54 protein-coding genes and 1 pseudogene (2 of these 55 running past the window's edge) are annotated in these 56,606 nt (G+C 60.9%); 42 read left to right on the forward strand and 13 right to left on the reverse strand.

Annotated features, from left to right (window positions below):
- Both B9Z51_RS05145 and yihA read right to left on the reverse strand, forming a co-directional pair.
- Positions 1–686 carry the 5' portion of an alpha/beta fold hydrolase gene (locus tag B9Z51_RS05145; protein WP_108372339.1) on the reverse strand. Its footprint begins 259 nt before the window's first position, so only the first 686 of its 945 coding nucleotides appear in the window; it begins with the start codon at positions 684–686; its stop codon lies beyond the left edge, outside the window.
- Between the two features lie 601 nt (positions 687–1,287).
- The gene (gene yihA / locus B9Z51_RS05150; protein ID WP_108372767.1) at positions 1,288–1,956 is read right to left on the reverse strand and encodes a ribosome biogenesis GTP-binding protein YihA/YsxC; all 669 of its coding nucleotides are present in this window, start codon (positions 1,954–1,956) and stop codon (positions 1,288–1,290) included.
- Between the two features lie 168 nt (positions 1,957–2,124).
- Here yihA and B9Z51_RS05155 point away from each other — a divergent pair, with 168 nt between their 5' ends.
- The 3 genes from B9Z51_RS05155 to ccsB all read left to right on the forward strand — a co-directional run bounded on the left by B9Z51_RS05155 (position 2,125) and on the right by ccsB (position 6,385).
- Positions 2,125–2,757, forward strand: coding sequence for a cytochrome c (locus B9Z51_RS05155; protein WP_108372341.1), 633 nt, complete (start codon positions 2,125–2,127; stop codon positions 2,755–2,757).
- A 194-nt stretch (positions 2,758–2,951) separates the two neighbouring features.
- Entirely contained in the window at positions 2,952–5,072 is a 2,121-nt protein-coding gene (locus B9Z51_RS05160; RefSeq protein ID WP_108372343.1) for a cytochrome c biogenesis protein ResB, read from the forward strand.
- Positions 5,069–6,385, forward strand: a complete 1,317-nt coding sequence (gene ccsB / locus B9Z51_RS05165) for a c-type cytochrome biogenesis protein CcsB (RefSeq protein ID WP_108372345.1) — start codon at positions 5,069–5,071, stop codon at positions 6,383–6,385. Before B9Z51_RS05160 ends, ccsB begins: the two co-directional genes overlap by 4 nt.
- Before the next feature lie 206 nt (positions 6,386–6,591).
- On the opposite strand, the gene B9Z51_RS05170 is transcribed toward ccsB, so the two are convergent.
- Positions 6,592–7,194 (reverse strand): response regulator transcription factor, encoded by a 603-nt coding sequence (locus tag B9Z51_RS05170; RefSeq protein ID WP_108372347.1) that lies wholly within the window; start codon positions 7,192–7,194, stop codon positions 6,592–6,594.
- Here B9Z51_RS05170 and msrP point away from each other — a divergent pair.
- The 3 genes from msrP to B9Z51_RS05185 all read left to right on the forward strand — a co-directional run bounded on the left by msrP (position 7,187) and on the right by B9Z51_RS05185 (position 10,209).
- Positions 7,187–8,182 (forward strand): protein-methionine-sulfoxide reductase catalytic subunit MsrP, encoded by a 996-nt coding sequence (msrP, locus tag B9Z51_RS05175; RefSeq protein WP_108372349.1) that lies wholly within the window; start codon positions 7,187–7,189, stop codon positions 8,180–8,182. The two genes, B9Z51_RS05170 and msrP, sit on opposite strands and share 8 nt — an antisense overlap.
- Complete coding sequence (locus B9Z51_RS05180) at positions 8,182–8,790, forward strand: sulfite oxidase heme-binding subunit YedZ (RefSeq protein WP_108372352.1); 609 nt, start codon at positions 8,182–8,184, stop codon at positions 8,788–8,790. Before msrP ends, B9Z51_RS05180 begins: the two co-directional genes overlap by 1 nt.
- A gap of 108 nt (positions 8,791–8,898) precedes the next feature.
- Complete coding sequence (locus tag B9Z51_RS05185) at positions 8,899–10,209, forward strand: HipA domain-containing protein (RefSeq protein ID WP_158272828.1); 1,311 nt, start codon at positions 8,899–8,901, stop codon at positions 10,207–10,209.
- A 10-nt stretch (positions 10,210–10,219) separates the two neighbouring features.
- On the opposite strand, the gene lysA is transcribed toward B9Z51_RS05185, so the two are convergent.
- The 3 genes and pseudogenes from lysA to B9Z51_RS19070 all read right to left on the reverse strand — a co-directional run.
- Complete coding sequence (lysA, locus tag B9Z51_RS05190) at positions 10,220–11,503, reverse strand: diaminopimelate decarboxylase (protein WP_108372356.1); 1,284 nt, start codon at positions 11,501–11,503, stop codon at positions 10,220–10,222.
- A gap of 67 nt (positions 11,504–11,570) precedes the next feature.
- Entirely contained in the window at positions 11,571–11,753 is a 183-nt protein-coding gene (locus tag B9Z51_RS18375) for a hypothetical protein (protein WP_199227452.1), read from the reverse strand.
- Positions 11,754–11,846 (reverse strand): annotated as a pseudogene (locus tag B9Z51_RS19070) (lipoprotein); the annotation flags it as partial. It abuts the gene before it with no gap.
- 12 nt (positions 11,847–11,858) lie between these two features.
- Here B9Z51_RS19070 and cyaY point away from each other — a divergent pair.
- Complete coding sequence (cyaY, locus tag B9Z51_RS05200; RefSeq protein ID WP_108372360.1) at positions 11,859–12,191, forward strand: iron donor protein CyaY; 333 nt, start codon at positions 11,859–11,861, stop codon at positions 12,189–12,191.
- Between the two features lie 732 nt (positions 12,192–12,923).
- On the opposite strand, the gene B9Z51_RS05205 is transcribed toward cyaY, so the two are convergent.
- Complete coding sequence (locus tag B9Z51_RS05205) at positions 12,924–15,314, reverse strand: penicillin-binding protein 1A (protein WP_108372362.1); 2,391 nt, start codon at positions 15,312–15,314, stop codon at positions 12,924–12,926.
- A gap of 192 nt (positions 15,315–15,506) precedes the next feature.
- Here B9Z51_RS05205 and pilM point away from each other — a divergent pair, with 192 nt between their 5' ends.
- The 12 genes from pilM to B9Z51_RS05265 all read left to right on the forward strand — a co-directional run bounded on the left by pilM (position 15,507) and on the right by B9Z51_RS05265 (position 28,370).
- Positions 15,507–16,238: a pilus assembly protein PilM gene (pilM, locus tag B9Z51_RS05210; protein WP_108372364.1), complete on the forward strand. Its 732-nt coding sequence runs from the start codon at positions 15,507–15,509 to the stop codon at positions 16,236–16,238.
- Positions 16,235–16,864: a hypothetical protein gene (locus B9Z51_RS05215; RefSeq protein WP_146187685.1), complete on the forward strand. Its 630-nt coding sequence runs from the start codon at positions 16,235–16,237 to the stop codon at positions 16,862–16,864. Before pilM ends, B9Z51_RS05215 begins: the two co-directional genes overlap by 4 nt.
- Positions 16,861–17,910 (forward strand): hypothetical protein, encoded by a 1,050-nt coding sequence (locus B9Z51_RS05220; protein WP_146187686.1) that lies wholly within the window; start codon positions 16,861–16,863, stop codon positions 17,908–17,910. Before B9Z51_RS05215 ends, B9Z51_RS05220 begins: the two co-directional genes overlap by 4 nt.
- Positions 17,910–19,370, forward strand: coding sequence for a type IV pilus secretin PilQ (locus B9Z51_RS05225; protein ID WP_233254827.1), 1,461 nt, complete (start codon positions 17,910–17,912; stop codon positions 19,368–19,370). The genes B9Z51_RS05220 and B9Z51_RS05225 overlap by 1 nt, the downstream gene beginning before the upstream one ends.
- An 87-nt stretch (positions 19,371–19,457) precedes the next feature.
- Positions 19,458–19,988 carry a shikimate kinase gene (locus B9Z51_RS05230; RefSeq protein ID WP_108372372.1) on the forward strand — a complete coding sequence of 177 codons (531 nt, stop codon included), beginning with the start codon at positions 19,458–19,460 and terminating at the stop codon, positions 19,986–19,988.
- A gap of 719 nt (positions 19,989–20,707) precedes the next feature.
- Positions 20,708–21,820: a 3-dehydroquinate synthase gene (aroB, locus tag B9Z51_RS05235; protein ID WP_108372374.1), complete on the forward strand. Its 1,113-nt coding sequence runs from the start codon at positions 20,708–20,710 to the stop codon at positions 21,818–21,820.
- Positions 21,821–21,825: 5 nt separating this feature from the next.
- On the forward strand, positions 21,826–23,007 hold the full coding sequence (locus B9Z51_RS05240; RefSeq protein WP_108372376.1) for a deoxyguanosinetriphosphate triphosphohydrolase: 1,182 nt from the start codon (positions 21,826–21,828) through the stop codon (positions 23,005–23,007).
- Positions 23,008–23,146: 139 nt separating this feature from the next.
- Positions 23,147–24,334, forward strand: coding sequence for a CynX/NimT family MFS transporter (locus B9Z51_RS05245; RefSeq protein ID WP_108372378.1), 1,188 nt, complete (start codon positions 23,147–23,149; stop codon positions 24,332–24,334).
- Between the two features lie 298 nt (positions 24,335–24,632).
- On the forward strand, positions 24,633–25,685 hold the full coding sequence (locus tag B9Z51_RS19075; protein ID WP_199227453.1) for an ATP-binding protein: 1,053 nt from the start codon (positions 24,633–24,635) through the stop codon (positions 25,683–25,685).
- Positions 25,686–25,688: 3 nt separating this feature from the next.
- Positions 25,689–26,759 (forward strand): virulence RhuM family protein, encoded by a 1,071-nt coding sequence (locus tag B9Z51_RS05255; protein ID WP_108372382.1) that lies wholly within the window; start codon positions 25,689–25,691, stop codon positions 26,757–26,759.
- Between the two features lie 33 nt (positions 26,760–26,792).
- On the forward strand, positions 26,793–27,344 hold the full coding sequence (locus tag B9Z51_RS05260) for a DUF1415 domain-containing protein (RefSeq protein ID WP_108372384.1): 552 nt from the start codon (positions 26,793–26,795) through the stop codon (positions 27,342–27,344).
- A gap of 141 nt (positions 27,345–27,485) precedes the next feature.
- A complete protein-coding gene (locus tag B9Z51_RS05265; protein ID WP_108372386.1) occupies positions 27,486–28,370 on the forward strand; it encodes an SAM-dependent methyltransferase in 885 nt (294 codons plus the stop codon).
- Between the two features lie 157 nt (positions 28,371–28,527).
- On the opposite strand, the gene B9Z51_RS05270 is transcribed toward B9Z51_RS05265, so the two are convergent.
- The 5 genes from B9Z51_RS05270 to B9Z51_RS18515 form a co-directional block, all read right to left on the reverse strand.
- Positions 28,528–29,280, reverse strand: a complete 753-nt coding sequence (locus B9Z51_RS05270; protein WP_108372388.1) for a hypothetical protein — start codon at positions 29,278–29,280, stop codon at positions 28,528–28,530.
- Between the two features lie 654 nt (positions 29,281–29,934).
- Positions 29,935–30,900 (reverse strand): tripartite tricarboxylate transporter substrate binding protein, encoded by a 966-nt coding sequence (locus tag B9Z51_RS05275; RefSeq protein ID WP_108372390.1) that lies wholly within the window; start codon positions 30,898–30,900, stop codon positions 29,935–29,937.
- A 28-nt stretch (positions 30,901–30,928) separates the two neighbouring features.
- A complete protein-coding gene (locus tag B9Z51_RS05280) occupies positions 30,929–31,231 on the reverse strand; it encodes a hypothetical protein (RefSeq protein ID WP_108372391.1) in 303 nt (100 codons plus the stop codon).
- Position 31,232: 1 nt separating this feature from the next.
- Entirely contained in the window at positions 31,233–32,588 is a 1,356-nt protein-coding gene (locus tag B9Z51_RS05285; RefSeq protein WP_108372393.1) for an acyclic terpene utilization AtuA family protein, read from the reverse strand.
- Between the two features lie 50 nt (positions 32,589–32,638).
- Positions 32,639–34,183, reverse strand: coding sequence for a rhodanese-like domain-containing protein (locus B9Z51_RS18515; RefSeq protein ID WP_199227454.1), 1,545 nt, complete (start codon positions 34,181–34,183; stop codon positions 32,639–32,641).
- A gap of 123 nt (positions 34,184–34,306) precedes the next feature.
- On the opposite strand from B9Z51_RS18515, the gene B9Z51_RS05295 reads away from it, so the two are divergent.
- The 23 genes from B9Z51_RS05295 (at position 34,307) to hisF (ending at position 56,246) form a co-directional block, all read left to right on the forward strand.
- A complete protein-coding gene (locus tag B9Z51_RS05295; RefSeq protein ID WP_108372395.1) occupies positions 34,307–35,002 on the forward strand; it encodes a transposase in 696 nt (231 codons plus the stop codon).
- 132 nt (positions 35,003–35,134) lie between these two features.
- Positions 35,135–39,880, forward strand: a complete 4,746-nt coding sequence (locus B9Z51_RS05300) for a glutamate synthase-related protein (protein WP_108372397.1) — start codon at positions 35,135–35,137, stop codon at positions 39,878–39,880.
- A 29-nt stretch (positions 39,881–39,909) separates the two neighbouring features.
- Positions 39,910–41,391 carry a glutamate synthase subunit beta gene (locus B9Z51_RS05305; RefSeq protein ID WP_108372399.1) on the forward strand — a complete coding sequence of 494 codons (1,482 nt, stop codon included), beginning with the start codon at positions 39,910–39,912 and terminating at the stop codon, positions 41,389–41,391.
- Between the two features lie 103 nt (positions 41,392–41,494).
- Entirely contained in the window at positions 41,495–42,310 is an 816-nt protein-coding gene (locus tag B9Z51_RS05310) for an ABC transporter ATP-binding protein (protein WP_108372401.1), read from the forward strand.
- Positions 42,307–43,092 carry a lipid asymmetry maintenance ABC transporter permease subunit MlaE gene (mlaE, locus tag B9Z51_RS05315; RefSeq protein WP_108372403.1) on the forward strand — a complete coding sequence of 262 codons (786 nt, stop codon included), beginning with the start codon at positions 42,307–42,309 and terminating at the stop codon, positions 43,090–43,092. The genes B9Z51_RS05310 and mlaE overlap by 4 nt, the downstream gene beginning before the upstream one ends.
- Positions 43,093–43,102: 10 nt before the next feature.
- Positions 43,103–43,582, forward strand: coding sequence for an outer membrane lipid asymmetry maintenance protein MlaD (gene mlaD / locus B9Z51_RS05320; protein WP_108372405.1), 480 nt, complete (start codon positions 43,103–43,105; stop codon positions 43,580–43,582).
- Positions 43,582–44,310 carry a VacJ family lipoprotein gene (locus tag B9Z51_RS05325; protein WP_233254828.1) on the forward strand — a complete coding sequence of 243 codons (729 nt, stop codon included), beginning with the start codon at positions 43,582–43,584 and terminating at the stop codon, positions 44,308–44,310. Before mlaD ends, B9Z51_RS05325 begins: the two co-directional genes overlap by 1 nt.
- An 88-nt stretch (positions 44,311–44,398) precedes the next feature.
- Entirely contained in the window at positions 44,399–45,049 is a 651-nt protein-coding gene (locus tag B9Z51_RS05330) for a phospholipid-binding protein MlaC (protein WP_108372407.1), read from the forward strand.
- A gap of 17 nt (positions 45,050–45,066) precedes the next feature.
- Positions 45,067–45,348: a lipid asymmetry maintenance protein MlaB gene (locus tag B9Z51_RS05335; protein WP_108372409.1), complete on the forward strand. Its 282-nt coding sequence runs from the start codon at positions 45,067–45,069 to the stop codon at positions 45,346–45,348.
- Between the two features lie 123 nt (positions 45,349–45,471).
- Entirely contained in the window at positions 45,472–46,407 is a 936-nt protein-coding gene (locus tag B9Z51_RS05340; protein WP_108372411.1) for an ABC transporter ATP-binding protein, read from the forward strand.
- Entirely contained in the window at positions 46,404–47,159 is a 756-nt protein-coding gene (locus tag B9Z51_RS05345) for an ABC transporter permease (protein ID WP_108372413.1), read from the forward strand. The genes B9Z51_RS05340 and B9Z51_RS05345 overlap by 4 nt, the downstream gene beginning before the upstream one ends.
- A gap of 5 nt (positions 47,160–47,164) precedes the next feature.
- Positions 47,165–47,407 carry a BolA family protein gene (locus B9Z51_RS05350; RefSeq protein WP_108372415.1) on the forward strand — a complete coding sequence of 81 codons (243 nt, stop codon included), beginning with the start codon at positions 47,165–47,167 and terminating at the stop codon, positions 47,405–47,407.
- 43 nt (positions 47,408–47,450) lie between these two features.
- Positions 47,451–48,716 (forward strand): UDP-N-acetylglucosamine 1-carboxyvinyltransferase, encoded by a 1,266-nt coding sequence (murA, locus tag B9Z51_RS05355; RefSeq protein WP_108372417.1) that lies wholly within the window; start codon positions 47,451–47,453, stop codon positions 48,714–48,716.
- Positions 48,713–49,354 carry an ATP phosphoribosyltransferase gene (gene hisG, locus B9Z51_RS05360; protein ID WP_108372419.1) on the forward strand — a complete coding sequence of 214 codons (642 nt, stop codon included), beginning with the start codon at positions 48,713–48,715 and terminating at the stop codon, positions 49,352–49,354. The genes murA and hisG overlap by 4 nt, the downstream gene beginning before the upstream one ends.
- A 5-nt stretch (positions 49,355–49,359) precedes the next feature.
- Positions 49,360–50,712: a histidinol dehydrogenase gene (hisD, locus tag B9Z51_RS05365; RefSeq protein WP_108372421.1), complete on the forward strand. Its 1,353-nt coding sequence runs from the start codon at positions 49,360–49,362 to the stop codon at positions 50,710–50,712.
- Entirely contained in the window at positions 50,709–51,794 is a 1,086-nt protein-coding gene (hisC, locus tag B9Z51_RS05370; protein WP_108372423.1) for a histidinol-phosphate transaminase, read from the forward strand. Before hisD ends, hisC begins: the two co-directional genes overlap by 4 nt.
- Positions 51,791–52,381, forward strand: coding sequence for an imidazoleglycerol-phosphate dehydratase HisB (hisB, locus tag B9Z51_RS05375; RefSeq protein ID WP_108372425.1), 591 nt, complete (start codon positions 51,791–51,793; stop codon positions 52,379–52,381). The genes hisC and hisB overlap by 4 nt, the downstream gene beginning before the upstream one ends.
- 1 nt (position 52,382) lies before the next feature.
- Complete coding sequence (hisH, locus tag B9Z51_RS05380; protein ID WP_108372427.1) at positions 52,383–53,039, forward strand: imidazole glycerol phosphate synthase subunit HisH; 657 nt, start codon at positions 52,383–52,385, stop codon at positions 53,037–53,039.
- A gap of 43 nt (positions 53,040–53,082) precedes the next feature.
- The gene (gene hisA, locus B9Z51_RS05385) at positions 53,083–53,823 is read left to right on the forward strand and encodes a 1-(5-phosphoribosyl)-5-[(5-phosphoribosylamino)methylideneamino]imidazole-4-carboxamide isomerase (RefSeq protein WP_053172214.1); all 741 of its coding nucleotides are present in this window, start codon (positions 53,083–53,085) and stop codon (positions 53,821–53,823) included.
- 19 nt (positions 53,824–53,842) lie between these two features.
- The gene (locus B9Z51_RS05390; protein ID WP_108372429.1) at positions 53,843–54,697 is read left to right on the forward strand and encodes a D-hexose-6-phosphate mutarotase; all 855 of its coding nucleotides are present in this window, start codon (positions 53,843–53,845) and stop codon (positions 54,695–54,697) included.
- Entirely contained in the window at positions 54,694–55,224 is a 531-nt protein-coding gene (locus tag B9Z51_RS05395; RefSeq protein ID WP_108372431.1) for an AAA family ATPase, read from the forward strand. The genes B9Z51_RS05390 and B9Z51_RS05395 overlap by 4 nt, the downstream gene beginning before the upstream one ends.
- An 8-nt stretch (positions 55,225–55,232) precedes the next feature.
- Positions 55,233–55,442, forward strand: a complete 210-nt coding sequence (locus B9Z51_RS18150) for a hypothetical protein (protein ID WP_146187687.1) — start codon at positions 55,233–55,235, stop codon at positions 55,440–55,442.
- 3 nt (positions 55,443–55,445) lie between these two features.
- Positions 55,446–56,246, forward strand: coding sequence for an imidazole glycerol phosphate synthase subunit HisF (gene hisF, locus B9Z51_RS05400; protein ID WP_062406337.1), 801 nt, complete (start codon positions 55,446–55,448; stop codon positions 56,244–56,246).
- Between the two features lie 7 nt (positions 56,247–56,253).
- Here the strand turns inward: hisF and B9Z51_RS05405 are convergent, their stop codons facing one another.
- Positions 56,254–56,606, reverse strand: the 3' portion of a protein-coding gene (locus B9Z51_RS05405) for a phage integrase N-terminal SAM-like domain-containing protein (protein WP_108372433.1). The gene runs 37 nt beyond the window's last position; the window shows 353 of its 390 coding nt (coding positions 38–390); the start codon falls outside the window, past its right edge — the gene reads right to left on this strand; it ends in the stop codon at positions 56,254–56,256.

Consider the following 56,606-nt stretch of genomic DNA (forward strand, 5'->3'; position numbering starts at 1 on the left):
AGCGGGGATGCCCGGTAGTAGTTCAAGGCGCCGTCCAGGCCATGGGACCAAACTTCGCGGTAACGCGCTTGCAGGGCGGGCGTGAGCCAGGGCGCGGCTTTGGCGGCCAGGCTGGGGATGCCGCCGGTTTGCTCCGCATTGCTCTTCAAAAAACTCAGCAGCTTTTCAAAGTTGTTGGCCGAGAGCTGGGCCGCCGAGTCGGCTTGCACCAGAAAGTTCATGTAGGCGCTGGCCGCCTGCTGCGCCGGGTTGTGCTGCATGGCTTGCACAAAGGGGCCGGGGTGCGGGGCGTTGATGACCACCAGTTGGCGCAAGCGGTTGGCGTGCTGGTTGGCCACGCTCCAGGCCAGGGCGCCTCCCCAGTCGTGCGCCACCAGGGCGGCCAGGGGTCTGTCTTTGCCGCATTCGGCGTCGATCAGGGCGACGATGTCCTGCACCAGGAATTTGGCTCGATACGCCTTCACGTCTGTGGGGGCGCTGGATTGTTCGTAGCCGCGCAAATTGGGCGCCACGCAGCGGTAGCCGCCATTTTCCGGGCGCGAAAAGTGTTGCAGCAGCTCGTCCCAAACAAAGGCCGCTTCCGGAAAACCATGCAGAAACATCAACACCGGGCGGCCAGGCTCACCGCAGGCGCGGCAGCTCAGGGTGATGCCATGGGGCAGAGTTTGTTGCCAGGTGTCAATCATGCAGGTGCTCCTTGAGGTCCGGGGGCAGGGGGGGGGTGTCAGGGTTTGCGAATCATCACCACCCGAATTGCCAGCATGGCTGGCTGCCTTATCGTGGATATTGTCGGACTCTTCGAGTACCGACCTACGGGGGGGTGCTTTTTGTAGGTCGGTGGTCGAAGACTCCGACGATGGTTTGCGCACAGGCACAGCGCTTGATGGGGCGATGGTGGCCATGCGAAGAGATGTCGGACTCTTTGAGTACCGACCTGCGGGTGAGTGCTTTTTTGTAGGTCGGTGGTCGAAGACTCCGACGATGGCTTGTGATGAGGCACAGCGCTTGATGGGGCGATGGCGGCCGTGCGAAGAGATGTCGGACTCTTCGAGTGCCGACCTGCGGGTGAGTGCTTATGTAGGTCGGTGGTCGAAGACTCCGACGATGGTTTGTGATGAGGCACAGCACTTGATTGGGCGATGGCGGCCGTGCGAAGAGGTGTCGGACTCTTCGAGTGCCGACCTGCGGGTGAGTGCTTATGTAGGTCGGTGGTCGAAGACTCCGACGATGGCTTGTGATGAGGCACAGCGCTTGATGGGGGATGGCGCGTATCAGGCGCCGCGTGGATTATTCGTCCAGCGCTTCGGGCTCGTCTTCGGGCGGCTCAGCGGGCGCTGCCGCTTCAAGGCCGTCGGCGGAGTGCGTCCAGTCCCACAGCAGTTTGGCCACCTCGTCCACGCCTTGCTTTTTCAGGGCCGAAAAGAGCTTCACCTCGCCGCCACCGGCTTGCAGTCGCGCAATCGACAGGGCTTTGGCTTGCTCGGCGCGGGTGAGCTTGTCTGCCTTGGTCAGGATGATCAAAAACTTCAGACCTTCTTCGACGCGGGGGCGGATCACTTCGAGCAGGATGTCGTCGAGCTCGGTCAGGCCGTGGCGCGGATCGCACATCATGACGATGCCCTTGAGGTTTTCGCGACTGACCAAATAGTTGGCCATGACCTGCTGCCAGCGCAGCTTGTCCATCTTGGCCACGGCGGCGTAGCCGTAGCCGGGCAGATCCGCCAGCACGGCATCGGTGATGCCTTGCTTGCCCAGAGCAAACAGGTTGATGTGCTGGGTGCGGCCGGGTTTTTTGGAGGCAAAGGCCAGCTGCTTTTTCTGCGTCAGGGTGTTGATGCAGGTGGATTTGCCTGCATTGGAGCGGCCCACAAAAGCGATTTCAGGGGTGTCCATCGCGGGCAAATGGTGCAGTTGCGCGGCGGTGGTCAAAAAGCGGGCGGTGTGCATCCAGCCCATGGGCGTGACCGCCGCAGGGGTGGCGGGCGCGGGTTTGGGCGATGGGGTGGAGACGCGGGGACTGGAGCTCATAAATCAGGGGGCCTTGGGTCGTCAGGAAACTGACGCAGACCTCATTGTAGAATCCTTGGGTTTTGCGCCCATTCTTCCAACCATTGGACGACGCCCATGAAGTCTCTTGCCTCTTTTCTGATCTCAGCCACCCTGTCCGCGCTTGTGGCGGGTTCTGCATTGGCCAACCCCGCCGCTGCCCCTGCAGCCGCCAAGCCCGATTTGGCCAAAGGCGAAGCCGCATTTGCCATGTGTGTGGCTTGCCATGCAGCCGACGGCAACTCGACCACCCCGGTCAACCCCAAACTGTCTCAGCAACACCCCGAATACCTGATCAAGCAATTGCAAGAGTTCAAATCGGGCAAGCGTGCCAACGCCGTGATGAGCGGCATGGTTGCAGGCCTGAGCGATGTCGACATGCGCAACATCGCTTACTGGCTCGCTTCCAAACAAGCCAAGCCAGGTTTTGCCAAAGACAAAGACACTGTGGCCATGGGTGAGCGCATCTATCGCGGTGGCATTCCAGACCGTCAGATCGCCGCTTGCGCCAGCTGCCACTCGCCCAACGGTGCTGGCATGCCCGCCCAATACCCCCGCGTGTCGGGTCAGCACGCTGACTACACCACAGCCCAGCTGGTCGCCTTCCGTGATGGCGTTCGCAAGAACAGCATCCAGATGACTCAGGTCGCAGCCAAGATGAACGACCGCGAAATCAAGGCGGTTTCGGACTACATGGCCGGTCTGCGTTGATCCACAAGAAGATCCTTATCCAGGGGCTGCCCCCAGAGTTTTCAGGGTCTTCGGTCTGCACGCACAGTGCTGCGTCACAATCGGCATGCCGGTGGTGACGCGACAAAACAAGGCCGGTCTTCCGGCCTTGGTCGTTTTTGGCGGGTTTCGCTGGATGGCCCGCCCTCTTGTTGGTTTGTTCACACCTTTGCACCATGACGTTTGCTCCCAGCCCTGAATCCGAGCGCGGCTCCTCCCGATGGCACGCCGTGCAGGAGTTGCTCTCGTCGATGCGGTTTGCCATTTCCCTGCTCACCGTCATTTGCATTGCCTCGGTCATTGGCACGGTGCTCAAGCAAAACGAGCCCTCGGGCAACTACGTCAACCAGTTCGGACCCTTCTGGGCCGAGGTGTTTGAGACGCTCAAACTGCACAGCGTCTACAGCGCCTGGTGGTTTTTGCTGATCCTGACTTTTCTGGTCATCAGCACCAGTTTGTGCATTGCGCGCAACACCCCCAAGATCCTGGCCGATCTCAAGACCTACAAAGAAAACATCCGCGAACAAAGCCTCAAGGCCTTTCACCACAAGGCCAAGGGGCATTTGAATGAAGCGCCTGAGGCCGCAGCAAACCGCTTGGGCCAGCTGCTGGCCACGGGGGGCTGGAAGGTCAAGCTGCAGTCCCGCCAGACGGCGCAGGGCACGGGCTGGATGCTGGCGGCCAAGGCGGGTGCGGCCAACAAGCTGGGCTACATTGCCGCGCATTCGGCCATCGTGCTGGTGTGTGTGGGGGGCTTGCTGGACGGTGACCTGATCGTGCGCGCCCAGATGCTGTGGGGCGGCAAGTCGGTCTACAACGGTGGCGGTCTGATTGCCGATGTGCCCGCGCAGCACCGCTTGTCTGAGCGCAACCTGGCTTTCAGGGGCAACCTGATGGTGGCCGAGGACACCGCCTCTGCCACCGCCATCCTGAATCAATCCAGCGGCATCTTGTTGCAAGAGCTGCCTTTTGCCATTGAACTCAAGAAGTTCATCGTCGAGTACTACTCGACCGGCATGCCCAAGTTGTTTGCCAGCGACATCGTGATCCACGACAAGGCCACGGGCGAGAAAAAAGAGGCCCGGGTCGAGGTGAACCACCCGGCCAGCTACAAAGGCATCGAGATTTACCAGTCGAGCTTTGACGACGGCGGCTCCAGCGTCACGCTGCAAGCGGTGCCCATGGCGGCAGCCACCCAGCCGTTTGAAGTACAGGGCACCATCGGCGGCAGCACCGAGCTGAGCAATGGCGCCGAGAAGATGCGCCTGGAGTTCACCGGCCTGCGCGTCATCAACGTCGAGAACATGACGGGCGGCAGTGCACAAAGCCAAAGTGTGGATGTGCGCAAGGTCGACTTGCGCAGTGCCATCGATGAGCGCATGGGCGCTGGCCACAAAACCAGCCAGACCAAAGAGCTGCGCAATGTGGGCCCAAGCGTGAGCTACAAACTGCGCGACGCCGCAGGCCAAGCCCGTGAGTACAACAACTACATGGTGCCAGTGGACGCGGGCGATGGCGTGCCGGTGTTCTTGCTCGGCATGCGCGAGAGCCCGGCGGAGCCTTACCGCTACCTGCGCCCACCGGCCGACGAAAACGGCAGCCTGCAAGGCTTTATCCGCTTGCGCGCCGCGCTGGCCGATGCGCGTTTGCGTGAACGCGCCGTGCAGCAATACGCCCGCAAGGCGGTGGACCCCAAACGCCCCGAGTTGGCCAAACAGCTGGCCGATTCGGCTGCCCGCGCCTTGGGCCTGTTTGCCGGGCTGGAAGAGATCAAAGGCAAAAAAGTGGCCGGTCTGCAGGCCTTGGCCGACTTTCTGGAAGCCAATGTGCCCGAGGCCGAGCGCCCGCGTGCTGGTGAGATGTTCGTGCGCATTCTCGATGGTGCCCTGTTCGAGCTGGATGTTGCCGCGCGTGCGCAAGCAGGCGCCAAGCCGCTGGCTGCCGACAAGGTGCAGGGCTACATGGCGCAATCGGTGCTGGCGCTGAGCGATGCACCGTTTTACCCCGCGCCCATGACCTTTTTGCTCAAGGACTTCAAGCAGGTGCAGGCCAGTGTGTTCCAGGTGGCCAGAGCCCCGGGCAAGAACGTGGTCTATCTGGGCTGCTTTTTCCTGATCCTCGGCGTTTTTGCGATGCTCTACGTCCGCGAGCGCCGCTTGTGGGTGTGGCTGGCCCCTGAGGGCGAGGGCGCCAAAGCCAGCCTGGCCCTGTCGTCCAATCGACAGACGATGGACGTGGACCGTGAATTTGATCAATTGACAGCCCGTTTGCTGGGCCGTTCCGAGAGCAACCCATGAATTCAACCGTGACTTTGAACCCCGGCTATTTCTCACGCCGCAGCCTGTTGGACTGGGGCTTTGCCGTGCTGGCGCTGCTGGGCATGCTGTTGGCCTTCAGCCGCTACAGCGAGGCGATGGACATTTACGAGCAAGGCATTTTGGTGGCCAGCGTGCCAGCGGCTGTGGCCCTGGCTTGGTTCTGGCGGCCTTTGCGCACCTTGCTGCTGGTGGTGGCTGGCTTGTCGCTGTGGGCGGTTTATTCGTACCAGGGCGATCTGGCGCGTGCCGACCAGGTGTTCTGGCTCAAATATTTCCTGTCCAGCCAATCGGCCATTTTGTGGATGAGCATGGTGTTTTTCATGAGCACCGTCTTTTACTGGGCTGGCATGTTCATTCGTGGGCAGGGCGACGCCCTCGAGGCATTGGGCAGCCGCTTGGCCTGGCTGGGGGTGGTGCTGGCGCTGGTGGGCACCATGGTGCGTTGGTACGAAAGTTACTTGATGGGGCCTGATATTGGCCACATTCCGGTGAGCAACCTCTACGAAGTGTTCGTCATGTTCTGCTGGATGACGACGGGCTTTTACCTGTACTACGAAGCCCGTTACCGCACCCGCGCCCTGGGCGCTTTCGTGATGCTGGTGGTCAGTGCCGCCGTGGGCTTTTTGCTCTGGTACACCCTGGTGCGCGAAGCGCATGCCATTCAACCCTTGGTGCCTGCCCTCAAAAGCTGGTGGATGAAGCTGCATGTGCCCGCCAACTTCATTGGTTACGGCACTTTTGCGCTGGCGGCCATGGTGGCTTTTGCCTACCTGATCAAACAGCAAGCCAACGAGACCCGCTGGTACAAGCTGACCCCCATCTGGCTGCTGGGCGTGGCCTTGTGTTTTGTGCCGATCGCATTTCGTGTGCGTGCTGTGGCTGAGGCCGGAGGCAGTTACTGGGTGGGTTATGCGCTCATCTCTTCGCTGATTGCCGCGGGCATCTTGCTGGGTCGCCGTCGAATGGCCGAGCGTTTGCCAGCGCTGGATGTGCTGGACGATGTGATGTACAAGTCGATCGCGGTGGGCTTTGCCTTCTTCACCATCGCCACTGTGCTGGGCGCCTTGTGGGCGGCCGAAGCCTGGGGCGGTTACTGGAGCTGGGACCCGAAAGAGACCTGGGCCCTGATTGTGTGGCTCAACTACGCTGCATGGCTGCACATGCGCCTGATGAAAGGCCTGCGCGGCACCGTGGCCGCCTGGTGGGCTCTGGCGGGTCTGGTGGTGGTGACCTTCGCATTCCTGGGCGTCAACATGTTCTTGAGCGGCTTGCACAGTTACGGCACCCTTTGAACATCACTCCGTCGGCGCTTTGACTCCGGCGCAGTGGGTTTGGCAAAGGCCCATATCGGGGCTGAAGCCACCAACCCACAGACAGTGCGTCGCACCGGCATTGGGTTTTGATGGTGACGGCTTTTTGCAGGTCGGCACTCGCAGAGTCCAACATCTCCCTGGAGCCGTTTCGAGGCGAGACTTGACTGGACACCACAAGTGGAGCGTCAGACGGACTGGAATGTTCCGAGGCCTTGTGTGATGGCTTGAAGCATCTGCTCGGTGCGAAAGGGTTTCCACATGAAGGCGATGGCGCCTGATTCCTGGGCGGCCATGGTTTCGTGTGGCAGGCTTTCGCCGCTCATGAACACCACAGGGATGTCGTCGCCTGCTTCGCGCATTTTGGCGAGCAATTCGATGCCGCTCATTTTGGGCATGCGAATGTCCAGCAGCATCACCCGTGGGCCACTGGATCGGTCTGCGCGAAGGTATTCAGGGCCACCACAATGTGTACGCACTGCAAACCCGTGTGCATCCAGCACCATGCTCAGCATTTGCCGGATGTCTTCGTTGTCGTCGACCACTTCAATGATCGCCTGGATTCTCATATTTACCTGTATTGGCGCCAAAGGATCAATATTATCAAATTTAAAAGGTGAGTAGGAGCCAGCTCGGAGCCCATGGTTCAGGTGTGGCCATGCCCTGAAAGCAAGCATGCAGTGTTCCTTGAGCAAACAGTGGTCGGGCATGCCTAAGGATGCCGCAGCGTAAGGTATTGAAAACCTCGACAATCCATTTTTTGTCCACTGCTCCGAGGTGCCCATGCTCATTTTTTCTTCTGACAAAGGTTTTGTGCATCCTGTTGCCAGCGAGATCACCTCTTCGCAGGTTTATCAGGCGCGCCGTGACATGTTGCGGGGCCTGGCCGCGGGCTCGGCCGGCTTGGCGCTGACCGGTTGGGCCGGGCGAGCGGCCTGGGCTCAAGGGGCTCGACCGGGGGCTGGGGCCGCATTGCAGGCCTCCCCCTCCAGCGTGCCGGGTGCCATGACGATGGACAAGCCCACGAGCTACAAGGACGCGACCACGTACAACAATTTCTACGAGTTCGGCACCGACAAGGCCGACCCGGCCAAATATGCCCACACCCTCAATGCCCAGCCCTGGTCGGTGGAGATCGAGGGCCTGGTGAAAAAGCCCGGACGCTATGCCTTGGAAGACCTCATGAAGTGGGGCGCCATGCAAGAGCGCATTTACCGTTTGCGCTGTGTGGAGGGCTGGTCCATGGTGATTCCCTGGATCGGGTATTCATTGGCCGATTTGATCAAGCGGGTGGAACCCCAGTCGGGGGCCAAGTTTGTGGAGTTCGTGACCCAGGCCGACCCCAAGACCATGCCCGGTGTGCGCGGCGGCGCGCTGGATTGGCCGTACGTCGAGGGCTTGCGCATGGACGAAGCCATGCACCCGCTGACCTTGCTGGCGTTTGGCATGTACGGCGAGGTCATGCCCAAGCAAAACGGCGCACCCTTGCGCCTGGTGGTGCCCTGGAAATATGGTTTCAAGAGCGGCAAGAGCCTGGTCAAAATCCGCTTCACCGACAAGCAACCCGTGTCGTCGTGGGAAAAAGCCGCGCCGCAAGAGTACGGCTTTTACTCCAACGTGAACCCCTTGGTGGATCACCCCCGCTGGAGCCAGGCCACCGAGCGGCGCATCGGTGAAGACGGCTTGCTGGCCAAAAAGCGCAAAACCCTGATGTTCAATGGTTACGAAGCGCAGGTGGGGCAGCTTTATGCGGGCATGGACTTGAAGAAGTTCTTCTGATGCGCGGCTGGCTCCGTCGGCCCATCGCCTGGTGGGCGCTGTTGGCGCTGGGCTGTGGGCCCCTGCTCTGGCTGGTGTGGCGCACCCTGTCTGACCAGTTGGGCGCCAATCCGGCCGAAACCTTGATTCGAGCCACGGGCGACTGGACGCTGCGCAGCCTGTGCGTGGTGCTGGCCGTGACCCCTTTGCGCACCTGGCTGGGCTGGCCCGAGCTGTTGCGTTTTCGGCGCATGCTGGGCTTGCTGGTGTTTGGTTATGCCAGTCTGCACCTGCTGTGCTACGCCTGGTTTGACATGGGCTTTGACCTGGCTGACACGGTGCAAGACATCACCAAACGCCCCTTCATCTGGTTGGGATTCAGTGCTTTTGTGATCTTGTTGGCGCTGGCCGCCACCTCGTTCAACCGGGCCGTGCGCTGGCTGGGCGCCAGGCGCTGGCAAATGTTGCACCGGGGTGTTTATGCGGTGGCCGTGCTGGCCGTGCTGCACTTTTGGTGGATGAGGGCGGGCAAACAGAATTTTGCCGAGGTGTTGGTGTATGCGGGTGTGTTGGCGGGTTTGCTCGGTTGGCGGGTTTGGCGAGGTTTGAGGCGGTGGTCCATTCGGTGATTTATCTATCAATAAAAAACACAATTTTTTGTAAAAATTGTTTTTTGACAAGTACTTGGGATAAAGTATCTATTAATGAATGATGCTGATTTACCCCTTCAAACAGCTTTGCATCAGTTGCTGGCAAGAACGCCGGAGCTGACCGCCGCCCAGCTGCAGGCGGCCACTGGCAAGAGCCAGCCGAGCATTTCGCTGGCACTCAAGGCCTTGGGGTTGGGTCAGCCGAACGGGGTTGTGCATCGCCTGGGTGCTGCACGCAGCACGCGCTATGCATTGACACAAAGCATTCAAGGCTTGCCCGCCCGTCACGAACTGTTGTGCGATGGGCCTGACGGGGTGCCGCAGCCATTTGGGGCCTTGACTTACCTGAGCAGTGACCGCGTGCATGTGCGCAGTGGCGCACACGAGTGGTTGGCACAAGGCGGTTTGCCCTGGTTTCTGACGCCACTTCAGCCTCAGGGATTTTTAGGCCGTGAATTGGCCCGTTTGCGGCCCGACTTCCCAGCCGATCCCGAGCGCTGGTCATTGGCCCAGTTGCTCTACTTCGTGGTCAACCATGTGCGCGATCCCAGTGGGGCATTTGCTGTAGATGGACCGGCACTGACCGTGCCCGGCGCAGTTCTCAGCGAGACACCTTCTCTGGCAGATGCCTGTGACCAGTTGGCGGCGCTGTCAGGCATCAGCTTGCCTGCAGGATCATCGGCGGCGGGCGAGCAACCTAAGTTTTTGCTGCGTGAATCCGACGACAGACGCTGGGTTGTCAAGTTCAGCCCCCCGCGTGGCACGCCCTTTGGGGAGCGCTGGCACGCCTTGCTGCACCTTGAAAAATTGGCTTTGGACGTGTTGCAAGACCATGGCGTCGCTTGTGCTGACACCCAGATCGTAGAAACCGACACACGCACTTATTTGCTGTCCAGGCGTTTTGACCGCAGTGCGCTGTTTGGCTACCGCCATTTGGTGGCCGCAGCGGCCGTGCATGACCACTTTGTCCGTGCGCCACGCCAGCACTGGGTGGGCACCTGTCGCGCGCTGCAGGGGCAAGCCTTGCTGAATTCAGACGGGGTGGATATTGCGGCACAGGCTTATTTGTTTGGCCAGTTCATCGGCAACACCGACATGCACTTTGGCAACCTGTCATTTTTCGTGAAAGACGTGACCCGCCCGCGTTTTGAAGTGGCGCCGATCTACGACATGCTGCCCATGATGTGGCGCCCCAGCATCCACAGCGGCAGTCTGGATGCTGAGCCCTTGCGGCAGCCCCCGGCTTTGGCCGGTTTCGCCGCCCTTGCCGACGCAGCCCTGGACTGCGCGGTGGATTACTGGCAGCGTGCCGCTGCCATGGGCACCTTGGGGTCTGCATTGCAGGCGGTGTGCGACATCAATGCCCAGCGTTTGAAAACGCGTTTTGCCGGTCTGTGAAGGCGTCGCCTCAGACCAGCTGTTCCAGTGCAAAGGTGTCAAACGCCGATTCGCGCTGGCGAATCAGGTGGGCTTTGGTGCCATCCACCAGAATTTCAGCAGCGCGGCCTCGGGTGTTGTAGTTGCTGGCCATGCTCATGCAGTAAGCGCCTGCTGACAGCACGGCGAGCACGTCACCCGCTGCTACCCGCATTTGGCGGTCGCGACCGATCCAGTCGCCGCTTTCGCACACCGGACCGACCACGTCGTACACCACACCATCGCCTGGGCGGGGTGTCACCGGCACGATCTGGTGGAAGGCCTGGTACATGGCCGGGCGCGGCAGGTCGTTCATGGCGGCGTCGACGATGCAGAAATTCTTTTGCTCGCCGGGCTTGAGGTAGAGCACCTCGGTCAGGCACACGCCGGCATTGCCGACGAGTGAGCGACCTGGTTCGATCATCAGCTGGCGCTGGCCGTAGCCACGGGCATCGAGCTTGGCCAGCAGCTGCGCCCACAACGCATCGGCTTCGGGCGGTTTGTCGCCGTTGTAGTTGATGCCCAGACCGCCACCAAAGTCGATGTGGTGGATGGGGATGCCTGCAGCCTCGACCTCGGCCACCAGGTCGAGCACGCGGTCCATGGCGTCCAGATAGGGCGTGCTGTCGGTGATTTGCGAGCCAATGTGGCAGTCAATGCCCACCACCTTCAGACCCGGCAGGCTGGCGGCGTGGCGGTAGGCGCGCAGCGCGTCTTCGTGGGCGATGCCGAACTTGTTTCCCTTAAGACCGGTCGAAATGTAGGGGTGGGTTTTGGGGTCCACATTGGGGTTCACGCGCAGGCTGACTGGGGCTTGTTTGCCCAGACTGAGCGCCACCTCGCTCAGCACATCGAGTTCGGCTTCGCTTTCCACGTTGAAGCAGCCAATGCCCACTTGCAAGGCTTGTTTCATCTCATGACGGGTTTTGCCCACGCCCGAAAAAATCACCTTTGCTGGATCGCCGCCTGCGGCCAGCACGCGGGCCAGTTCGCCGCCCGAGACGATGTCAAAGCCGCAACCGGCGTCAGCAAACACCTGCAGGATGGCCAGGCTGGAGTTGGCCTTCATGGCATAGCAAATTTGCGCCTGGCGCCCGGCAAAGCCGCGCTGGTAGGCGGCCAGGTCCGACAGCATGGCGGCTTTGGAGTAAACGAACAGTGGGGTGCCGTGTTCGCGGGCCAGCTCAGACAAGCTCACGCCTTCGATAAGCAGCTGATCGCCCGAATAGGCGATGTGGGGTTGGCCGGGCAAGGTGGCGTTGAGGGAGGTGTTCATGTGCGCAATTCAGAGGGACAAATTGGGGGGCAAATATGGGGGCGGGCAGAGGGGGCGGTCGTGCCTGTCAAGGCGCCAGAGGGGGCATGCCGGGCAAATCGGTTACTTCCGCAGGAGTTTGATCTGGCGGCTGCTGCGCAGGCAATGCCGGTCGGGCTGGTAGCTTGGGCGATGTTGTGGATTTTTGATGCCAGGGGTTGAGGGCTTCGACCAAGGTGGCACGTCCGACCGATTCGGGGGTGGTGGGCATGAGCAGCGGCCCTTTTTGACCGCAAGCGCTCAATACAGCCGTACCCCCAACAAGGGCAAGTGTCGTGACTAGAATCCTGGATACCTTCAACATGCACCGATTGTAATGACCGACCTTGAATTTCTGGACCACGCGGAACGCCTGTTGGCGGGCATCGAGACGAGTTGCGATCGCCTGAACGACGACACGGATGCCGATGTCGACAACCAGCGCGTGGGCGGCATGATCACGCTCACCTTTCCCAACCGCAGCCAGATCGTGGTCAACCTGCAAAAGCCCTTGCACGAAGTCTGGTTGGCGGCGCGCTGTGGCGGTTTTCATTACCGTTTTGATGGCGCGCAATGGTTGGACACCAAGGGCCAAGGCGAGTTTTGGGACAGCCTGTCGCATTATGCCTCGGAGCAGGCTGGGCAAAATTTGCAGTTTGGGCAGCAGTAAAAACGTCTCACCCGAAATTGCCGTCCCACGAGAGGCATTGGCAGGTCGGTGGCTTCAGCCCCGACAAGTGCAGGACTTCGCAGTCTTGTAGGTCGGTGGTCGAAGACCCCGACAGCGGCTGGGCAGGCCCTTTTGCCAGTCACAAGCCCGCAGCCCCATTCAACAATGTCGGACTCTGTAGGGGCCGACCTGCGCAAACCAACGCCGTCTTGTAGGTCGGTGGTCGAAGACCCCGACAGCGGCTGGGCAAGCCCTGTTGCCAGTCACAAGCCCGCAGCCCCATTCAACAATGTCGGACTCTGTGAGTGCCGACCTGCGCAAACCAACGCAGTCTTGTAGGTCGGTGGTCGAAGACCCCGACAGTGGCTGGGCAGGCCCTTTTGCCAGTCACAAGCCCGCAGCCCCATTCAACAATGTCGGACTCTGTGAGTGCCGACCTGCGCAAACCAACGCAGTCTTGTAGGTCGGTGGTCGAAGACCCCGACAACGGCCTGCCAAGCCCTGTCGCCAGTCACAAGTCCGCAGCCCCATTCAACAATGTCGGACTCTGTGAGTGCCGACCTGCGCAAACCAATGCCGTCTTGTAGGTCGGTGGTCGAAGACCCCGACAGCGGCTGGGCAGGCCCTGTCGCCAGTCAGAAGCCCGCAGCCCCATTCAACAATGTCGGACTCTGCGAGTGCCGACCTACGGAACCCAACTGCGCCTCGCAGGTCGGTGGTTTCGGCCACGACTCAGTGCCGGAACAGATCGAGGATCTTGCTTTTCTCTTCGTTGGGCGGCGCAGGGGCCGGGGCTTTGGCGGTGCCTTCATTGCCTGTGCCCAAGGTGCTGATGCCGCCGCCTTTGGCGAACTCTTCAAACATCCAGTCGCCGTTCACATTGACCACGCCTTCGGGCACGGGCGGCTCGGATACCGGCGTGCCGCGCAGCGCTGTTTCCATGAAGCTGATCCACACGGGCAGGCTCAAGCCGCCACCGGTTTCGCGGTCACCCAGTTTGCGCGGGGTGTCGTAGCCCATCCAGACCACTGCCGCCAGGTGTGGTTGGTAGCCTGCAAACCAGGCGTCCATCGAATCGTTGGTGGTGCCGGTTTTGCCGTAAATGTCGGGCCTGCGCAGCATGGCTTGCGCGCGCGCTGCGGTGCCTGATCGGGTGACCTCTTGCAGCAGGCTGCTCATCACAAAGGCGTTGCGCTCGGGCAGGGTGTGCTGCTCTTCGGTCATTTGCGTGGGCAGCGGGCTGTCCACCAATACGCGGTCTTTGAAGTCGCTGATGCGGGTGATCAGGTGTGGCTGCATGCGGTAACCGCCGTTGGCAAACACCGAGTAAGCCGTGGCCATTTGCATGGGCGTGACCGAGCCTGCACCCAAGGCCATGGTCAGGTAGGCGGGGTGTTTGTCTTCGTCAAAACCGAAGCGGGTGATCCACTCTTGCGCATTGCGTGCGCCGACCGCTTGCAGCACGCGAATCGAGATCATGTTTTTCGACTTGGCGAGACCCCGGCGCAGCGTCATGGGGCCATCGAAGGTGCCGTCGTAGTTTTTGGGTTCCCAGGGTTGGCCGCCCGTCACGCCTGCATCGAAAAACAAGGGAGCATCGTTGACCACCGTGGCAGGCGTGAAGCCTTTTTCGAGGGCTGCCGAATAAATGAAGGGCTTGAAGCTCGAGCCCGGCTGGCGCCATGCTTGCGTGACGTGGTTGAACTTGTTTTTGGCGTAGTCAAAGCCACCCACCAGAGCGCGGATGGCGCCAGTTTGAGGGGTGATGGCCACAAAGGCGCCTTCCACTTCGGGCAGTTGCGTGATCATCCACAGCCCTTTGGGGGTCTGGGTGATGCGGATCACCGCGCCTTTGCGCAGCTGTTTGGCCGGAGGTGCTTTTTCGGATAAACCCGATTGCGCAGGCTTGAGGCCATCGCCGGTGATGCTGATCTGCTCGCCGTTTTGACGCACCACCACCACTTTGCGGGGCGAGGCTTCGAGCACCACGGCCGACATCACATCACCGTTGTCGGGGTGGTCGTCCAGCGCATCGTCGATGGCTTCTTCCATCTTTTTGGGGTCCGTCGGCAGATCGACAAACTTTTCCGGGCCACGGTAAATTTGGCGACTTTCGAAATCCATGATGCCCTGGCGCAGGGCTTTGTAGGCCGCCATCTGCTCGGTGGATTGCACCGTGGTGTAGACGTTCAGACCCCGGGTGTAGGTGTCCTGGCCGTACTGGGCAAATACCATCTGGCGCACGGTTTCGGCCACGTATTCAGCGTGCAGGGTGCGCTTGTCGCCCGAGGTGCGCAGATTCAGCGGCTCGGCTTTGGCGGCCTTGGCCTGTTCTGCGGTGATGTATTTGCTGTCCTCCATGCGCTCGATGATGTAGAGCTGGCGCGAACGTGCGCGTTTGGGGTTGCTGATCGGGTTGTAGGCCGAGGGGGCCTTGGGCAGACCGGCCAGCATGGCGGCTTCAGCGATGCTGATGTCTTTGAGCGGCTTGCCAAAGTAGGTTTCTGCCGCTGAGGCAAAACCATAGGCCCGATTGCCCAGATAAATCTGGTTCATGTAGACCTCCAGAATCTGGTCCTTGGTCAGCAGGTGTTCGAGCTTGTAGGTCAGCAAAATTTCATAAATTTTGCGTGTGAAGGTTTTCTCGGATGACAGGTAGACATTGCGTGCCACCTGCATGGTGATGGTCGATGCCCCCTGGCTTTTGGCTCGCCCGATGTTGGCCAAACCGGCGCGCAACAGACCAATATAGTCCAGGCCTCCGTGCTGGTAAAAACGGTTGTCTTCGATGGACAGCACCGCGTTTTTCATGACCTGGGGGATGTCCTTGATGGGGGTGAGGTTGCGGCGCTCTTCGCCAAATTCACCCATCAACACGCCATCGGCGGTGTAGATGCGCAGCGGCAGTTTGGGTTTGTAGTCGGCCAAGTCCGAGATGTCGGGCAAGTTGGGATAAGCCACCACCATGGCCACACCCACCACCAACAGGATCGAGGCCAGCCCCGCTGCCATGATGCCCATGGCCCAGAGGGCCAATTTGACCAGCCAGGATGGCACCCGAGATGGACTGGCAACGTCACCGGGGCGCTGCTTTTCAGAAGAGGGGGTGTCTTTGGATGGCATAGATGGGGGAAGGGTGGGGGCACCTGGCAGGATGCAAGGTGCCCGCCATTATAAAAATCCCACCTCACTCCATGGCGGCATTGAAATTTAAAAAGACTTCTTTTGTATTCAAAAAAGTTGTTGCCTCACAGGATTCATGTTACAAAACCTTTCTCACAAGGCCAGACAAGGCCTCCTTCAGGGAGTTTCGGCATGAAAGGCTTGGTTCGGTGGTGGCAGCGCATCAGTGCACGGCCCATGCGCTGGGGTTGGGGTTTGGCGCCGCAGGGGCAGGCATGGTCTTTGGTGGGCTTACAGCGGCAAAGTGAACTCTTGGCCAAAGTTCAGACCACCCAGGCCCTGCAGCCCCCGACTCGCGACCACGGCGAGGACTTGCGTTGGCTCAGCCATGCCCTGCGACAAATTGGCGCAGCCCAAAATGGCGCGGGGCAACGTCTGAGCATGGCATTGCCATTGACGGGGCTGGCTTCGGGTCAGATTGAATTCCCGGCGCAATTGTCAGAAGACGAATGGCAAGCTGAAGTGCAATTGGAGGCCTCTCAGGCCTTGGGGCTCGAGCCCGATGAGGTCAATTTTGATTTTCAACCCGAGCCAGCGTCTGGGGCGCTGGTGCGACGCGTGCAGTGGGTCGGGTGTGCCAAAACACACATTGCCGAATTTAAAACCTGCACGCGTGCGGCGGGCTGGCGTCTGGTCACGGTGGAGCCCGAGCTGCATGCCGCTCGCCGTGCGGCAGCGGCATTGCAAGGCGGTTTGCACAGCATGTTGACGCAGCCCACTCAAGACTGGCAATTTCGTTTGTCTACAGACCCCGCCACCACACGCACCGTGGCGCCCACCGATGCGGCCTTGCTGCAAGCCATGGCCTCGCCTGTGGGGCCATGTTTGGTGGCCGCAGGCCTGGCATTGAAGGCCTGGTCATGAGCACCGCATTCAATTTGCTGCATTACCCCACTTTGGCGCAGCAGCAAAGGCGGCGCCACCGTGGGTGGACAGGCAGCTTGGGGATGGTCGTGGGCTGCGCAGCGGCCTGGGTCCTGTTGCAATGGCAAGCTGCCAAAACCGAGGAACTGCAAGCCGAGCAAGTGCAGCTGCAACGCACACTGAACGAGCGCAATCAACGTTTGAAAGTGCTACAGGCGCAACGCATGCAGGCGCAAACGCAAGGCTTACAACGCCAGCAATTGAGCCAGATCGCGCAACACCAACACAGCTGGGTGGTCTGGCACGAGGCCCTGCTGGCCGAGGCGCAACGCGGCAACTTGCGGCTGGAGCGGCTGCAAGCGCAAGGCGACAAGCTGGAGTTGCAAGGTAATGCCCCCAGCGTGGCGGCCATGACCGCGTCACGCCAGCACCTGGCCGATCAGTCGGGGCAGCCGGTGCACTTGGCCAGTTGGGCGGCCGTCGACACCCAAGGCGATGCCGCGACTGCGCGACCCTCTCAAGCCTCTCCTGCGACGCCGGTGTCCTTTGTCTGGCAGGCCGCCTGGACAGCTGCTCAGCCACCCACAGACGCGGTGGGCGCCGCGCAGTCCAAGGGGGCGCGATGAACCTCGGTCAATGGGCGGACGTCTGGATGCTTGACCACCATGCCCGTGGGGCGGCGTGGTCGCAACTGCAAAACAAGGGGGCTCGCTGGTTGCGCCGCTGGGCCTGGGGTTTGGGCAGTGCGTTGTTGGGGGCGTGCGCGGTCGTGTGGGGGCATTCGGACGTTACAGACGCCTATGCCCAGGCCGATCAAGCGCTGAAGGGTACGCGGCAACAGCTCGCCGCATTGCCGCCGCCAGCCCCCTTGAAAGCACAGGATGCAGAGCTGGAGCAGCGAGACGTGCTGGCCCGCTTGCCCGGACAGGCGCAGTCAGGCCGCATTTGGCAGGACTTGCAGCAGACCCTGAGCCAGCACGGCCTGCGCGTGCTGGCTTTGCGCCCCTTGGTCAGTGAGCTGCCGCGCAAGCTGCCGGGCCGCGCAGCCCCCCTGGCCGACAAGGTGTCGCCTGTGCCCAGTCAAGCCGTGGCGTTGCGCTTGATCGCGCCTTTTGAACGCTGGGTTCAGGCCTGGGCGGCCTTCGCGGATGCGGGCCCTGTCTGGTCTGTAGACAACCTGAGCATCGTGGCGTTGCCTGAAGCGTCAGAGGTGCAAATTGATGCCGTGCTGCGCGTGTGGATGCGCCCAGGCGACAGCACTTGGCAATCGTGGCCAGGGCAAGACGCATCCAGCGGCCAGGCCAAGCAGGTGCTGCGCCAGGCGCCTGCTGTGCAGGCCTCGCAGCTGTTTGCGCCGCCCGGCTCGGCCGCCTTGCCGGTGACGCCCGCCGGGCTGACGCGGGTGCCGGCCAATGCGGCACAGCCAGAGCCAGACAGCTTGAGCGACGACCCAACACACTGGCCCTTGGCACGCCTGCGCCTGGCCGGTGTCTGGCAGCAAGGGGCAGATCGGCACGCCGTTCTGGTGGCTGGGCCGCATTGGGCACGGGTGCAAGCGGGTCAACGCGTCACGCAAGAGGGGCACCGGGTGGTGACCATCACGAGCGAAGGGGTGACGCTGCGCCCCGCGCACGGGCCGGTGCATGTGCTTCAGTGGCAAGGGGGGCGATGATGACAAACCTGTTGGCTAGGACCTGCTGGACGGCCTTGGGCTGCATTGGGGCGCTGTGTGCAGCGGCGCAAAACCCGCCCACCCCGGTGCCTGGGGCCACGGCTTTTCCGGTGGAGTGGCCTGCCTCCGCCCCCGCGCCCGACAACCGGCCGATCAGCCTGAATTTTCAGAACATCGAGTTGCGCGCCTTGCTGCAAGTGTTTGCCGAGTTTTCCGGGCTCAACCTGGTGCTGACCGACAACGTCAGTGGCCCTGTCACGGTGCGTTTGAACGAGGTGCCTTGGCAGCAGGCGCTGGACATCGTGCTGCAATCCAAGGGGCTGAGCTCGCGCCAGGAAGGGCGCGTTTTGTGGGTGGCGCCGCAAGGCGAATGGGCGCTGCGCGAGAAAAAGCAGCGCGACGCCCAGGCCGCCCTGGACGCCGTCAGCCCCTTGAGCTTTTGGTCACTGCGCCTGCAATACGCCCGTGCCAGTGAGGTGGCGCAGCGCTTGCAAGGCGGGGGTGCAGCCCCTGGCGCTGGGGGGGCCGGTGGCGCCACCGCTGGGGCGGGAGGCGGGCGCTGGCTCAGCCCGCGTGGCACCGTGTTGGCCGAGCCGCGCACCAACCAGCTGTTCATCTCCGATTTACCCGCCCGGCTGGCCGACATCCAGCACATGATCGCGCTGCTTGATGTGCCGGTGCGCCAAATCCTGATCGAGGCGCGCATCGTCGAAGCCGACGACCAGTTTGGCCAATCGCTGGGTGTGCGCCTGGGGGCGGGCCTGGCCGTTCCCCTGAAAGTGCAGGGCAACAGCCAAACCCTCAGCATGGGGGCCACCAACCAGCCCGCGGCGGCGGGTGTGGCCAACGGCAACCAGGTGAATTTGCCTGCTGGCAGCGCGGGCCAAACGGTCAACACCCCCGCCACCTTTGCCGTTTCGCTGTTCAACGCTGCAGCCGACCGGTTCATCAACGTCGAACTCTCGGCCCTCGAAGCCGCTGGCCTGGGTAAAGTGGTCTCGCGCCCCCGCGTGGTGACGGCAGACCAGACCAAGGCCCTGATCGAGCAAGGCACCGAATTGCCCTATCAAAGCTCGGCAGGCATTGGCGTGACCGCCATCTCGTTTCGCAAAGCCAACCTCAAACTCGAAGTCACGCCCCAGATCACCCCCGATGGCTCGGTCGTGCTCGATGTGGATGTGAACCGGGATAGCGTGGGGCAGCTCACTGGGGCGGGCTACGCCATCAACACCAAACACGTCAAAACCCAGGTGCGCGTGGAAGACGGCGGCACCGCCGTGCTGGGCGGCATTTTTGAAGAAACCCGCCGCAACGACGAAGCCAAGGTGCCGGGGCTGGGCGATGTGCCGGGCCTGGGCTGGCTCTTCAAAAACCGCGACCAGACCCAGCGCAAAAGTGAACTGCTGATCTTTTTGACCCCCCGGGTGGTGGCCGACGCACCCGCCAGCTTGCCGCCGTAAGGGCAGCCGCGGGTCGAATACACTTGCACACTCTGAACGGCACGCCCTTTGTTGCGGCGCGTGCAGACTACTTCGTGTGAGACTTCCTTGAGCATCATCTTCGTGGGCCTTCCGGGCTCAGGCAAAACCACCATCGGCAGGCAATTGGCGCGCCGCTTGGGCGTGCCTTTTGTGGATTCCGACCATGTGATTGAAGAGCGTTTGGGCTGCTCTATCCGGGAATACTTTGCCCGCGAAGGCGAAGACAGCTTTCGCGATGTGGAGCAGCAAGTGCTCGACGACCTGACCCAAACCCAGCAAGGCGTCATTGCCACCGGCGGCGGCTCCGTTTTGCGCGAGGTCAATCGCCAACACCTGCACGAACGCGGCCACGTCATTTATCTGCGTTCCACCCCCGAAGACGTCTACCGCCGCGTGCGCCACGACACGGCCCGGCCCCTGCTGCAAGTGGACGACCCCATGGCCCGCCTGCGAGCGCTGTACGAATCCCGCGACCTCCTCTACCGAGAGGCCGCCCACTACGTGATCGAAACCGGCCGCCCCTCCGTGCCCACCCTGGTCAACATGATCACCATGCAACTGGAACTGGCTGGCCACCTGCCCGCCAAGTCTTCCTAAGCGCCCACCCAGCTGCCGACCTACGGCCTATGGCCGAGCACCCCATTCGCGCGACAGTGCTGCATTTGTAGGTCGGCGGTCGTAGACCCCGACATGAGCCTACACCGAAGGCACAACATCGGACTCTTCGAGTACCGACCTACAAGACAGTCCCCATGTGCGCGCTCGACAGTGCTGCATTTGTAGGTCGGCGGTCGAAGACCCCGACATGGGCCTACACCGAAGGCACAACGTCGGACTCTTGGAGTACCGACCTACAAGACATTCCCCATGTGCGCGCGACAGTGCTGCATTCGTAGGTCGGTGGTCGAAGACCCCGACATGGGCCTACACCGAAGGCACAACGTCGGACTCTTGGAGTACCGACCTACAAGACAGTCCCCATCTGTGCGCGACAGTGCTGCATTTGTAGGTCGGCGGTCGAAGACCCCGACATGGGCCTACACCGAAGGCACAACGTCGGACTCTTGGAGTACCGACCTACAAGACAGTCCCCATGTGCGCGCGACAGTGCTGCATTCGTAGGTCGGCGGTCGAAGACCCCGACATGAGCCTACGTCGAACGTACAACGTCGGACTCTTGGAGTACCGACCTACAAGACAGCCCCCATGTGCGCGCGACAGTGCTGCATTTGTAGGTCGGCGGTCGAAGACCCCGACAAAATCCCCGCCTATCCGGGATCATGCCCAAGCCCCTCAAAGCCCTACACTTACGGCCTATGTCCGAGCACTCCATTTCCATTGAACAGGTCGCCATCTCGCTGGACGACCGCAGTTACCACATCCAGATTGGCCAGGGCCTGCTGAGCCGCCCCGATACCTGGGCTGGCCTGCCCAAGGCGCAGACGGCCATGATCGTGACCAACGACACCATCGCGCCGCTCTACGAAGCCGCTTTGCGCAGCGCCATTGCCCCGCATTACAAACAAATCCACACCGTGGTCCTGCCCGACGGCGAGGCGCACAAAGACTGGCAAACCCTGAACCTGATTTTTGACGCCCTGCTGGGCCAAGGCTGCGACCGCAAGACCGTGCTGTTTGCGCTGGGTGGCGGCGTGATCGGTGACATGACCGGCTTTGCTGCCGCCAGCTACATGCGCGGCGTGCCCTTTGTGCAAGTACCCACCACGCTGCTGTCCCAGGTCGACTCGTCGGTCGGCGGCAAAACCGCCATCAACCACCCGCTGGGCAAAAACATGATCGGCGCCTTCTACCAGCCAGTGCGCGTGGTCTGCGACCTGAACACCCTGGCCACCTTGCCCACGCGTGAGCTGAGCGCAGGCCTGGCCGAAGTCATCAAATACGGCCCGATTGCCGACATGGCCTTCTTCGACTGGATCGAGGCCCACATCGAAGCGCTCATGGCGCAAGACCCGACAGCCCTGGCGCATGCCGTCAAGCGCAGCTGCGAAATCAAGGCCTGGGTGGTCGGGCAAGACGAACGCGAAGCGGGCCTGCGCGCCATCCTCAACTTTGGCCACACCTTCGGCCACGCCATCGAGGCGGGTTTGGGCTTTGGCACCTGGCTGCACGGCGAAGCCGTGGGCTGCGGCATGGTCATGGCCGCCGAACTGTCGCACCGCCTGGGCAAAGTCGATGCCGCCTTTGTGGCCCGGCTCAAGGCCTTGATCGAACGCGCAGGCCTGCCTGTGCGCGGCCCCATCATCGACGCCAGCGACAACGCCGGGCACTACATCGAACACATGCGCCTCGATAAAAAAGCCGAAGCCGGTGACATCAAGTTCGTCATCATCGACGGCCCCGGCCAGGCCGTTGTGTGCGGCGCGCCCGATGACATGGTGCGTGACGTGATCAACGCCTGTTGTAGTTGAGGCCCATGACCGAATCGGCTCTGGCGGGTTTGCCCGTGAACGTGTCAGGGCAAGGCAGCTTGTTGGCCCTGGCCTGCGACCCCGCCCAAACCCGGGGCCGCCGCTTTGCCGAGCCGCCTGCGCCCACGCGCAACGCTTTCCAGCGCGACCGGGACCGCATCGTGCATTCCACGGCGTTTCGGCGGCTGGTTTACAAGACGCAGGTGTTTTTGAACCACGAGGGGGATTTGTTCCGCACGCGGCTGACGCATTCATTGGAGGTGGCGCAGTTGGGCCGATCCATTGCGCGGGCGTTGGGGCTCAATGAGGATTTGGTCGAGGCCGTGGCGCTGGCGCATGACCTGGGCCACACGCCCTTTGGGCATGCCGGGCAAGACGCGCTGAACGAGTGCATGGCAGCGCACGGCGGTTTTGAGCACAACTTGCAAAGCTTGCGCGTGGTGGACCAGCTTGAAGAGCGTTACCCCGCGTTTGACGGCCTGAACCTGAGTTTTGAAACCCGCGAGGGCGTGCTCAAGCATTGTTCGCGGGCCAATGCCGAGCATCTGGAGCGGGCCGAGCCGGGCGGGGTGGGGCGGCGTTTCATTGACCGCACCCAGCCGAGTCTGGAGGCGCAGCTGTGCAATCTGGCCGACGCGATTGCCTACAACGCCCATGACATTGATGATGGGGTGCGTTCGGGCCTGATCAGCATGGGGCAGTTGCAGGAGGTGGCGCTGTTTGCCCACTACCACCAGCAGACCTTGAACGAGCACCCCGCCCTGTCTGAAAAGCCGCGCCGACTGCTGTATGAAACCATTCGCCGCATGCTGAGCGATCAGGTGTATGACGTGATCGACACCACCCGCCAGGCGGTGGCGCGTGCAGGGGTTCAGTCTGCTGACGAGGCCCGCCTGGCCGGGCCTTTGGTGGCTTTCAGCGCCGACATGAAAGCCCGTACGGCGGAACTCAAGAAGTTTTTGTTTGCGAGTCTGTACCGCCATCCGCAGGTCATGCAAACCACCGGCCAAGCCCAGCAGGCTGTGCGCGAGCTGTTTGCGGCGTATGTGGCGCGCCCTGCAGAAATGCCCGCTGACTTTGCAGCGGGCGCCGACTTGCATCGCGCCGTGGCCGATTACATCGCAGGCATGACCGACCGCTTTGCCCTGCGTGAACACGAACGCCTGACGGGGCGCAAGCTGCTGTGAACCGGATTGGGGAACTTCTTGCAGGTCGGTGGTCGAAGACCCCGACGTTGGTCGCTTGTGCGGCGGGGTTTGCACCAGCGCTGGTGGTGTGCCCAGCACATGTCGGACTCTTCGAGTGCCGACCTACAGGGCGGCTCGCATGAAGGCTGCTGAACGCTCGGCCTGGGTGGTCGTTTTGGCTGGCGGCGTGGCCGCCTTGCAGGTGGGCAAGCTGCCCCCGGCCTTGCCTGCGCTGCAAGCCGAGCTGGGCATCACGCTGGTGCAATCGGGGTTTCTCTTGTCCATCGTGCAACTGGCGGGCTTGAGCCTGGCGGTGTTCATGGGCCTGCTGGCCGACGGCATGGGGCTCAAGCGCAGCATGGTCCGCGGTCTGTGCCTGCTGGCGCTTGCCAGTGGCCTGGGCGGCTTTGCCACTTCGGTCACGGCGCTGCTCGTGTTGCGTGCCATCGAAGGTCTGGGCTTTTTGCTGGTGGCTTTGCCTGCCCCTGCCTTGATCCGCCGCCTGGTGCTGCCTGCGCAACTGCCCGGCATGTTGGGCGTGTGGGGCGCTTACATGCCCACGGGCACCGCGCTGGCTTTGTTGCTGGGGCCGCTGTTCATTCCGGCCTGGGGCTGGGGTGCCTGGTGGTGGTTGTTTTCGGCGGTCTCGCTGGCGATGGCGCTTTGGCTGTACCGCGCTGTGCCTGCAGACCCCCCCGTCGATGTGGCCCGCGCAGGGCAGGGCGCTTGGAGCCGTTTGCGCCTGACCTTGAGCGCGCGCGGCCCCTGGTTGGTGGCGCTGACTTTTGGCATGTATTCGGGCCAGTGGCTGGCGGTGGTGGGGTTCCTGCCGTCCATCTACGCAGCTGCGGGCGTGAGCGGCGCGCTGCTGGGCGTGCTCACCGCCATGGCTGCGGCCGTCAACATCGTGGGCAACATGGCCTCGGGCCGCCTGCTGCAACGCGGCTGGGCGCCGCGCTCCACCTTGTGGCTGGGCTTTGGCGCGATGGCCGTGGGCAGCACGCTGGCCTTTGCTTCCTTCACCGAAACCCAGCCCTGGTTGCGCTTTGCCGGTGTGCTCTTGTTCTCTGGCGTGGGTGGTTTGGTGCCGGGCACCTTGTTCAGCCTGGCGGTACGGCTGGCCCCAGGCGAGCAGCAAGTGGCCACCACCGTGGGCTGGGTACAGCAGCTGTCGGCCCTGGGCCAGTTTGCCGGGCCGCCCTTGGTGGCGGCGGTGGCGGCGCGTGCAGGCGGCTGGCAGTTCACGCCGCTCGTCACGGTGGGGTGTTGCGTGGTGGGGGCTGGGCTGGCTTGGGGGGCGAGTCAAGCGCTGAAACGTCAGGTTTGATGGCCAACACATGCGCGCCAGTTAAGCCAGGGTATCGGATCAGCAGGTGGTGTTTCAATCACTGATGCGCGGCCTATGGATCCGGCCCTGTTAAGTATTCAATGATCAAAGGTTTTGTAGGTCGGCCGCTTGAGCTCCGACAAGTAGCCTATGCCGAAGCTCGCAATGTCGGCTCTATTGCCACCGACCTACGGGGTGACCGTGCAACCATTTCAAACTTCGGCGTGACGGTTCAATGATCAGTCGCTTGCCATCCCAACCGACAGAGCCACAGTTCTCGACACGGCACAATCACCGGATGACTGATATGCCATTGCCCAAAATCGCCGACACCGTGCGCGGGCTTGAGCGAGCTGTGATCGGTCTGAGCCCGTGCCCCTTTGACAAAGCACCGCATGTGAAGGGTCAGATTCACTATGGCGAGAGCAAAGCACAAGGCTTCGAGATCAACGACACCTTTTTGCACAATCTTGACCTTGACGTACCGGACAGCGAACGCCTGAATTACGCCGCCTACTTGCTGGCGGATACCAACAGCATTTCCATCAAGGTCGCCAAATATGCAGGCACCGACAAATGCGACCTGATTGAAAACCAGGAATACGGCTACTGCTCATTGCTCAAGGCCACGCACCGTGTGCTCGACAAGCTCGAAATCGAAAACCGCACCCTGACGCGCATTACCGGCGCGGCAGAGCGCGAGCAGCGCCGCTTGTTCAACGCCCGCGCCCTGCGCGAAGCGTTGATCAACGCCATCATCCACAACGACTACACGGCCGAGGTGCCACCGCTGGTGGAGATTTATGCTGACCGGCTCAGCATCACATCCTATGGTGGGCTGTTGAGTGGTTTGAGTCTGGAAGAATGCCTGAGCGGCCGATCCATGCCACGCAACCGTGAACTGATGCGGGTGTTCCGGGACATGGAACTGGTCGAGCACCTGGGCTCCGGCATGCGGCGCATCTTGAGCGCCTATGACAGCCACATCGTGCACATCAGCGAGCACTTTTTTGAACTGCGTTTTCCGATGGCGTCTGAAGCCCTGGCGCTTATCCCCGAAGGGGCAGAGTCAGGGGCAGAGTCGGGGGCAGAGTCGGGGGCAGAGTCGTTATCGAAAAAAATCCTGCATCTTCTTCGCGACGCCGCTTTATCCAAGTCCGAACTCTCAAGCCAATTGGGCCTCAAGTCCGTCACTGGCGCACTGAACCGCGCAGTCAATGCGCTGCTGGAGGCCCATTGGATTGAAAGAACCCTGCCCGACAAACCCCAAAGCCGCTTGCAAAAATACCGACTGACGCATGCGGGGCGGCAATGGATGGGGAAATCGGATAGCCAGATTTCAAAGGCTTAGACCATGACACAACGTAAATCACCGCAGCCGTCCAAGTCAAAAGAGGTGTCCATCGTCCGCTCTTCAGCGGCCGAATACCTGACCTTCATCGCCGCCAGCGGTCAGGGCGGCGTAGAGGCGATTTATGCAGACGAGAGCATCTGGCTCACACAAAAGATGATGGCCGAGCTCTACGGCGTGAACGTGCGCACGGTCAATGAGCATTTGAAAACAATCTTTGCCGACAGCGAGCTGCAGGAAGATTCAGTTATCCGGAAATTCCGGATAACTGCCGCCGACGGCAAAAGCTACAACACCTTGCATTACATGCTGCCCGCCATCATCGCGGTGGGCTACAAAGTCAATTCCGAGCGGGCGGTGCAGTTCCGCAAGTGGGCCACGGGCATCATCGACGAGTTCACCATCAAAGCCTATGTGATGGACGATGAGCGCATCAAGGCGGGCGGCTCCATTCTGACCGAGCAGTATTTTGAAGAGCAGGTTCAGCGCGTCCGTGAGATCCGCTTATCCGAACGGAAGTTTTACCAGAAGGTCACCGACATCTACGCCACGGCGATCGACTACGACGTGACGGCGCAGGCCACCCAGCGGTTTTTTGCCACGGTGCAAAACAAGCTGCATTGGGCCATCCATGGGCAAACAGCGGCCGAGGTCATTTACAACCGAGCAGATGCGAGCAGGGACCAGATGGGGCTGACCTCGTGGAAGGATGCGCCGCTGGGCAAGATCCAGAAATTCGATGTGGTGGTGGACAAGAACTACCTGAGCGAGTCGGAAATGGCGCAGCTCTCGCGCCTGGTCAACGCCTATCTGGATGTGACCGAAGACATGGCCCAACGCAAAATGCCCATGACGATGCAGGATTGGGAGACCCGCCTGAACCGTTTCATCGCCGCCACCGACCGCGAGGTCCTGCAAGACGCGGGCAAAGTCAGCGCCGAAATTGCCAAGGCGCATGCCGAAAGCGAGTTCGAGAAATACCGCATCGTGCAGGACCGTTTGTTTGAAAGCGACTTTGACCGCTTGGTCCAACAAGCTGGCTTTGGGGCTTCTTTAGTGGACGACGGTGTCTGAATAGCTGCCCGCCCAACAGGCACAATCTCGCCCATGACCGACCTGAACACCCCCGAAATTGCCGACACCGTGCGCTGGCTTGAGCGCGCCGTGATTGGCCTGAACTTGTGCCCCTTTGCCAAAGCCCCGCATGTCAAGGGCCAGATCCATTACGTGGTGAGCGAGGCCAAGGGCCTCGAAGGCCTGCGTGATGAACTGATCGAACAACTGCAAGTGCTGGCCGTCTTGCCCGCTGAAGAGCGCGAGACCGTGCTGCTGATCGTGCCGCACATGCTGCAGGATTTTCTGGAGTTCAACGACTTTCTGGACGAGGCCGATGCCGTGCTGCAAGAGCTCGATTTGGAGGGTGTGTTTCAGGTGGCCAGTTTCCACCCGCAATTCCAGTTCGCCGACACCGAGCCGGACGACATCAGCAACTTCACCAACCGCTCGCCTTACCCCACGCTGCACCTGCTGCGCGAGGAAAGCATCGACCGGGCGGTGGAGGCTTTCCCTGAAGCCGAGATGATTTACGAGACCAACATCGAGACCCTGGACAAGCTGGGGGCTGAGGGCTGGAAAGCTTTGGATGTGGGTGCTCATTGACGTTGTGTTGCCTCCTCTGTCGGGGTCTTTGACCACCGACCTGCACACTGCAAATCCTCCGCCGGCGCGCAGAGAATCTCTGAAACCTCTCCTGTAGGTCGGTACTCGAAGAGTCCGACATGCCTGCACACTGACCTCCTCATGAAACGCTCCACCAAAAACACCCCCACCACCAGCCTTGACGCGCTCCCACCCGAAGTGCGCCCTGGCCAGTCCATCGAGTTGCTCAAGCAATTGCACATTCTGACCCGCGAAGGCAAGCTCAACCAAGACTCGCGCCGCAAGCTCAAGCAGGTCTACCACCTGTTCCAGTTCATCGAAAAGCTGCTCAAGGAGTTGCCAACCAGCGACACCGGCCCCACGCTGGCCGACCATGGCGCGGGCAAGTCTTATCTGGGCTTCATCATTTACGACCTGTTTTTCAAGGCACTGGGTCAAGGCACGATCTACGGCATTGAGACGCGAAGCGAGCTGGTGGAGTCGTCCAAGGCTTTGGCCCAGCGGCTGGGTTTTGAGCGCATGCGTTTTCTGAACGTGAGCGTGGCCGAATCTACCCAAAGCGACGAATTGCCCGCGCAAATCGACGTGGTCACCGCGCTGCACGCCTGCGACACTGCGACCGACGACGCCATCGCCTTTGGTCTGCAAAAGAAAGCCCGCTACATGGTGCTGGTGCCCTGCTGCCAGGCCGAGCTGGCCCGAGCGCTCAACCAGAACAAGGCGCTGAATCTGCAGCGCACGCCCCTGGCTGAACTCTGGCGCCACCCTCTGCACACCCGTGAAGTGGGCAGCCAGCTGACCAACGTGCTGCGCTGCCTGTATCTGGAGTCACAAGGCTACGCGGTGACGGTGACTGAGTTGGTCGGCTGGGAACACAGCATGAAGAACGAGCTGATTTTGGCCAAGTACACGGGCCAGAAAAAGCGTTCAGCGGGCGAACGCTTGCAGGCGTTGCTCAAGGAGTTTGGGGTGGAGGGCTTGATGGGCGGGCGGTATCCCTTGGTAGGCGTTATCGCCCAGGCGTGAGGCCGCGCTTATCTGTTCGGTGTTCAAAATGCTGCACATGGTAGGAGCCAGCCCTGCTGGCGATATGACGCTTGTGGGCCACGGGCTTTACGCATGCAGGGCAAGCGCCTACAAAACCTGAGCAAGTCGCAGTGCCTTCAGTGCCAAAAATCAAACCTCATGGGACCGGATCAAGTGATCGGGAGCTGGTGCTGGTGCTGGTGCATGCATCAAGCCCCATTCCCAGCACCTGTGCCTCAATGCTGCCCGCGCCCACGCTGTCCAGCCCCTCGGCCATGACTGAAAAGTTCTGTGTCCAACGGCCGCTTTGCAGGGGCTCAGCATAGAGGCGGGGCAGGTGGATGTCCCAGGCTGATCGGTGGTCTGGCTGTGGGGTGGGCGCACTCAGGCGGTGCATGGGGTAGCGGAAAACCAGGGTGCCGGTGGCGTCACTCAGGGTCAGGTAAAGGCATTCTCCGGGGGCTAAAGCTTGTTCCAGTTCGCACTGGACCCGACAGGTGGCGTGGTGGGCACCGATGAAGGCATTGAGGGGGAGCGTGCCTCTGGGGGCGAAGAGTTCCAGCTGCTGCACGCGATCACCGAAGCCATAGATCCGATCGTGGGCCAGATGGTGGGCACGCACAGCAGGCCAGACGTGGTGGCGCAAAAACAGTTGGTCTGCGTAGCGACGCCAGGCCGCGTCGCCTTGAGTCTGCACAAAGTCGGCCATGCTTTTGGCGATGCCGCGCAGCACGCCTGAGCGGATGCCCAGCAGCCCCGCCAGGATGAGTTCGGTGTGGCAGCAGTCGTCGCGGATGATGTGAAACGCCTGACCCGATTGGCGCCATTGCTGCACGGCCTGCGCTTCTCGGGCATCGATGAGGGCGTCCACATCGCGCACCACAACGCAATCGGCCTGTGCGTCGTCCATGGGCCAAAAAACGCCAGAACGTGGCGGGCAGCTGCTGGCCTTGTGCGTTCATGGGCAAGCATTGGGCGCCCAGGCTGATCAGTCGCTGCACCAGGGCGGGGGGCACCGAGTCGTCCAGATAGAAACGGCAGACAAAATCGGGCAAATGCACGCGTGCAGCCAGCACATTGAGCACAGCCATTTCGCAGTAGCGAGGCAGCTGGCCGTAGAGGCTGAAAGACACCAGATTCAGGGGGCCGTGATGGGGCGCTTGCAAGGCATCAAAGCTGCGCGTGGCAGGCAGTTGGCAGGCTTCTTCGTCCTTGATGTGCAGGGCTGCGCGCCCCATGTCCACGGCGCGCGGGTGTTCGCCCAGTTCATAAAGCGCGTGCGCCAGATTGGCCAGCACGTACATGTTGCGCGGCTGCAAGGCCAGGGCCTGTTCGTAGAACACGCAAGACAGGCGGTGTTCGGCCAGGATCAGGTGCGCAAAACCCAGCTGTTCGTACACATAGGCCTGCTGCTCATCGTTGTGAACCCGTTTGAGCAATTCGCGCGCCGCTGCGATGGCGCGTTCTGGCTGTGCATAGACCTGGGACTCGACTTGCTCCACCAGGGGGGCCAAGTTTGGGGGGAACAGAGCAGCCATGCTCAACCGTCGTGCCGGGGGGGGGCTTATTCCGCCTCGATCTTCGCGTCGCGAATGGCTTTGGCCCACTTGGCAGTTTCGGCCTTGTTGCGCTGGGCCAGCGCCTCGGGTGTGCCGGGGCTGGTTTCAAAGCCAATCGCCGAGAACTTCTCGATGATGTCCTTGTCAGCCGCTGCTGCGTTCAGGGCTTTGTTGAGTTTGGCGATCACATCGGCCGGGGTGCCTGCCGGGGCGAACATCGCAAAGTAGGCGATCAGTTCGTAGTCTTTCAGGCCCAGGGCTTCGTTGACGGTGGGCAGCTCAGGGATGGCTTTGGAGCGTTGCATGGACGTGACGGCCAAGCCACGGATCTTGCCCGCTTTGACCTGGGGCAGCATGACCGCAAAGTCGGCCGTGAACAGGTTCACCTGGCCGCCGATCAGGTCGGTCATGGCGGCAGGGCCGCTCTTGTAGGGCACATGCGTCATCTGGATGCCCGACATGCTCATCAGCACTTCAGTGGACACGCGCTGCGATGTGCTGGCGCTGGCAAACGTGAGCTGAGTGGGCTTGGCTTTGGCGGCCGCAACGAGTTCCTTGAGGTTCTTGACGGGCACGTCGTTGTTAACGGCGACGATCAGGGGCACCGAGCCCATGTAGCCGATGGGTGCAAAAGCGGTGTCTTGATCGTAAGGCAGCTTTTTCATCAGGCTCTTGAGGGCGGCGTTGGTGCTGTTGGTGCCGACCATGAGGGTGTAGCCATCGGGCGCGGACTTGGCCACCGCGTCGGCACCCAGCATGCCGTTCACGCCCGCCTTGTTCTCGATGATGATGGGCTGGCCCAGTTGTTCGGACATTTTTTGCACGAAGGCACGGCCAATCTGGTCGGTGGCGCTGCCGGCCGCAAAGGGCACGATGGCCTTGATGGGTTTGCTGGGGTAGCTTTGGGCGTGAGCGGTGGCCGTGGCCATCAGGGTGGTGGCCAGCAAGGCGGCGAGGTGGATTTTTTTCATGTGAGGTTCCTGATTCAAAGGTTGGGGCTTATTCAATCACAAGGCTCAGCAGTTTGGCACTCAGGCATTTCCCGTGGGCATCCAGGGCCAGCGAGCGGGTCACGCCACCGCCCAAGGCCTGGTGCATCACGAAGTTGAGCGCGCCCAGCTGGGGCAGGCTGTAGCGTTCGACCTGGCCGTGCACGATGCCGGCGTAGTGCTGCTGAACCCGCTCGGGCGTCAGCGTTTTTTCGAGCAGCGCAAAGTCTTTTTTGTCGTAGGCAATCACCGACAGGGTGGAGCGGTTGCCTTTGTCTCCGGTGCGGGTGTGGGCGATGTCGCGCAGCAGCATGTCAGAGTCCTTCGGCGTTGAGCAGCACGGTGCTGGTGTGCACCGCGTCACGGGGCATCAGCACCGCCGCAGCGGCGATGACTTCGCGCACCGCGCGTGTGGCGCCGCCGCCGCCCGCCGGGCCGTTGAGGTAAAGCGCTTCGACTTCGTGCGCCACGTGTTGGGCCTGGCGCTGTGTGGGCACGCGCAGCGCCACGCGGGCGCGGACCTCGGCCGGTTCTGTGGGGGTGATCGGTCCGCCCGCAATGGCGTTGACGCCGATCAGGTCATAGCGGCCTTGATATTCGTTGTAGCCAGCATCGGCCAGCCGCGCGCGCACCAGATCGAGCGCGAGTTGTCCGCGTGCTTGTGCGCCCGGGCCTGCGTAAGAAATTTGACCCTCACCGATGAAGCCATCGCGGTAACCCACGGTGACTTTGAGCGTGTCGGTGCGCGGGCTGCCCTTGCCGCCCGTGACCTGCACGCGGTCGGGGCCGATCTGCGTCAGCTGCACTTGCGAGAAGTCGGCCACCACATCGGGCTGCAAGTAGCGCGCGGGGTTTTCGATTTCATAAAGCAGTTGTTCGGTGCAGGTGGCCACCGTGACGCAACCGCCCGAGCCCGCCACCTTGGTGATGACGGCATCGCCCGATGCGCTGACCTCGGCCAGCGGAAAGCCCAGACGCGCCATGTAGGGCACATCCTTGTAGCCCGGGTCGGCAAAGTAGCCCCCGGTGATCTGCGCCGCGCACTCGAGCAAATGGCCGACCAGCACGCCTTTGCCCAGGCGCGGCCAGTCGTCCAGCGCCCAGCCAAAGTGGTGCATCAAGGGTGCCAAAAACAGCGCCGGGTCGGCCACGCGGCCGGTGATGATGACCTGTGCGTCGGACTGCAAAGCGGGCAGTAAGGCCTCGGCGCCCAGGTAGGCGTTGGCCGAAATCAGTTGCGGCTGCAGTTCGGCCAGGGTCTGCTTGGATTCGAGCACGGGCAGTGACAGGTGGTTTGCCGTCAGCGTGGTCAGCACATCGTCGCCCAGCACCACAGCCACCTTGATCTGGGGCAGACCGAGTTCGCGCGCGATGGCCAGCACCGCGTGCCCGGCCTGCAAGGGGTTGGCCGCGCCCATGTTGCTGATGATGCGCACGCCTTGGCGGATGCAGGCGGGCAACACCGCCTCCATACGGGCCTGGAGCAGCGGGTCGAAACCTGCGGCCGGGTCTTTGGAGCGTTCAAGTTGTGCCAAGGCAATCGTGCGCTCGGCCAGGCACTCGAACACGAGATAGTCCAGCTGGCCTTTTTCTGCCAGCTCAAGTGCGGGCGGGATGCGGTCGCCCGCATAACCGGCACCAGCGCCAATTCGGAGTGTTGAGTTGTCCATCCGCAAAGCTTAATCGCACAAGCGCGAGTTGGCAGTCACCCAGGGAGGGCTCAATACAACACAGCAACAGGCACCCGACCCACGGTGGGCAAGCCCGCTTGGGTCCATGCCTTGAAGCCCCCTCGGTACCAAATGACTTGGGTGTAGCCCAGTTGGCGCGCACGCATGGCCGCATTCACGGACAACCAGCTTTCCGAGTGGCTGCAGTAAAAAACCACTGGTTTGTTCAGGTCTGGGGCGGCTGCCCGCAGCATCTGGCCAAAGCGCTCGGCATAGGGCTGCTCCAACTTGTCATCCTCGAAAGCCAGGCCGCTGTTGATGAAGCTCAGTGCACCGGGAATCACCGGGCCAAAGCTGGCCGCATCAATGACCACCGGGCGATCGGTTTGCCGCAAGGCTTGGGCCAATGTTCCTGTATCCCAGCGTTGAATGCCATCCAGTGATTTGGGGGTCATGCCCGTGAGCGCCTGACCCCAACGCAATTTGGACGGGGTGCTTGCACCCGGTTCATCGCGCTCTGCCTGAAGGTGTTCGAGAGAAGGTGTTGGCAACTGGCCCAACATGGCAGCGGCTTGGGCACTCTCCTCGTCGTAAAGGGGCAGCACCTCATGCTCGTTGACGGACACCAAACGGCAAAGTTTGGCGTTGTTTTTGGCGTGGTTGCAGTGATACAGCGCCCCCAGCATGGCCAGTCCGGGGTCATCCACACCCCAGCGCACGCCATAACCCGATTTGCCCCAGCCAATCGCCATGGCTTTGTTGTGATTGGCACTCAGATAGTTGTTGAAAGTGCGTTGTCCAATGGTCTTGCACAGCAATTGGCCTTTGCAAAGTCCTTCAATCAGTACCCCGGCGCGGTCATGCATGTCCACCATGGGCTCGCCCAGAGATTTGCCAAAAAAGCCCAGCTGTACTTTCATGCTGGCGGGCAATTGCAGCGGCACGGTCTCGGTTTGCGTCACCACACCCAGACTGAAGGCGTCTTTGCCGGTATGTTGTTGGCATTGATCGAAAGGCGTTTGACCGGTTGGGCAGAACCAGGGCGTTCTGTCTTTTTCTTGCGTGCGTTTGAGTTCGCGGATTCTTAAAAATCCAGAAGCCTCTTGGATGTCGTTCAGCGCTTGGTTGATGACCTGGGCCTCAAATTTGTCGCCCATTTGCTGTTTGTACCAGTCGAACATCTGGGGCATAAAAGTTGAATTGACGCGTTTGGAGTCCCGGTCGTGTGCGCCGTGAATGCCGACCATGGTGACTCTTGGCAAGCTTCCCGTGCCAAAGGCTCTTACTTGTCCGGCCATGAAAATCAGCGAGCATGCCGACATGCAGGCCCCCGAAGCCAAGGTGGTGATCTTGGCGTCTCGGACCATGCGTGCCACTTGCATACCAGTCCAGAGGTCACCCCCAGGCCCGTTGACCAAAATCAGCCGCTCAATGCCGCCTTGAGCAAGTGCATCCTTGAACTGCACAAAGTCATGATCGACGGTGGGTCCCGTAGCGAATAGGTCCTTGCCCACGCGTTCCAGTGTCATGGCCTGCGAGTTGGCGGACAGCCAAAACGAGAGGCACAAAATCAATGCTTTGAAAACACGGCTCATCATGACCTCGCGCAACAGTGGACAAACTGGCCCGTATTTTTGCATTTAAGAGTAGTGCTTTGAGGCTCAATTTAATTGGGGTCAGATCCCAATTAAACTGCGAATCTCACAAAGGGAGTCACCATGGCCCGCCAACCCCGCCTGACCGTTTCAGGCTATCCCCACCACGTCATTCAGCGCGGCAATGACCGCCAGGCCATCGTGCGCGACGATGCGGATCGCGAGCGCTTGCTGGCACTGTGGCAAGAGCATGCGCAAACTTTCAAGGTGGCCATTCATGCCTACGTGATCATGGACAACCATTTCCATTTGCTGCTCAACCCAGAAACCGATGAGAGCCTGCCTCAGATGATGCAGGCGGTTGGCCGGGCGTATGTGCGCTATTTCAATCTTCGGCATCAGCGCACGGGCACACTGTGGGAGGGGCGCTACCGCAGCAACCTCATTGAGAGTGAGCGCTATCTTTTAGCCTGCATGGTCTACATTGATCTGAATCCTGTGCGAGCAGGCATGGTGGCACAAGCGGCTGATTTCAAATGGTCCAGCCACAGGCACTGTATTGGGCTGGTGAGCGACAAATTGGTGACGCCGCACGCCCTGTTTTGGGGCTTGGGCAACACCCCTTTTGCGCGCGAAGCGGCTTATGCCGAGCTGGTTCAGACCGGTCTGGAGTTGTCGAAGAAGGATCAATTGACCCGCAGTGCGCTGGCGGGTTGGGCTTTGGGGTCACCCGGTTTTGTCAACGAACTACAGCAAGCGACCACTCGTCGGCTCTTGCCTGGCAAGGCGGGGCGGCCGTTCAAAAAGTCTGTGGATTGAATCTGTCCCCAATTAAAAATGGGATTGTCAAAACCGTAAATTAATTGGGATCTGACCCCAATTAAATAGCTTGGCATGGTTGCTGCAGTGCACTATGATCGACCCCCTGCGTATAAACCCTAGGAGTGCGCCATGACCACGGCAGCCGAAAAAGAACATTTCCAAACGACCGGTCTCTATGACCCGGCCAATGAGCACGATGCTTGCGGTGTTGGCTTTGTGGCCCACATCAAAGGTCAAAAGAGCCACGCCATCGTGACGCAGGCCCTCAAGATTCTTGAAAACCTGGACCACCGGGGTGCTGTGGGTGCCGATGCGCTCATGGGCGACGGTGCCGGTATCCTGATCCAGCTGCCCGACGCGCTGTACCGCGAAGAGATGGCTAAACAAGGCATCAACTTGCCGCCTTTCGGTGAGTACGGTGTGGGCATGGTCTTCTTGCCCAAGGAACATGCTTCGCGCATGGCCTGCGAGCAAGAACTCGAGCGCGCCGTCAAGGCCGAAGGCCAGGTGGTCTTGGGCTGGCGCGATGTGCCGGTCAACCGCGAAATGCCCATGTCGCCCCGCGTGCGAGAAAAAGAGCCGATCATGCGCCAGATCTTCATTGGCCGTGGCGCCGATGTGATCGTGCAGGACGCTCTGGAGCGCAAGCTGTACGTGATCCGCAAGACCGCCAGCGCCGCCATCCAGGCATTGAACCTGACGCACAGCAACGAGTACTACATCCCCAGCATGTCCAGCCGCACCGCGGTCTACAAGGGCTTGCTGCTGGCCGATCAGGTCGGCACGTATTACCTGGACCTGCAAGATGAGCGCTGCGTCTCGGCGTTGGGTCTGGTGCACCAGCGTTTCTCCACCAACACCTTCCCCGAGTGGCCATTGGCTCACCCTTACCGTTATGTCGCCCACAATGGCGAGATCAACACCGTCAAGGGCAACTACAACTGGATGAAGGCCCGCGAAGGCGTGATGTCTTCGCCCGTGCTGGCCGCCGATCTGCAAAAGCTCTACCCCATCAGCTTCGCCGGTCAGTCCGACACCGCCACCTTTGACAACTGCCTGGAACTGCTGACCATGGCGGGTTACCCCATCAGCCAGGCCGTGATGATGATGATTCCCGAGCCTTGGGAACAGCACACCACCATGGACGAGCGCCGCAAGGCCTTCTATGAATACCACGCTGCGATGTTGGAGCCATGGGATGGCCCCGCGTCGATCGTGTTCACCGACGGCCGCCAGATCGGCGCCACGCTCGACCGCAACGGCCTGCGCCCTTCGCGCTACATCATCACCGACGACGACATGGTCATCATGGGTTCGGAAACCGGCGTGCTGCCGATCCCCGAAAGCAAGATCGTGCGCAAGTGGCGTCTGCAGCCCGGCAAGATGTTCCTGATCGATCTGGAACAAGGCCGCATGATCAACGACGAAGAGTTGAAGGCGGGCCTCGCCAGCGCCAAGCCCTACAAGCAGTGGATCGAAAACCTGCGCATCCGTCTGGACGATGTGGACCACCCCGTGGCCGGAGAGGGCGCACAGGAGTTGCCGATCAGCCAAACCGAACCCCAGTCGGTGGGCACCAGCGCAGCGTCACCCCAGTTGCTGGATCTGCAACAAGCCTTTGGCACCACGCAAGAAGACATCAAGTTCTTGTTGGCCCCCATGGCGTCTGCCGGTGAAGAAGCCATTGGCTCGATGGGCAACGACAGCCCACTGGCAGTGCTGTCCGACAAGAACAAGCCGCTCTACAACTACTTCAAGCAGTTGTTCGCGCAAGTGACCAACCCCCCGATCGACCCGATCCGCGAAGCGATCGTGATGTCGCTGGTGTCCTTCATCGGCCCCAAGCCGAACCTGCTGGACATCAACCAGGTCAACCCACCGATGCGCCTGGAAGTCAGCCAGCCGATCCTGGACTTCGCCGACATGGCCAAGCTGCGCAACATCGAGCAAGCCACCCAGGGCAAGTTCAAGAGCGCGACGCTGGACATCACCTACCCCGCCCTGTGGGGACGCGAAGGCGTGGAAGCCAAGCTGGCCTCGCTGTGCGCTGAAGCTGTGGACGCCATCAAGGGCGGCCACAACATCCTGATCATCAGCGACCGTGGCGTGAACGCCACCCAAGTGGCTGTGCCCGCGCTGCTGGCCCTGTCGGCCATCCACCAGCATCTGGTGACCGAAGGTCTGCGCACCACCGCAGGCCTGGTGGTTGAAACCGGTACTGCCCGCGAAGTGCACCACTTTGCTGTGTTGGCCGGTTACGGCGCCGAAGCCGTGCATCCCTACTTGGCGATGGAAACTTTGGCCGCTTTACACAAAGAGCTGCCCGGCGACTTGTCGGCCGAGAAAGCCATTTACAACTACGTCAAGGCGATCGGTAAGGGCCTGTCCAAGATCATGTCCAAGATGGGCGTGTCGACCTACATGTCTTACTGCGGTGCGCAGTTGTTCGAAGCCATCGGCATCAACACCGAGACCATCAACAAGTACTTCACCGGCACCGCCAGCCGCGTGGGCGGCATCGGCGTGTTTGAAATCGCCGAAGAAGCCTTCCGCATGCACACCGCCGCCTTTGGCGACGACCCCGTGCTGGCCACCATGCTGGACGCCGGTGGCGAATACGCCTGGCGCGCCCGTGGCGAAGAGCACATGTGGACGCCTGACGCGATCGCCAAATTGCAGCACTCCACACGTGCCGGCAACTTCAGCACCTACAAGGAATACGCACAGATTATCAACGACCAAAGCAAGCGCCACATGACGCTGCGCGGTTTGTTCGAGTTCAAGATTGACCCGTCCAAGGCCATCCCGCTGGAGCAGGTCGAGCCTGCAGCCGAGATCGTCAAGCGTTTCGCCACCGGCGCGATGTCGCTGGGTTCGATCTCTACCGAAGCACACGCCACTCTGGCCGTGGCCATGAACCGCATCGGCGGCAAGAGCAACACCGGTGAAGGCGGCGAAGACGCCAACCGCTACCGCAACGAACTCAAGGGCATTCCGATCAAGCAGGGCGATTCGCTCAAGAGCGTGATTGGCGAAGCCAACGTCGAGGTCGATCTGCCATTGCTGGCTGGCGACTCGCTGCGTTCGCGCATCAAGCAGGTGGCTTCGGGCCGTTTCGGTGTGACCGCCGAATACCTGTCAAGCGCTGACCAGATCCAGATCAAGATGGCCCAGGGCGCCAAGCCCGGCGAAGGCGGTCAGCTGCCCGGCGGTAAGGTGTCCGAGTACATCGGCAAGCTGCGCCACTCGGTGCCCGGTGTGGGCCTGATCTCGCCACCACCGCACCACGACATCTACTCGATCGAGGATTTGGCCCAGCTGATCCACGACCTGAAGAACGTGGCACCGCACAGCGACATCAGCGTCAAGCTCGTGTCCGAAATCGGCGTCGGCACCATCGCCGCCGGTGTGGCCAAGTGCAAGGCAGACCACGTTGTGATCGCTGGACACGACGGCGGCACGGGCGCATCGCCCTGGTCGTCCGTCAAGCACGCGGGCTCGCCATGGGAAATCGGTCTGGCCGAAACCCAACAGACCTTGGTGCTCAACGGCTTGCGCGGTCGCATCCGCGTGCAGGCCGATGGCCAGATGAAGACCGGCCGTGACGTCGCCATCGGCGCGCTCTTGGGCGCGGACGAATTCGGCTTCGCCACCGCACCGCTGGTGGTCGAGGGCTGCATCATGATGCGCAAGTGCCACCTGAACACCTGCCCCGTGGGCGTGGCCACGCAAGACCCGACTCTGCGCGCCAAGTTCACCGGCAAGCCTGAGCATGTCGTGAACTACTTCTTCTTCATCGCCGAAGAAGTGCGTCAGATCATGGCCCAGCTGGGCATCGCCAAGTTCGACGACATGGTGGGCCGAGCTGACCTGCTCGACATGCGCGCTGGCGTGAGCCACTGGAAGGCCCGCGGCCTGGACTTCGGTCGTCTGCTGGCCGTGCCGCAAGTCACGATGGACGCCGACGTGCGCCACGTGCAAACCCAGGACCATGGCCTGGCCAAGGCCCTGGACAATGTGCTGATCGCCAAGAGCCGCGCTGCCATCGACAAGGGCGAAAAAGTGCAGTTCATGGAAGCTGCCCGCAACGTGAACCGCTCGGTCGGTGCCATGCTGTCTGGCGCGGTGACCAAGGTGCACCCCGAAGGTCTGCCTGACGACACCATCCGCATCCAACTGGAAGGCACAGGCGGTCAGTCGTTTGGCGCTTTCTTGTGCAACGGCATCACGCTGTACCTGATCGGCGAAGCCAACGACTACACCGGCAAGGGTTTGTCGGGTGGCCGCGTGGTCGTGCGCCCAAGCCTGGACTTCCGTGGCGTGGCCTCGCAAAACATCATCGTGGGCAACACCGTCATGTACGGCGCGACCACCGGTGAAGCCTTCTTCGCTGGCGTGGCTGGCGAGCGATTTGCGGTGCGCCTCTCGGGTGCCACAGCGGTCGTTGAGGGCACGGGTGACCACGGTTGCGAATACATGACCGGCGGCACCGTGGCGGTGCTGGGCAAGACCGGCCGCAACTTTGGCGCGGGCATGAGCGGTGGTATCGCTTATGTGTACGACGAAGACGGCGAGTTCGCTTCGCGTTGCAACACCGCCATGGTCAGCATGGAAAAAGTGCTGTCGGTGGCCGAGCAGGAAGCGCAAGTGGACCGCAAGGTCTGGCACCGCGACCAAGCCGACGAAGCACAACTCAAGAAGCTGCTGGAAGACCATTTCAAGTGGACCGGCAGCCAGCGCGCTCGCGAGTTGCTGGACAACTGGTCCACAGCCCGAGCCAAGTTCGTGAAGGTGTTCCCGAACGAATACAAGCGTGCTCTGGGCGAGATCAACGCCCGCAAAGCAGCCAAGGCCGCCCAGCCTGTCGCCGCCTGAGCCCCAAGTCAAGAATCGAAGGAAACATCATGGGAAAAATCACCGGCTTCATGGAATTTGAGCGCATCGAAGAGGGCTACAAACCCGTCGCCGACCGCTTGAAAAACTACGGCGAATTCGTGATCGGGTTGACCGAAGAGCAGTCCAAGACGCAAGCTGCGCGTTGCATGGATTGCGGCACACCGTTTTGCAACAACGGCTGCCCGGTCAACAACATCATTCCGGACTTCAACGACCTGGTGTACCAGGGCGATTGGAAGAACGCGATCGAGGTGCTGCACAGCACCAACAACTTCCCCGAGTTCACAGGCCGCATCTGCCCCGCGCCTTGCGAAGCAGCTTGCGTGGTCAACTTCAACGACGACGCCGTGGGCATCAAGTCCATTGAGCACGCCATCATCGACCGCGCCTGGGCCGAAGGTTGGGTCACGCCCCGCCCTGCCAAGGTCAAGACCGGCAAAACCGTGGCTGTGATCGGTGCAGGCCCTGCAGGCCTCGCCGCAGCCCAGCAGCTGGCACGCGCTGGCCACGACGTGACCTTGTTCGAGAAGAACGACCGCGTGGGTGGTTTGCTGCGTTACGGCATTCCTGACTTCAAGATGGAAAAGTCGCACATCGACCGCCGCGTCCAGCAGCTTGAAGCCGAAGGCGTGAAGATCCGCACCAGCGTGCTGGTGGGGGGGTGGCCCAAGGATTCCAAGGTCACCAACTGGGCCAAAGAAACCATCAGCGCCGAACAGCTCAAGAAAGACTTTGACGCCGTGCTGCTGACTGGCGGCTCTGAGCAGTCGCGTGACCTGCCCGTGCCTGGACGCGATCTGGACGGCATCCACTTTGCGATGGAGTTCCTGCCCCAGCAAAACAAGGTGAATGCGGGCGACAAGCTCAAGGGCCAGCTGCGCGCTGACGGCAAAAACGTCATTGTGATCGGTGGCGGCGACACCGGCAGCGACTGCGTGGGCACCAGCACACGCCACGGCGCGGTCAGCGTGACCCAGTTCGAGGTGATGCCCGAGCCACCCGAAAAAGAAAACAAGTTGATGGTCTGGCCTTACTGGCCCATGAAGCTGCGCACCAGCTCCAGCCACGACGAGAGCGCCGAAAAAGGCCTGTTGCAACGCGAGTTCGCCATTTCCACCAAAGAGTTCATCGGTGAAAAAGGCAAGCTCAAGGGTCTGAAAACCGTGCACGTCGAATTCAAAGACGGCAAGATGGTCGAAGTGCCCGGCACCGAGAAGGAATACAAAGCCGACATGGTCTTGCTGGCCATGGGCTTCACCAACCCGGTCGCCACTGTGCTCGACGCCTTCGGCATCGACAAAGACGCCCGTGGCAACGCCAAGGCCACAACCGACTTCACCGGCGGCTATGCCACCAACGTGAACAAAGTGTTTGCTGCCGGTGACATGCGCCGTGGCCAGTCGCTGGTGGTATGGGCGATCCGTGAAGGCCGTCAGGCAGCACGGGCGGTGGACGAGTTCTTGATGGGCCAAACCGACTTGCCCCGTTGAGGTTTTTTGTTCTAGGTAAAATCCCTAGAGCTCCAAGATTTACAAATTGTTGATCTTGGGCCATTAACATCACAAGAGCCGGTTTGCCCGGCTCTTGTTTTTCATGAATACACCGACTACATCCTCTCTTGTTGAAATCCGTGACCTGAGCTTTGACTACGGGGACCGCGTCATTTTGAAGAACCTGAGCTTCAATGTGCCGCGAGGGAAAGTTACGGCCTTGATGGGCGTGTCGGGTGGCGGAAAAACCACGGTGCTGCGCCTGATCGGTGGGCAAATTCGGGCCACCCAGGGGCAGGTGCTGGTGAACGGTCACGATGTGAGCCGCATGAACCAGCAAGAGCTGTACGCCGCGCGTCGCCGCATGGGCATGCTGTTCCAGTTTGGCGCGCTTTTCACCGACATGAGCGTGTTCGATAACGTGGCCTTCCCCTTGCGTGAACACACGGCTTTGTCGGAAGACTTGATCCGTGACATCGTGCTCATGAAGCTCGATGCCGTGGGCCTGCGCGGCGCCCGGGATCTGAAGCCTTCCGAGATATCCGGCGGTATGAGTCGTCGTGTGGCTTTGGCCCGCGCCATTGCCCTGGACCCTGATCTGATCATGTACGACGAACCGTTTGCCGGTTTGGACCCCATTTCATTGGGCACGGCGGCGCGTTTGATTCGGCGCCTGAACGACAGCTTGGGTATCACCAGCGTGATCGTCTCGCACGATGTGACGGAAACCTTCGAGATTGCCGACCATGTGGTGATTTTGGCCAATGGCGGTGTGGCCGCCCAAGGTACACCGGCCGAGTTGCGCGTGAGTGAAGACCCCTTGATTCACCAGTTCGTGCATGCGCTCAGCGATGGCCCGGTGCCGTTCCACTACCCCGCGCCCGCCGCCGCGCAAGACTATGACCGGAGGACGGCATGAATGTGTTGAACATGCTGGCCGCATTGGGCGCGAACACCCGCCAGGCCTTGGCTGATTGGGGCTATGGCGCACGCTTGTTTTTCAAGCTGTGCAAGATGTCCGGCACCACGCTGCGGCGCTTTGGTCTGGTGCGAGACCAGGTGCATTTCCTGGGCAACTATTCGCTGGCCATCATCACGGTGTCTGGTTTGTTTGTGGGCTTTGTGCTCGGCTTGCAGGGCTATTACACCTTGCAGCGTTATGGCTCGGCCGAGGCTTTGGGCTTGCTGGTGGCGCTGAGTCTGGTGCGTGAATTGGGACCAGTCGTGGCTGCTTTGCTCTATGCCGGTCGTGCGGGCGCGTCGCTCACTGCCGAGATCGGCCTGATGCGTGCGGGTGAGCAATTGACGGCCTTGGAGATGATGGCGGTGGACCCGATTCAGCGCATATTGGCGCCCCGTTTTTGGGGCGGCATCATTGCGTTGCCCTTGCTGGCTGCGGTGTTCAGTGCAGTGGGCATTCTGGGCGGTTATGTGGTGGGCGTCTTGCTCATTGGCGTGGACGCAGGATCGTTTTGGAGTCAGATGCAAGGTGGGGTCGATGTCTTCAAGGATGTGGGCAACGGCATCATCAAGAGCGTGGTGTTTGCCATTGCGGTGACGTTCATTGCCTTGCTCCAGGGCTATGTCGCCAAGCCCACGCCTGAGGGAGTGGCCAGTGCCACGACCCGCAGTGTGGTGGTTTCTTCTTTGTCGGTTTTGGGTTTGGACTTCATCCTGACCGCGATGATGTTCAGCATTTGAGGAGGACGGCATGCAACGTTCAAAAAATGATATCTGGGTGGGTTTGTTTGTGCTTTTGGGCGCTTTGGCCGTGTTGTTTTTGGCGCTCAAGTCGGCCAATTTGCTGACGCTGAATTTCAGCTCGGATTACCAGGTCAGTGCCAAGTTCGACAACATTGGCGGTCTCAAGCCCGGTGCTGCGGTCAAGAGCGCAGGGGTTGTGGTGGGCCGTGTCAAGAAAATCGAATTCGATGGTGAGTCGTATCAGGCCAAGGTGACCCTGGGCTTGCAGTCGCAAAACACTTTTCCGCAAGATAGCTCGCTGAAAATCTTGACCAGCGGGCTGCTGGGCGAGCAATACCTGGACATCGTGCCCGGTGCCGACGAAAAGAATCTGGTGGCTGGCGACAAAATCGGATCGACCCAATCGGCGGTCATTCTGGAAAACCTGATCAGCCAGTTCCTGTACAGCCAGGCTGAAAAGCCCAAGGCCGAAAGCGCCAAGCCATGATGGTGCGAATCAAAAAAGGCGCGATGACCCTGGCGGTTGTCGTCCCCATGCTGTTGCAAGGCTGCGCTACGGTCAAAAGTGCAGATGTCCGCGATCCCTGGGAGTCCATGAACCGCAGCGTGTACAACTTCAACGACACGCTGGACGCAGCTGTCCTCAAACCCGCTGCCAAGGCTTATGTGGCGGTGTTGCCCAGGCCAGTCCGCACAGGCATTCACAATTTCCTGGGCAATCTCGGTGATGTGTGGTCCATGGCCAACAGTGCCTTTCAATTGAAAGGGCAAGCGACCGCTGAAACATTCATGCGCATCAGCGTCAACACGATTTTTGGCCTGGGGGGCGTGCTGGATGTGGCCACAGAGATGCGACTTGAAAAACGCAAGGAAGATTTTGGTCAGACCCTCGGGTATTGGGGTGTCAAGCCGGGGCCATACCTGATGCTGCCACTCTTGGGGCCTTCCACCTTGCGCGATGCACTGGGCACGCCCCTGGACATCAAGGGCAATGCGGTGCAGCAATTCAACGATGTGGCAACCCGCAATGTGTTGACCGCCACGGGCGTGATTGATACGCGCGCAAGCCTGATCAAGACGGTGGATGTGGTCAAAGAAGCCGCACTGGACCCTTATTCCTTCGTGCGAGACGCCTATTTGCAAAAGCGCGAGAACGATATTTATGATGGCAATCCGCCATCCAATTTTGACTACAGCGAATCTGAAACGCCATGAATCTGAACCGACTTGGCGCGTTACAGTTGTTCACAACGACTGACCCAAGTCCTATGGATTGACTGCCCGATCCCACTATATTCACTGTATGAAAAACATTCTGAACTCCTTTTCCCGTCGCTATTTTGTGGGCGCCGTGCTGGCTGTGGGCCTGAGCGCCACGGTTGGCGCGGCTTGGGCTGCAGATGAAGCGCCCGAAGTGTTCATCAAACGCATCACCAATGAAACGCTGGACAGCATCAAAGCTGACAAGGCTTTGCGCAATGGTGACATGAACAAGATCATGCTGTTGGTCGATGGCAAGCTGATGCCGCATGTCAACTTCCGTCGCATGACCGCGCTGGCGACAGGTCCGGCCTGGCGCAAAGCCACGCCGGAGCAGCAAAAAAGGTTGCAGGACGAATTCAAGATTTTGCTGGTGCGCACTTACGCGGGTGCCCTCAGTCAGGTGAACGACCAGGTGGTTCAGGTCAAGCCTTTGCGCCCCGGTCAGGAAGACAAAAACCTGGTGGTGAACACGGAAGTGCGTGGCAAAGGCGATCCGATTCAATTGGACTATCGCCTTGAAAAAACCCCGGGCGAAGGTTCGGGTTGGATGATTTTTGACCTCAATGTTCTGGGCGTTTGGCTGATTGAGAACTACCGTACGCAGTTCACCAAAGAAATCAACGCCGGCGGTATTGATGCCTTGATCGCCAGTCTGGCGGCGCGCAACAAGTCCAATGCGGGCAACTCTTGATCTGCCAAGGCCTGACGATGAGCGATCTGACACTGCCTGCGACCTTGATGCATGACCAGGCCAATGCCTGTCTGGCGCAGTGGGTTGCCCGGTTGCAGGCGCAACAAGCGTCGACAGCGCCGGTCCAACTCGACGCATCGGCCCTGCAAGATTTTGATTCTTCGGCGCTGGCTGTCTTGCTGGGCTTGCGCCGGGAAGTTCGTGAATTGGGGCGCAGCTTGCAGGTGCAGGGCATGACCGCTCGTCTGCGTGAGTTGGCCACTTTGTACGGCGTACTGGATTTGCTTGAATCGGCCTGATTCATGCCATTTGATTTTTTTTAAGCGTTTCGTCTGAACGGCGGCCCTTTTGGGCTTCTTTTGACACGATCTTCGTCATGACGCAGCGCCAGAGCGGGGCAGCACTTAAAATAAAGCCCTGACATGTCTGCACTCTCATTCCAATCCATCTCTAAAACTTACCCTGCCAAACAGGCTGGCGCAGCCGCGTTCAAGGCGCTCGACCAGGTCACCCTGGAGGTGCAAGAGGGTGAGTTTTTCGGCCTTCTGGGTCCCAATGGCGCTGGCAAAACCACCCTGATCAGCATCCTGGCGGGCTTGACCCGTGCGACCGAAGGCACGGCCCGGGTGCATGGCCATGACGTGCAGGCCGACTATGCGGCGGCTCGCCGTTTACTGGGCGTGGTACCTCAAGAGCTGGTGTTTGACCCGTTTTTCACGGTGCGCGAGTCGCTGCGCATCCAGTCGGGTTATTTTGGGGTCAAGAAAAACGACGCCTGGATTGATGAACTGCTGGAAAGCCTGGGCCTGACCGACAAGGCGGGCGCCAACATGCGCCAGCTCTCGGGCGGCATGAAACGCCGAGTGCTGGTTGCCCAAGCCCTGGTGCACAAGCCCCGCGTGATTGTTCTCGACGAACCGACCGCAGGCGTCGATGTGGAATTGCGCCAGACCTTGTGGGCCTTCATCGCCAAACTCAACAAGCAAGGCCACACGGTGTTGCTGACCACGCACTACCTCGAAGAAGCCGAAGCCCTGTGCGGCCGCATTGCCATGCTCAAGCGCGGCCAGGTGGTGGCCCTTGAGCGCACCTCTGATCTGCTCAAGTCCGCCACCAGCCAGGTGCTGCGCATGAAGCTCGATGGTGATTTGCCTGCTGCCCTTGCTGCCATGGCGCGCGTGACAGGACGCATCGTTCAGCTGCCGGTGCACAACGCGCTCGAAATTGAAAACCACCTGGCCACCATCCGCGCGGCGGGCCTGGTGGCCGAAGACGTGGAAATCCGGCAACCTGATCTGGAAGACGTCTTCCTCGAAGTCATGAACCGAAAACAACCCGCACACGGAGTCTCGGCATGACCGGCTGGCAAACACTGCTTTACAAAGAAGTGCTGCGCTTTTGGAAAGTCGCTTTCCAGACCATTGCGGCGCCCGTGCTCACCTCGGTGCTCTACATGCTGATCTTCGGCCATGTGCTGGAAAATCATGTGAAGGTTTATGACCAGGTGGCCTATACCTCGTTCTTGCTGCCTGGCCTGATCATGATGGGGGTGCTGCAAAACGCCTTTGCCAACAGTTCGTCGAGCCTGGTGCAAAGCAAGATCATGGGCAACATCGTCTTTTTGCTGCTTACGCCCTTGTCGCACTGCAGCTGGTTTGTGGCCTATGTGGGCTCGTCGGTGGTGCGTGGCTTGGCCGTGGGCCTGGGCGTGTTTGTCATCACCGGCTGGATGGTCAACATCCAGTTCATCTACCCCTTGTGGATTTTGGCCTTCGCCATTTTGGGCGCGGCCATGATGGGCGCCTTGGGCGTGATTGCAGGGCTGTGGGCCGAAAAATTCGACCAAATGGCCGCCTTCCAGAACTTCGTCATCATGCCCATGACCTTCCTGTCGGGCGTGTTCTACTCCATCCACTCGCTGCCTGCCTTTTGGCAACAACTGAGCCACCTCAACCCCTTCTTTTACATGATCGATGGCTTCCGCTACGGCTTTTTTGGCCACAGCGATGTCTCCCCCTGGATCAGTCTGGCGGTGGTGGGCACAGCCATGGTGTTGGTGAGCAGCGTGACCCTTTATCTTTTGCGCACCGGCTACAAAATCCGGAGCTGAAACACATGAACGCAGAGCAACTTCACGCCATCATTGCCGCAGGACTCGAATGCACCCACCTTGAAGTCGACGGCGATGGTCGACACTGGAGTGCCGTGGTCGTGTCTGACGCGTTTGCGGGTATGCGCCCAATTGCCCGCCATCAGCGGGTGTATGCCACGTTGGGGCAAAAAATTCACAACGACGAGGTGCATGCCTTGTCGATGAAAACCTATACACCAGCTGAATGGGCCACCCAAGGCCGTTGAATGGCTTTGAAGAGTCGTCAAGACACTGAACAGATCAAAACCCATGGACAAACTGAAAATTAGAGGCGGCCAGCGCCTGCAAGGGACGCTGGATGTGGCCGGTGCCAAAAACGCCGCCTTGCCCGAGCTGTGTGCGGCCTTGTTGAGCGCCGACCCCGTCACGTTGGCCAATGTGCCTCGCTTGCAGGACGTGTCCACCATGCTCAAGCTGATCCGCAACATGGGCGTGACCGCTGAGCACCACGAAGACGGCCGCGTCACGCTGGATGCCGGTGCTTTGAACAACCCCGAAGCTCCCTATGAGCTGGTGAAAACCATGCGTGCCTCGGTGCTGGCCTTGGGGCCTTTGCTGGCCCGTTTTGGCCACGCCAAAGTCTCGTTGCCCGGTGGCTGTGCCATCGGCTCGCGTCCGGTGGACCAGCACATCAAGGGCTTGCAGGCCATGGGGGCCGAAATTTCGGTCGAGCATGGCTACATGCTGGCCAGCCTGCCCGCAGGCCGCACACGCCTGAAGGGCGCGCACATCACCACCGACATGGTGACCGTGACCGGCACCGAAAACTTCATGATGGCTGCGGCTTTGGCCGAAGGTGAGACGGTGCTCGAAAACGCCGCCCAGGAGCCCGAAATTGGCGATCTGGCTGAAATGCTCATCAAGATGGGCGCCAAGATCGAAGGCCACGGCACACGCCGAATCCGGATTCAGGGCGTGGAGCGTTTGCACGGTTGCGAACACCAGGTGGTGGCCGACCGCATCGAGGCGGGCACTTTTTTGTGCGCGGTCGCTGCAACCGGTGGTGACGTGGTGTTGCGCCACGGGCGTGCCGATCACCTGGAAGTGGTCATTGAGAAGCTGCGCGATGCCGGTGCCACGATTGAAGCTGGTGATGGCTTCATCCGCGTCCAATCCGAAGGGCGCTTGAAAGCCCAGAGCTTTCGCACCACCGAATACCCCGGTTTCCCGACCGACATGCAGGCCCAGTTCATGGCGCTCAACTGCATCTCGCAAGGCGCGAGCAAAGTGACCGAGACGATTTTTGAAAACCGTTTCATGCACGTCAACGAACTGGTGCGCCTGGGCGCGCACATCCAGATCGACGGCAAGGTGTCGGTGATCGAAGGGGTTGAAAAATTGTCGGGTGCCATCGTCATGGCCACCGACCTGCGCGCATCCGCCAGCCTGGTGATTGCCGGTTTGGTGGCCGAAGGCGAAACCATTGTCGACCGCATCTACCACCTGGACCGCGGCTATGACCGCATGGAATTGAAACTGCGCGGCCTGGGTGCCGACATCGAAAGAGTGAAATGATCACGCTGGCCCTGTCCAAAGGACGCATCTTTGACGAAACCCTGCCGCTGCTCAAAGCCGCTGGCATCGAGGTGCTCGAAGACCCCGAAAAATCCCGCAAGCTGATCTTGCCCACCAACCAGGCCAATGTGCGCGTGGTGCTGGTGCGCGCCAGCGACGTGCCCACCTATGTGGAATACGGCGGCGCCGATTTGGGCGTGACCGGGTTGGACACGTTGATCGAACACGGCGGCCAAGGCCTTTACCAGCCGCTGGACCTGAACATCGCCAAATGCCGCATGAGCGTGGCGGTGCGTGCCGACTACGACTACGCCGCGCAAGTGCGCACGGGCGCGCGCCTGAAAGTGGCGACCAAGTACACCACGATTGCCCGCGACTTTTTTGCCACCAAAGGCGTGCACGTCGACCTGATCAAGCTTTACGGCAGCATGGAACTGGCACCGCTCACGGGCTTGGCTGATGCCATCGTCGATCTGGTGTCCACGGGCAACACCCTCAAGGCCAACCACCTGGTTGAAGTCGAACGCATCATGGACATCAGCTCGCGTCTGGTCGTGAACCAGGCAGCTCTCAAACTCAAGCAAGCACCGATCCGCGCCATCATCGACGCCTTTGCGGGCGCGGTGAAGAAAGACTGAACCCCATGGACACGTTAGGCTTGCAGGCCAAACCCTTGCAACTGAACACGGCGGATGCCGGTTTTGAAGCGGCCTTCGCGGCGCGCCTGCATTGGTCTGCCGACACCGACGCCGCCATTGAGCAGCGCGTGGCCGACATCCTGGCCGATGTGCAGCAGCGCGGCGACGCGGCCGTGCTGGAGTACACCCAGCGTTTTGATGGCCTGCAAGCCGCCGATGTGAAGGCCCTGGAGATCACCCAAGCCGAATTGCAGGCCGCTTTGGATAGCCTGCCTGCCGTGCAGCGCGAAGCCTTGCAAGCGGCTGCACAACGTGTGCGCATGTACCACGAGGCGCAAAAGAAAGCATCGGGCGAAAGCTGGTCTTACCGCGACGAAGACGGCACCTTGCTTGGCCAAAAAGTCACACCGCTCGACCGCGTGGGCATTTATGTGCCCGGTGGCAAAGCCGCTTACCCTTCGTCGGTGTTGATGAACGCTATTCCCGCGCATGTGGCGGGTGTGCAAGAGATCATCATGGTCGTGCCCACGCCGCAAGGCGTGCGCAATCCGCTGGTGCTGGCTGCTGCCTGTGTGGCGGGCGTGAGCCGCGCCTTCACGGTGGGGGGGGCGCAGGCCGTGGCGGCGCTGGCTTATGGCACCGCCACCATCCCCAAAGTGGACAAGATCACCGGCCCCGGCAACGCCTATGTGGCCAGCGCCAAAAAGCGCGTGTTCGGCACCGTGGGCATCGACATGATCGCTGGCCCCAGCGAAATTTTGGTGCTGGCCGATGGCACCACGCCCGCCGAATGGGTGGCGATGGATCTGTTCAGCCAGGCTGAGCACGACGAATTGGCGCAAAGCATTTTGCTGTGCCCTGATGCGGCATACATCGCTCAAGTGCAAGCCGCCATCGACCGCCTGCTGCCCGAGATGCCGCGTCGCGAGATCATTGCCAAGAGCCTGAACGACCGGAGTGCGCTGATCCTTACGCGCAACATGGAAGAAGCCTGCGCCATCAGCAACCGCATCGCGCCCGAGCACCTGGAGGTGTCGAGCCGCGACCCGCACCGCTGGGAGCCACTGCTGCGCCACGCGGGTGCGATCTTTTTGGGCGCTTTCACCAGCGAGTCGCTGGGCGACTACTGCGCTGGCCCCAACCACGTTTTGCCCACCAGCGGCACGGCGCGTTTCTCGTCGCCACTGGGTGTGTACGACTTCCAAAAGCGCAGCAGTCTGATTGAAGTGAGCGAAGCGGGTGCCCAGACGCTGGGCCGCATTGCCGCAGAGCTGGCTTATGGCGAAGGCCTGCAAGCCCACGCCCGCGCTGCCGAATTGCGTTTGAACCCTGTGCCCCCGATGCGAGATACCCAATGAGCCACGTCAGTCCCCAACTCATGCAACGCATCCGCCAGGACGTGCAGTCCATGCACGCCTACGCCATCCAGGATTCGGTCAGCATGGTCAAGCTCGACGCGATGGAAAACCCGCACCGCCTGCCCGCTGAGTTGCAAAAGGCTTTGGGCGAGCGCCTGGGCGCGTTGGCGCTCAACCGCTACCCTGATGGCCGTGTGAACGACCTGCGCGCTGCGTTGGCCCAGCACGCGGGCATGCCTGAAGGTTTCGACATCATGCTGGGCAACGGCTCAGACGAATTGATCTCGCTCTTGGCCATGGCCTGCGACGTGCCCGGCGCGTCCATCTTGGCGCCACTGCCCGGCTTTGTGATGTACGCCATGAGCGCCCAGCTGCAAGGCCTGGCCTTCCACGGCGTGCCGCTCACGGCCGATTTTGAGCTGGACGAAGCTGCCATGCTGGCCGCCATTGCCGAGCACAAGCCGTCCATCGTTTACCTGGCTTACCCCAACAACCCCACCGGCAACCTCTGGAACGACGACACGATCGAAAAGATCGTGCTGGCCCAGGGCGAACAAGGCGGGCTGGTGGTCATGGACGAGGCCTACCAGCCTTTTGCCAGCAAGACCTACATGGACCGCATCACGCGCCACTCGCATGTGCTCTTGATGCGCACGCTCTCCAAGTTTGGCCTGGCCGGTGTGCGCTTGGGGTATATGGTGGGCCCCAAAGCTTTGGTGGCCGAGATCGACAAAGTGCGCCCGCCTTACAACATCAGCGTGCTCAACTGTGAATGCGCCCTGTTCGCGCTGGAGCATGCCGAGGTGTTTGCCGCACAAGCCAAAGACCTGCGCGAGCAGCGTGCCCGCCTCTTGAAAGAGCTGGCCACCTTGCCTAGCGTGCAGCCTTTCCCCAGCGAAGCCAACATGATCCTGGCCCGAGTGCCCGATGCGGCCAAAACCTTCGAGGGTATGAAAGCCCACAAAGTGTTGGTCAAGAACGTTTCTAAAATGCACCCATTACTGGCCAATTGCCTGCGCCTGACAGTGGGCACCGCTCAAGAAAACGACCTGATGCTGGCCGCCCTGAAAGAATCGTTATGAACCGTACCGCCGAAGTCAGCCGCAAGACGGCAGAAACCAACATCCGCGTCGCCATCAACCTAGACGGTACAGGCCAGGCCAAGCTGGCCAGCGGCATTGGTTTTCTGGACCACATGCTCGACCAGATCGCCCGCCACGGCTTGATCGACTTGGACATCGCTTGCGAAGGCGACTTGCACATCGACGGCCACCACACGGTGGAAGACATCGGCATCACCTTGGGCCAAGCATTTGCGCAAGCCATTGGCGACAAAAAAGGCATCCGCCGTTATGGCCACGCCTATGTGCCGCTCGACGAAGCTTTGAGCCGCGTGGTGGTGGACTTTTCGGGTCGCCCCGGTCTGCACATGGACGTGAAATTCACTTCGGGCTCGCTGGGCGCGCTCGACACGCAGCTGGTGTACGAATTCTTCCAGGGCTTTGTGAACCACGCCCTGTGCACGCTGCACATCGACAACCTCAAGGGCGTCAATGCGCACCACCAGTGCGAGACCATCTTCAAGGCCTTTGCACGGGCTATTCGCGCGGCGCTCGAACTCGACCCCCGCTCGGCGGGTGTGATCCCTTCCACCAAAGGCAGCCTCTGACATGAGCTCCAACCGCGTCGCTGTCGTCGATTACGGCATGGGCAACCTGCGCAGTGTGGCGCAAGCGGTGATCCATGCGGCCTCCAGCGTGGACCATGCCGAAGTGACGGTGACCTCTGACCCGCAAGTCGTGCGCAACGCGCACCGCGTGGTCTTGCCAGGGCAGGGCGCCATGCCCGACTGCATGCGCGAGTTGCGCGAGTCGGGTTTGATGGACGCCGTGCTCGAAGCCGCCGCCAGCAAACCGCTTTTTGGCGTGTGTGTGGGCATGCAGATGCTGCTGGACCACAGCGACGAAGGCAACACCCCCGGCCTCGGCTTGATCCCCGGCCGCGTGGTCAAGTTCGAGCTGGCGGGGCAAATTCAGCCTGACGGCACCCGCTACAAAGTGCCGCAAATGGGCTGGAACCAAGTCTGGCAAGACACCCCAGCGCACCCGCTGTGGAGCGGCATTGCCGATGGCAGCTGGTACTATTTTGTGCACAGCTTCTACGCCCAAGTGGCCAACCCGGCGCACAGCGCGGCCCAGACCGATTACGGTGGCCGCTTTGCCTGCGCCATTGCCCGTGACAATATTTTTGCCACCCAGTTTCACCCCGAAAAAAGCGCGGATCAGGGTTTGGCCTTGTTCCGCAATTTCCTCCACTGGCAGCCTTGAGTTTTTGCTGCCGTTTGTTCTTTCAACAGCTTTTTAATTCGCCATGATTCTGATCCCCGCCATTGACCTCAAAGACGGCCACTGCGTTCGCCTCAAACAGGGCGATATGGACCAAGCCACGACCTTCGGTGAAGACCCGGCTGCCATGGCGCGCACCTGGCTCGAAAAAGGCGCACGCCGCCTGCACCTGGTGGATCTGAATGGCGCCTTTGCTGGCAAGCCGCAAAACTTCAGCGCCATCAAGTCCATCCTCAAGGCCGTGGGCGACGACATCCCGGTGCAGCTGGGTGGCGGCATCCGCGATCTGGACACGATCGAAAAATACATCGACAGCGGCTTGCGCTACGTCATCATCGGCACCGCAGCCGTGAAGAACCCCGGCTTCTTGAAAGACGCCTGCACCGCCTTTGGCGGCCACATCATCGTCGGCCTGGATGCCAAAGACGGCAAAGTCGCCACCGACGGCTGGAGCAAGCTCACGGGCCACGAAGTGGTGGACCTGGCCAAGAAGTTCGAAGACTGGGGCGTCGAGTCCATCATCTACACCGACATCGGCCGCGACGGCATGCTCAGCGGCATCAACATCGACGCCACCGTCAAGCTGGCCCAAGCCCTCACCATCCCCGTCATCGCCTCGGGCGGCCTGTCCAACATGGCCGACATCGAGCAGCTGTGCGCGGTTGAAGACGAAGGCGTGGAAGGCGTGATTTGTGGCCGTGCTGTGTATTCGGGCGACCTGGACTTCGCGCTGGCGCAGCAACGCGCCGACGAATTGAACGGCTGAACCTTCAAGAAAACGCCAGATGACCGGCTTGGCCACTTGTCGCGACACCACGTTCGCAGGCCTGCCGGCTTGTGAGTTGGCGTTGCCAGCGGGCGACCGCTTGGTGGTGGCACTGCACGGCGCGCATGTGCTGTCCTGGGCCTCGGGCGGGCAAGAGCGGCTGTACCTCAGCCCCCAAAGCGTGATGGACGGTCAGGCCGCTATCCGAGGCGGTGTGCCCGTCTGCTTTCCGCAGTTCAACCAGCGCGGCCCCCTGGCCGACCGCTTGCCCAAACACGGCTTTGCCCGCAACGTGGCCTGGCAGGCCGATGCGGCTCAATTGAGCGATGACCATGCCCGCCTCACGCTGCGCCTGAAAGACAACGCCCAAACCCGCCAGTGGTGGCCGCAGGCCTTTGAAGCGGAGCTGCACATCGACCTGAGCCCCGGTGAGCTGCAAATCACTTTGGGTGTGCACAACACCGATGCGCAGCCCTTGGCGTTTTCGGGCGCACTGCACACCTACATGGCCGTGCCCGACGTGACGCAAGCCACGCTGCAGGGCTTGGGCGGCCAGCCCGAGTGGGATTCGCTCACCGACACCCATGTGACCGCTGCCGACACGATCCGCTTTGACGCCGAGTTTGACCGCGTGTACGAAGCTGCGCCGAATCCGATGACGCTGAACCAGACCCTGCAGATCAGCCAAAGCCCAAGCTGGGCCAACACCGTGGTCTGGAACCCCGCGCAAGACCTGTGCAAGCGCCTGGCCGACATGCCCGATGACGGCTGGCGGCACATGCTGTGCGTCGAAGCCGCGCAGGTCTATGCGCCCATCACCTTGCCTGCGGGCGGGCGCTGGGCGGGCTGGCAGCGCTTGAGCTTGTATGCATGACTCAAGCCCATTCTGATCTTGAGGTTTTCATCATTGCTGGTCCGAATGGGGCGGGAAAGACTACCTTTGCGCGTGAGTTTTTGCCGCAAGAGGCACACTGCAAAGTGTTTGTGAATGCCGATTTGATTGCAGCGGGATTGGCTCCATTTGAACCTGAAACAGCTGCATTTCAGGCGGGCCGTCTGATGATTGAACAGCTGGATCAAAGTTTTCAAAAACGACAATCTTTTGCCCTGGAGACCACTTTGTCTGGTCGTGCGTACCTGAATTCAATTGCGTGTTGGCAAGCTGCAGGCTACCGAGTGACTTTGATTTTCCTCAAGCTTTCCAATGTTCAAGAGGCGGTGGCTCGGGTTCGTCAAAGGGTTTTGCAAGGTGGGCACAACATTCCTGAAGACGTCATTGCACGCCGCTTTGCATCAGGCTATCGCAATTTTGAGAAGATCTACAAGCCCATCGTCGATGCTTGGGCTGTGTACGACAATGGTGGGCCAGAGCCGGTTTTATTGGATTGGGGTGAAAAATGAGTCAGATGATGTCAATTGAACAAGCACGCAGCAGCAGCCTAAGAGGATCAGTGGCTGCCATGGCCAGGGCGGCCAATCAAGCCCGACGAACAGCTGCGCAAACCCAAACCGCTGTGGTCGTTGAGCGCAATGGTGTTCTGGAGCATCTGTACATCTCGGCCACACAAGCCGACATCAAGCCCATTACCGTCTCCATCGAACCACAAGAGAGTCACTGAAACATGCTCGCCAAACGCATCATCCCTTGCCTCGACGTGACTGGCGGTCGCGTGGTCAAGGGCGTCAACTTTGTTGAACTGCGCGACGCCGGAGACCCGGTTGAAATCGCGGCCCGCTACAACGAGCAAGGCGCTGACGAACTCACGTTTTTGGACATCACCGCCACCAGCGACGGGCGCGACGTGATCCTGCACATCATCGAAGCCGTGGCCAGCCAGGTCTTCATCCCGCTCACCGTGGGCGGCGGTGTGCGCACCGTGGAAGACGTGCGCCGATTGCTGAATGCCGGGGCCGACAAAACCAGCTTCAACTCGGCCGCCATTGCCAACCCACAAGTCATCCGCGAAGCGTCTGCCAAATACGGCGCGCAATGCATCGTGGTCGCCATCGACGCCAAACGCCGCAGCGCGGAAGACGAGCAGCGCATCGGCACCAACGGTTTGCCCATGGGCCCCGGCTGGGACGTGTACAGCCACGGTGGCCGCAAAAACGTGGGCTTGGACGCCGTGGCCTGGGCCACCCAAATGGCCGAATACGGCGCGGGCGAAATCCTGCTGACCAGCATGGACCGCGACGGCACCAAAAGCGGCTTTGACCTGCAACTGACCCGCGCCGTGAGCGACGCCGTGAGCGTCCCCGTGATCGCATCGGGCGGCGTGGGCAACCTCGACCACCTGGCCGACGGCGTGAGCATCGGCGGCGCGGATGCGGTGCTGGCTGCGAGCATTTTTCACTACGGTGAATACACGGTGCAGCAGGCTAAAGAACGGATGCGGGAGCGTGGGATTCCTGTGCGCTTATGAGGTCTGTTCAGACTTGAAGCAATAAATCCAAAGGGCTGGCGGTGACACCCGCCAGCAGCGCGGTCATTCCTTTCATTTGTGCCAATAGGCCAGGTAGCTCGTTCTTGGTCAGCACCGCTGGAATGCGCTTGGTCTGCTGCGGTCGCCCAATGTTGTTGAGCCAAGGCAAATCAATGCCCAGTACCTCGCGATAGAAAAACAGCACAGCATTGAGCGCTTGGTTGTGAGCGGAGGCAGATACCTTGCGCTCATTGACCAGTATGGACAAAAACGCTTCCAAATCGGCCACACCCTTCTCGCGTGGGTGGCGAATGCTTCCAGCCTGACTAGCACTCCAGTGAATGAAAAAAACGAATTCAA

The organism is Limnohabitans sp. T6-5 (genome assembly GCF_003063315.1).
Classification (GTDB): Bacteria; Pseudomonadota; Gammaproteobacteria; order Burkholderiales; family Burkholderiaceae_C; genus Limnohabitans_A.

Coding starts and splice junctions, on each gene's coding strand:
- hisD (WP_108372421.1), top strand. CDS start 49,360: ATGGACACGTTAGGCTTGCAGGCCAAACCCTTGCAACTGAACACGGCG.
- B9Z51_RS05265 (WP_108372386.1), top strand. CDS start 27,486: ATGAAACGCTCCACCAAAAACACCCCCACCACCAGCCTTGACGCGCTC.
- B9Z51_RS05255 (WP_108372382.1), top strand. CDS start 25,689: ATGACACAACGTAAATCACCGCAGCCGTCCAAGTCAAAAGAGGTGTCC.
- B9Z51_RS05295 (WP_108372395.1), top strand. CDS start 34,307: ATGGCCCGCCAACCCCGCCTGACCGTTTCAGGCTATCCCCACCACGTC.
- B9Z51_RS05270 (WP_108372388.1), bottom strand. CDS start 29,280: ATGGACGACGCACAGGCCGATTGCGTTGTGGTGCGCGATGTGGACGCC.
- B9Z51_RS05335 (WP_108372409.1), top strand. CDS start 45,067: ATGAGCGATCTGACACTGCCTGCGACCTTGATGCATGACCAGGCCAAT.
- hisB (WP_108372425.1), top strand. CDS start 51,791: ATGAACCGTACCGCCGAAGTCAGCCGCAAGACGGCAGAAACCAACATC.
- hisF (WP_062406337.1), top strand. CDS start 55,446: ATGCTCGCCAAACGCATCATCCCTTGCCTCGACGTGACTGGCGGTCGC.
- mlaE (WP_108372403.1), top strand. CDS start 42,307: ATGAATGTGTTGAACATGCTGGCCGCATTGGGCGCGAACACCCGCCAG.
- B9Z51_RS19075 (WP_199227453.1), top strand. CDS start 24,633: ATGACTGATATGCCATTGCCCAAAATCGCCGACACCGTGCGCGGGCTT.
- msrP (WP_108372349.1), top strand. CDS start 7,187: ATGCTCATTTTTTCTTCTGACAAAGGTTTTGTGCATCCTGTTGCCAGC.
- B9Z51_RS05225 (WP_233254827.1), top strand. CDS start 17,910: ATGACAAACCTGTTGGCTAGGACCTGCTGGACGGCCTTGGGCTGCATT.
- B9Z51_RS05340 (WP_108372411.1), top strand. CDS start 45,472: ATGTCTGCACTCTCATTCCAATCCATCTCTAAAACTTACCCTGCCAAA.
- B9Z51_RS18375 (WP_199227452.1), bottom strand. CDS start 11,753: ATGCCCACCACCCCCGAATCGGTCGGACGTGCCACCTTGGTCGAAGCC.
- hisC (WP_108372423.1), top strand. CDS start 50,709: ATGAGCCACGTCAGTCCCCAACTCATGCAACGCATCCGCCAGGACGTG.
- B9Z51_RS05205 (WP_108372362.1), bottom strand. CDS start 15,314: ATGCCATCCAAAGACACCCCCTCTTCTGAAAAGCAGCGCCCCGGTGAC.
- B9Z51_RS05305 (WP_108372399.1), top strand. CDS start 39,910: ATGGGAAAAATCACCGGCTTCATGGAATTTGAGCGCATCGAAGAGGGC.
- hisA (WP_053172214.1), top strand. CDS start 53,083: ATGATTCTGATCCCCGCCATTGACCTCAAAGACGGCCACTGCGTTCGC.
- B9Z51_RS05180 (WP_108372352.1), top strand. CDS start 8,182: ATGCGCGGCTGGCTCCGTCGGCCCATCGCCTGGTGGGCGCTGTTGGCG.
- B9Z51_RS05285 (WP_108372393.1), bottom strand. CDS start 32,588: ATGGACAACTCAACACTCCGAATTGGCGCTGGTGCCGGTTATGCGGGC.
- ccsB (WP_108372345.1), top strand. CDS start 5,069: ATGAATTCAACCGTGACTTTGAACCCCGGCTATTTCTCACGCCGCAGC.
- B9Z51_RS18150 (WP_146187687.1), top strand. CDS start 55,233: ATGTCAATTGAACAAGCACGCAGCAGCAGCCTAAGAGGATCAGTGGCT.
- mlaD (WP_108372405.1), top strand. CDS start 43,103: ATGCAACGTTCAAAAAATGATATCTGGGTGGGTTTGTTTGTGCTTTTG.
- B9Z51_RS05325 (WP_233254828.1), top strand. CDS start 43,582: ATGGTGCGAATCAAAAAAGGCGCGATGACCCTGGCGGTTGTCGTCCCC.
- B9Z51_RS05310 (WP_108372401.1), top strand. CDS start 41,495: ATGAATACACCGACTACATCCTCTCTTGTTGAAATCCGTGACCTGAGC.
- yihA (WP_108372767.1), bottom strand. CDS start 1,956: ATGGGCTGGATGCACACCGCCCGCTTTTTGACCACCGCCGCGCAACTG.
- B9Z51_RS05300 (WP_108372397.1), top strand. CDS start 35,135: ATGACCACGGCAGCCGAAAAAGAACATTTCCAAACGACCGGTCTCTAT.
- B9Z51_RS18515 (WP_199227454.1), bottom strand. CDS start 34,183: ATGAGCCGTGTTTTCAAAGCATTGATTTTGTGCCTCTCGTTTTGGCTG.
- pilM (WP_108372364.1), top strand. CDS start 15,507: ATGAAAGGCTTGGTTCGGTGGTGGCAGCGCATCAGTGCACGGCCCATG.
- aroB (WP_108372374.1), top strand. CDS start 20,708: ATGTCCGAGCACTCCATTTCCATTGAACAGGTCGCCATCTCGCTGGAC.
- B9Z51_RS05245 (WP_108372378.1), top strand. CDS start 23,147: ATGAAGGCTGCTGAACGCTCGGCCTGGGTGGTCGTTTTGGCTGGCGGC.
- B9Z51_RS05170 (WP_108372347.1), bottom strand. CDS start 7,194: ATGAGCATGGGCACCTCGGAGCAGTGGACAAAAAATGGATTGTCGAGG.
- B9Z51_RS05395 (WP_108372431.1), top strand. CDS start 54,694: ATGACTCAAGCCCATTCTGATCTTGAGGTTTTCATCATTGCTGGTCCG.
- murA (WP_108372417.1), top strand. CDS start 47,451: ATGGACAAACTGAAAATTAGAGGCGGCCAGCGCCTGCAAGGGACGCTG.
- cyaY (WP_108372360.1), top strand. CDS start 11,859: ATGACCGACCTTGAATTTCTGGACCACGCGGAACGCCTGTTGGCGGGC.
- B9Z51_RS05350 (WP_108372415.1), top strand. CDS start 47,165: ATGAACGCAGAGCAACTTCACGCCATCATTGCCGCAGGACTCGAATGC.
- B9Z51_RS05330 (WP_108372407.1), top strand. CDS start 44,399: ATGAAAAACATTCTGAACTCCTTTTCCCGTCGCTATTTTGTGGGCGCC.
- B9Z51_RS05280 (WP_108372391.1), bottom strand. CDS start 31,231: ATGCTGCTGCGCGACATCGCCCACACCCGCACCGGAGACAAAGGCAAC.
- B9Z51_RS05220 (WP_146187686.1), top strand. CDS start 16,861: ATGAACCTCGGTCAATGGGCGGACGTCTGGATGCTTGACCACCATGCC.
- lysA (WP_108372356.1), bottom strand. CDS start 11,503: ATGAACACCTCCCTCAACGCCACCTTGCCCGGCCAACCCCACATCGCC.
- B9Z51_RS05275 (WP_108372390.1), bottom strand. CDS start 30,900: ATGAAAAAAATCCACCTCGCCGCCTTGCTGGCCACCACCCTGATGGCC.
- B9Z51_RS05160 (WP_108372343.1), top strand. CDS start 2,952: ATGACGTTTGCTCCCAGCCCTGAATCCGAGCGCGGCTCCTCCCGATGG.
- B9Z51_RS05260 (WP_108372384.1), top strand. CDS start 26,793: ATGACCGACCTGAACACCCCCGAAATTGCCGACACCGTGCGCTGGCTT.
- B9Z51_RS05155 (WP_108372341.1), top strand. CDS start 2,125: ATGAAGTCTCTTGCCTCTTTTCTGATCTCAGCCACCCTGTCCGCGCTT.
- B9Z51_RS05240 (WP_108372376.1), top strand. CDS start 21,826: ATGACCGAATCGGCTCTGGCGGGTTTGCCCGTGAACGTGTCAGGGCAA.
- hisH (WP_108372427.1), top strand. CDS start 52,383: ATGAGCTCCAACCGCGTCGCTGTCGTCGATTACGGCATGGGCAACCTG.
- B9Z51_RS05215 (WP_146187685.1), top strand. CDS start 16,235: ATGAGCACCGCATTCAATTTGCTGCATTACCCCACTTTGGCGCAGCAG.
- B9Z51_RS05345 (WP_108372413.1), top strand. CDS start 46,404: ATGACCGGCTGGCAAACACTGCTTTACAAAGAAGTGCTGCGCTTTTGG.
- B9Z51_RS05390 (WP_108372429.1), top strand. CDS start 53,843: ATGACCGGCTTGGCCACTTGTCGCGACACCACGTTCGCAGGCCTGCCG.
- hisG (WP_108372419.1), top strand. CDS start 48,713: ATGATCACGCTGGCCCTGTCCAAAGGACGCATCTTTGACGAAACCCTG.